This is a genomic window from Kitasatospora sp. CB01950, from assembly GCF_001905465.1.
Lineage (GTDB): Bacteria > Actinomycetota > Actinomycetes > Streptomycetales > Streptomycetaceae > Kitasatospora.
Genome location: NZ_LISX01000006.1, coordinates 172,192 through 229,862 on the forward strand (window position 1 = coordinate 172,192; position 57,671 = coordinate 229,862).

34 protein-coding genes and 1 pseudogene (2 of these 35 only partly in view) are annotated in these 57,671 nt (G+C 73.9%); 15 read left to right on the forward strand and 20 right to left on the reverse strand.

Annotation, left to right across the window (positions count from 1 at the left end):
• The 7 genes from AMK19_RS17675 to AMK19_RS17705 form a co-directional block, all read right to left on the reverse strand.
• Positions 1-1,655 carry the 5' portion of a hypothetical protein gene (locus AMK19_RS17675; RefSeq protein ID WP_073812773.1) on the reverse strand. The gene continues 187 nt to the left of window position 1, outside the view, so only the first 1,655 of its 1,842 coding nucleotides appear in the window; the start codon lies at positions 1,653-1,655; its stop codon lies beyond the left edge, outside the window.
• Positions 1,648-6,936, reverse strand: coding sequence for a hypothetical protein (locus AMK19_RS17680; RefSeq protein WP_073812774.1), 5,289 nt, complete (start codon positions 6,934-6,936; stop codon positions 1,648-1,650). Before AMK19_RS17680 ends, AMK19_RS17675 begins: the two co-directional genes overlap by 8 nt.
• Entirely contained in the window at positions 6,918-10,130 is a 3,213-nt protein-coding gene (locus AMK19_RS17685) for a hypothetical protein (RefSeq protein ID WP_073812776.1), read from the reverse strand. The genes AMK19_RS17680 and AMK19_RS17685 overlap by 19 nt, the downstream gene beginning before the upstream one ends.
• 91 nt (positions 10,131-10,221) lie before the next feature.
• Positions 10,222-11,379, reverse strand: a complete 1,158-nt coding sequence (locus AMK19_RS17690; RefSeq protein WP_073812778.1) for a Kelch repeat-containing protein — start codon at positions 11,377-11,379, stop codon at positions 10,222-10,224.
• 688 nt (positions 11,380-12,067) lie between these two features.
• Positions 12,068-16,795, reverse strand: coding sequence for a DUF6603 domain-containing protein (locus AMK19_RS17695; protein ID WP_073812779.1), 4,728 nt, complete (start codon positions 16,793-16,795; stop codon positions 12,068-12,070).
• Entirely contained in the window at positions 16,788-19,340 is a 2,553-nt protein-coding gene (locus AMK19_RS17700; RefSeq protein WP_073812781.1) for a M64 family metallopeptidase, read from the reverse strand. The genes AMK19_RS17695 and AMK19_RS17700 overlap by 8 nt, the downstream gene beginning before the upstream one ends.
• A gap of 142 nt (positions 19,341-19,482) precedes the next feature.
• Positions 19,483-20,652: a cytochrome P450 gene (locus AMK19_RS17705; RefSeq protein WP_073812782.1), complete on the reverse strand. Its 1,170-nt coding sequence runs from the start codon at positions 20,650-20,652 to the stop codon at positions 19,483-19,485.
• 268 nt (positions 20,653-20,920) lie between these two features.
• Here AMK19_RS17705 and AMK19_RS17710 point away from each other — a divergent pair, with 268 nt between their 5' ends.
• The 8 genes from AMK19_RS17710 (at position 20,921) to AMK19_RS17745 (ending at position 37,721) form a co-directional block, all read left to right on the forward strand.
• Entirely contained in the window at positions 20,921-21,733 is an 813-nt protein-coding gene (locus AMK19_RS17710; RefSeq protein ID WP_443135018.1) for a sterol desaturase family protein, read from the forward strand.
• A 64-nt stretch (positions 21,734-21,797) separates the two neighbouring features.
• Positions 21,798-31,073, forward strand: a complete 9,276-nt coding sequence (locus AMK19_RS17715; RefSeq protein ID WP_073812785.1) for a hybrid non-ribosomal peptide synthetase/type I polyketide synthase — start codon at positions 21,798-21,800, stop codon at positions 31,071-31,073.
• A complete protein-coding gene (locus tag AMK19_RS17720) occupies positions 31,060-32,694 on the forward strand; it encodes a phytoene desaturase family protein (protein ID WP_241844453.1) in 1,635 nt (544 codons plus the stop codon). Before AMK19_RS17715 ends, AMK19_RS17720 begins: the two co-directional genes overlap by 14 nt.
• Before the next feature lie 17 nt (positions 32,695-32,711).
• A complete protein-coding gene (locus tag AMK19_RS17725) occupies positions 32,712-34,346 on the forward strand; it encodes a phytoene desaturase family protein (protein WP_073812788.1) in 1,635 nt (544 codons plus the stop codon).
• A gap of 13 nt (positions 34,347-34,359) precedes the next feature.
• Entirely contained in the window at positions 34,360-35,415 is a 1,056-nt protein-coding gene (locus AMK19_RS17730) for an MDR family NADP-dependent oxidoreductase (protein WP_073812790.1), read from the forward strand.
• A gap of 38 nt (positions 35,416-35,453) precedes the next feature.
• Positions 35,454-36,650 (forward strand): Rieske 2Fe-2S domain-containing protein, encoded by a 1,197-nt coding sequence (locus tag AMK19_RS17735; RefSeq protein ID WP_073812791.1) that lies wholly within the window; start codon positions 35,454-35,456, stop codon positions 36,648-36,650.
• Positions 36,613-37,113, forward strand: coding sequence for a peroxiredoxin (locus AMK19_RS17740; RefSeq protein ID WP_073812793.1), 501 nt, complete (start codon positions 36,613-36,615; stop codon positions 37,111-37,113). Before AMK19_RS17735 ends, AMK19_RS17740 begins: the two co-directional genes overlap by 38 nt.
• Before the next feature lie 170 nt (positions 37,114-37,283).
• Entirely contained in the window at positions 37,284-37,721 is a 438-nt protein-coding gene (locus tag AMK19_RS17745) for a hypothetical protein (protein ID WP_073812794.1), read from the forward strand.
• 18 nt (positions 37,722-37,739) lie between these two features.
• On the opposite strand, the gene lysA is transcribed toward AMK19_RS17745, so the two are convergent.
• A complete protein-coding gene (lysA, locus tag AMK19_RS17750; protein ID WP_073812795.1) occupies positions 37,740-39,095 on the reverse strand; it encodes a diaminopimelate decarboxylase in 1,356 nt (451 codons plus the stop codon).
• A gap of 51 nt (positions 39,096-39,146) precedes the next feature.
• A complete protein-coding gene (locus AMK19_RS17755) occupies positions 39,147-39,362 on the reverse strand; it encodes a hypothetical protein (protein WP_073812796.1) in 216 nt (71 codons plus the stop codon).
• A gap of 298 nt (positions 39,363-39,660) precedes the next feature.
• Between AMK19_RS17755 and AMK19_RS17760 the strand changes: the two genes are divergently transcribed.
• Complete coding sequence (locus AMK19_RS17760; RefSeq protein WP_073812798.1) at positions 39,661-40,008, forward strand: SAV_915 family protein; 348 nt, start codon at positions 39,661-39,663, stop codon at positions 40,006-40,008.
• Between the two features lie 13 nt (positions 40,009-40,021).
• Here the strand turns inward: AMK19_RS17760 and AMK19_RS17765 are convergent, their stop codons facing one another.
• From AMK19_RS17765 to AMK19_RS17785, 5 genes are all read right to left on the reverse strand, one after another.
• Positions 40,022-40,585, reverse strand: coding sequence for a copper resistance CopC family protein (locus AMK19_RS17765; protein ID WP_073812800.1), 564 nt, complete (start codon positions 40,583-40,585; stop codon positions 40,022-40,024).
• The gene (locus AMK19_RS17770) at positions 40,582-41,172 is read right to left on the reverse strand and encodes a hypothetical protein (protein ID WP_073812802.1); all 591 of its coding nucleotides are present in this window, start codon (positions 41,170-41,172) and stop codon (positions 40,582-40,584) included. Before AMK19_RS17770 ends, AMK19_RS17765 begins: the two co-directional genes overlap by 4 nt.
• A gap of 150 nt (positions 41,173-41,322) precedes the next feature.
• On the reverse strand, positions 41,323-42,582 hold the full coding sequence (locus AMK19_RS35250; RefSeq protein WP_073812804.1) for a putative PEP-binding protein: 1,260 nt from the start codon (positions 42,580-42,582) through the stop codon (positions 41,323-41,325).
• On the reverse strand, positions 42,583-44,430 hold the full coding sequence (locus tag AMK19_RS35255; protein WP_073812806.1) for an FAD/NAD(P)-binding protein: 1,848 nt from the start codon (positions 44,428-44,430) through the stop codon (positions 42,583-42,585).
• Between the two features lie 142 nt (positions 44,431-44,572).
• Positions 44,573-45,055: a YybH family protein gene (locus AMK19_RS17785; protein WP_241844454.1), complete on the reverse strand. Its 483-nt coding sequence runs from the start codon at positions 45,053-45,055 to the stop codon at positions 44,573-44,575.
• 321 nt (positions 45,056-45,376) lie between these two features.
• Between AMK19_RS17785 and AMK19_RS38445 the strand changes: the two are divergent.
• Positions 45,377-46,104 (forward strand): annotated as a pseudogene (locus AMK19_RS38445) (sigma factor).
• Between the two features lie 246 nt (positions 46,105-46,350).
• The gene (locus AMK19_RS17795; protein ID WP_083647026.1) at positions 46,351-46,938 is read left to right on the forward strand and encodes a TetR/AcrR family transcriptional regulator; all 588 of its coding nucleotides are present in this window, start codon (positions 46,351-46,353) and stop codon (positions 46,936-46,938) included.
• On the opposite strand, the gene AMK19_RS38625 is transcribed toward AMK19_RS17795, so the two are convergent.
• Positions 46,853-47,317 (reverse strand): carotenoid oxygenase family protein, encoded by a 465-nt coding sequence (locus tag AMK19_RS38625; RefSeq protein WP_443135020.1) that lies wholly within the window; start codon positions 47,315-47,317, stop codon positions 46,853-46,855. The genes AMK19_RS17795 and AMK19_RS38625 overlap by 86 nt on opposite strands.
• Here AMK19_RS38625 and AMK19_RS37310 point away from each other — a divergent pair.
• On the forward strand, positions 47,208-47,894 hold the full coding sequence (locus tag AMK19_RS37310) for a hypothetical protein (RefSeq protein ID WP_241844455.1): 687 nt from the start codon (positions 47,208-47,210) through the stop codon (positions 47,892-47,894). The two genes, AMK19_RS38625 and AMK19_RS37310, sit on opposite strands and share 110 nt — an antisense overlap.
• Here AMK19_RS37310 and AMK19_RS17805 read toward each other — a convergent pair.
• On the reverse strand, positions 47,809-49,194 hold the full coding sequence (locus tag AMK19_RS17805) for a carotenoid oxygenase family protein (protein WP_073812814.1): 1,386 nt from the start codon (positions 49,192-49,194) through the stop codon (positions 47,809-47,811). The two genes, AMK19_RS37310 and AMK19_RS17805, sit on opposite strands and share 86 nt — an antisense overlap.
• 79 nt (positions 49,195-49,273) lie before the next feature.
• Here AMK19_RS17805 and AMK19_RS17810 point away from each other — a divergent pair, with 79 nt between their 5' ends.
• Positions 49,274-49,915, forward strand: coding sequence for a TetR/AcrR family transcriptional regulator (locus AMK19_RS17810; RefSeq protein WP_073812815.1), 642 nt, complete (start codon positions 49,274-49,276; stop codon positions 49,913-49,915).
• A gap of 121 nt (positions 49,916-50,036) precedes the next feature.
• Here the strand turns inward: AMK19_RS17810 and AMK19_RS17815 are convergent, their stop codons facing one another.
• On the reverse strand, positions 50,037-51,008 hold the full coding sequence (locus tag AMK19_RS17815) for a hypothetical protein (protein WP_073812817.1): 972 nt from the start codon (positions 51,006-51,008) through the stop codon (positions 50,037-50,039).
• A 218-nt stretch (positions 51,009-51,226) separates the two neighbouring features.
• Here AMK19_RS17815 and AMK19_RS17820 point away from each other — a divergent pair, with 218 nt between their 5' ends.
• On the forward strand, positions 51,227-52,210 hold the full coding sequence (locus tag AMK19_RS17820) for a DUF1702 family protein (RefSeq protein ID WP_073812818.1): 984 nt from the start codon (positions 51,227-51,229) through the stop codon (positions 52,208-52,210).
• A 104-nt stretch (positions 52,211-52,314) separates the two neighbouring features.
• Complete coding sequence (locus AMK19_RS17825) at positions 52,315-53,607, forward strand: cytochrome P450 (RefSeq protein ID WP_083647028.1); 1,293 nt, start codon at positions 52,315-52,317, stop codon at positions 53,605-53,607.
• Positions 53,608-53,741: 134 nt separating this feature from the next.
• Here the strand turns inward: AMK19_RS17825 and AMK19_RS17830 are convergent, their stop codons facing one another.
• The 3 genes in view from AMK19_RS17830 to AMK19_RS17840 are tightly spaced (at most 5 nt apart) and all read right to left on the reverse strand, a layout consistent with a single transcriptional unit that may run on beyond the window.
• On the reverse strand, positions 53,742-54,311 hold the full coding sequence (locus tag AMK19_RS17830; RefSeq protein WP_083646960.1) for a flavin reductase family protein: 570 nt from the start codon (positions 54,309-54,311) through the stop codon (positions 53,742-53,744).
• 5 nt (positions 54,312-54,316) lie between these two features.
• Positions 54,317-54,787, reverse strand: coding sequence for an acyl-CoA thioesterase (locus AMK19_RS17835; RefSeq protein ID WP_073813063.1), 471 nt, complete (start codon positions 54,785-54,787; stop codon positions 54,317-54,319).
• Positions 54,788-54,789: 2 nt separating this feature from the next.
• On the reverse strand, positions 54,790-57,671 hold the end of the coding sequence (locus AMK19_RS17840; protein WP_073812821.1) for a type I polyketide synthase. 2,986 nt of this gene lie beyond the right edge of the window; the window shows 2,882 of its 5,868 coding nt (coding positions 2,987-5,868); the start codon falls outside the window, past its right edge; its stop codon occupies positions 54,790-54,792.

A 57,671-nucleotide genomic window follows, 5' to 3' on the forward strand; every position in this document is an offset into this window, starting at 1 on the left:
TACGAGTGCGGCGGCGTCACGTCGAGTCCCTCCCGCAGCAGGGAGGTTCGCGGCTGGACGGGCGGCAGCACGGCCACCGTGTTCGGCATCGCCGCGCGCTGCAGCTGCACGGTGCGGTTGTCCCCGGGGACGTGCACCGGGATGAACGGGATCCACTGCTCGGGAACGGAGTTCATCGCCTCGTACGCGATCGGCGCGAGCGGCGCGTCCGGCGGGACGGGCGGGTGCAGCCGCAGGTGCTGGGCCTGGACGGCGGCGGCGACCTCGCTGCCGCGGCGGCCCTCGCCGGTGGGGCGGGGGACGGTCGCCTCGATGCCCCAGACCAGGTTGGCGTTCTCGTCGCGGATCAGCTGGACCTCCTCCAGCGCGGGCCCGTCGGCGACCTTCGGCACGCTCGCGGGCAGGAACAGGCTGGTGTCGGCGGCGGTGTCGGGCCCGGCGTCGAGCGTCTCCAGGGTGTACATCGACCAGCGCTGCCAGTTCTCGTCGAGGCCGCTGCCCGCCGGGGTGATCCACAGCCGCTGCCCGAACACGTCGGTGACGGCGAGGCCCTGGATCGACGCGAGGGTGCCGACCGGCAGCTCGCACGGGAGTTGGTACCAGTCGTTGCTGTAGACGAGGGCGAACTCCAGGAAGATCAGCCGGGCCAGGTCGGTGCTATCGGGCGACACCGCGGCGAAGTTGGTGCCGCCGTCCTCCACCGCCCACCAGCGCGGCAGCGGCATGCCCGCGTACCGCAGCGGCGCCGGGAACACCGTGCGGTTGATCGCGGGCAGCGGGGGCTCGGCGCCGCCGACGGGGTGGTCGGGGTCGATCGAGAAGGCGTGCCAGTCGAGTTCGCCGCCGGGGAACTCCTCCGCCGTGAGCACCTTCTCGGTGCCGTCGGGGGCGGTCCCGGCCACCGAGAAGACGTGTTCGAGGCGGCGCGGGTCCCAGGTGGCGTCGCCGTCGGGCCGGTCGATCAGGTCGTCGAACCAGGCGACCAGGCGGACGCCGAGGGCGTCCAGCGCCGGGTAGTGCATGTGCAGGATGTCGCTGATGCCGTCGGAGGCGTGGCCGCCGTCCTTGAGGTGCCGGTACAGCAGGTAGCCGTCCATCCGGCGGCCGGCGACGGCCTGCAGGCTCGCCCAGACCTCCGGGTCGGCGACCCGCGGCGCGTCGGCGTCGGTGGTCGGGTCGGGCAGCGCGATCGGGTACATGCGCACGTACTGGCCGCGGAAGTCGAACGCGATGTTGGCCAACACCGGGTCGCGGCCGAGCAGTTTGAGCCAGCGCCGGCCGATCGCCAGCCGCAGGTCGAACGCGATCGGGTCGGCGCCCGCCGTGAACGCCGGGGGCCGCCGTTCGGCGAGCGCCTCCAACGGCCGGTCGTCGGGCAGGGGTTCGGCGGCGCCGCCGCCCGGGCGGAAGCGGCTGGGCCGGGTGCCGGCGATCGAGTACGTCGCGGTGACAGGCGACCCGGCGTCGCTCGCGCGGAACTCGCCCATCTGCCACTGCCGGGTCAACATCCAGAGCGCGTCCCGCACTTCGGCCCGCAGCGCACGCTGGAAGTCGGTGGTGCGGGGGCGGCCCTCCAGCCGGTTCCACACGCCGACGGCCGGGTTCGACCGGGTGGCGAGCGCCTTGGGCAGGTCGGCGATGCGGGGCTCAGGCATGGGTGGCCTTCCAGCGCTGGTTGGCGATCGCGAGGTCGGTGGAGATGGTGATCGGCTGCCGGGTGGCGGACATCAGGGTGGCGGGCAGCAGTTGGGCGTACGCGGTGTTGTCGAGGTGCTCGGGTTCGACGCCCCGGGCCTTCGCCAGGTCGAGGGTCTCGCCGACGGCGGCGATCAGGTCGTCGGTGTTCCAGGCGCCGGTGCGCACCGGCGGCACGACCAGCAGCATGGCCTGCGGCGGTTCGGAGTCCGGCCCGTCGTAGTGCAGCGCGATGCCGGTGGTCTCGCGCTCGGACGGGATCACCTCCGTCCACTCGTCGAACAGCAGGCCCACCTGGGTGGGGGACGGCGCCACCGGGTCGGGCGCGTAGTGCGCGGTGAACAGCACCTTGTCCTCGGTGATGTCGGCGCCGGTGGTGCCGGGGCTGAACTCCATGGCCAGCCAGTGGTCGTGCGGCCGGTACGGCAGCTGGATCGGCACCAGTTGCGGTTCGGCGGACTGCAGCAGGTCGCCGAGGAGGCCGCCGGGCCCGCGCAGCGCGTCGCTGAGCACCACGACCTTCTCCCACAGCCGGGGCCTGTCGCGGACCCGGGCGATGCCGTGCGCCCAGTCGTCGACCGGGAAGTCCCGCCCGATCGGCGGCTGGGTGAGGTGCTGGACGAGGGTGCCGCTGTCGGCGAGGGCGTTCCTCCAGTCCGCGGCGAGCTGCGCGGACGGCGTGAACTCCGGTACGGCCAGCACGTCCTGGCCGATCAGCGCCTTGAGCGCGTCGGTCGCCGCCGCGACCTGGTCGGGCCCGGTGACGGCGGCGTCGTACGCGGCGAGCGCCTGGTCGGCGGCGGCGAGCCGGGCGAGGACGTCGGCGTGCAGCGCGTTCGCCCGGTCCAGCAGGTCGCGGCAGAACTGCACCACCCGGTCCTGGAACGGCTGGAGGCTGAGGTCGGTCGGGTCGAAGTCGCTCAGCGGGAGCTTCCCGGCGACTTCGGTGAGCAGGCCGCTGAGCGTCGTCCGGATCGTCCGGGCCTCCGACCGCAGCGACTGCACCTTGGTGGCGAAGGCCTGCCGGCGGCCCGCGACGATCGCCCGGAACGCGAACGGCTGGGCGGGCAGCGGCGCGGTGGGCTTGGTGGCGATCAGCCGTTCCGCCTGCTGGAGCAGCCGGAACCGTTCGGCGGCGGAGGTGGCGGCGGGCAGCGCGTCGTACGTGGCGAGCAGGGCGTCGGCGCTCGCCAGCGCCCTGGTCATCCGGTCGGCGGCGGTGGCGACGGCGGCCAGCACGTCGGTGAACACGCCGCGCCGCCACATCGCGAGTTCGCCCCAGCCGCTGCGGACCATGCCGAACCCGCCGGCGGTGGTGACCAGTGCCGCGTACCCGGAGAGCAGGGTGTCGACGAGGGCGAGGATCTGCGTCTGCTGGGGCGGCGCGCCGGCCGGGTAGAGCGGCGCCAGCGTGGCGAGGTAGCTCTCGACGCCGGTGCGCAGCACGTCCATCGAGGCCCGGACGGCGGCCGGCCGTTCGCGGGGCAGCGAGACGGCCTGATCGGCGGCCCGGTCGGCCGGGTCGGTGCCGGCGGCGGACGCCAGGTCGGTGGGGCGCAGCGGCCGGGCGGTGGTGAGCAGGGTGCGCAGCACGGTGATGAGCGGGGAGAGTTCGAAGAAGGTGAGGTGTCCGGCGGACCGGTCGGTGTAGTGGATGGTCAGTTCGACGTCGGGCCGCGGGTTGTCGGTGCGCAGGACGGAGCCGAGGATGCGGTCGTCGAGGTCGGTCATGGTGCTGCTGCCGGCCGGGCGGACCGCCCACAGCAGGTCGATGGGCTGCAGGCCGAGGTCGAACTGGGTGACGAGGCGGCTGCGGGCGAGTCCGGTGAGGGCGTCGGTCCAGGTGACCTGGGCGACGACGTTGGTGGCGGGCGGCAGCAGGGTGGGCAGCCAGGCGTTGACGGCGGGTTCGGCCTGGGCGCGGGGCGTGTTGTGGGCGAGCGGGGGTGCGCCGGTGTCGGGTTTGAGGCCGGGGGTGAGGCGCAGGCCGAGGCGGTGGGTGAGGGTGGTGCCGCTGCGGGGTGTGGTGACGACGGCGGGTTCGGGCGGCAGGCCTTCCTTGGCGTACGCGTCGAGGGTGGCGGAGGCGCGTTCGGGGTTGCCGAGCAGCGCCTGGTGGGTGCTTTCGGCGACGGCGAGGTCGGCGAGCGCGTCGTGGAGGTCGAGCAGGTGCTGCACGGCCAGGTCGACGACGGCCTGCTGGGTGGTGTCGACGGCGGGCAGGCCGTCCAGCCCGTACGGGTAGGTCTGCGGGACGTTCTCCCTGGTCAGGTGGCGTACCAGGGCGAGGCCGTCGATGACGTTGTGGGCCTCGATCCGGTCGATGGCCAGCGGCTTGGTCGGGTCGGGCTGGTCGCTCTGCTGCGGGACGGTGTCGGCGATCCGGCCGGCCCGCAGCGGGAACTTCAGGCGCAGCGCGGCGATCAGGAAGTCGACCTCGGCCTGTTCGTGGCTGTCGTGCAGGTCGCGTTCCAGCCGGTAGCCGAGCAGGGCGCCGAGGGACTGGCCCTGCCGCATGCCGTCGAGCAGGCCGAGGGCGGTGCGGACCCGCCCGGAGCTGAGGTTCACCGCGAACGAACCGGGGTTGTCGGGTGAGCCGTTGGCGAGGTACCCGGCCCGCAGCACGGCGGCGGTGCGGGCGTGGCCGGGCGAAGGGGCGTGCAGGTGGCCGCCGTTGAGCGGGTCGTGCATCAGCGGCTGGTCGCCCTGGAAGACCGTGGCGAGCGGCCCGGTCAGGGTGACGGGGGTGAGCGCGGTGTCGCGGCGGCGGACGTCCTCCAGCCAGCCGTACGCGCCGAGGTGGACGCCGGGCACGGCGGGGGTGGTGCCGTCGGGTCCGTAGCGCAGTTCGGCGAGGCGTTCGTTGGCGAGGCCGAGCCGCCAGGCGTCGAGCCGGTAGGTGGCGGTGTCGAGGTGCTCGGCGAGGACGCGTTCCAGCCGGGCGGTGGGCAGCGCGGTCAACAGGCCGAGGGCGGCTGTCTGTTCGGCGAGGCGGGCGGTGGCCGGGCTGGTGTCGATCACCCGGGGGATGTGGTCGACGACCAGGCGGGCGGGGTCGCCGGTGATCTCCGGCGCGGGCGAGTACAGCCGCCGGAAGCGGCTCTCGCTGGGCAGGCTCTGGCCGGGCGCCGGGATCTTGACGTGGATGAACGCCGGGTCGGCGGCGGCCTGTTCGGCGGTGGTGGCGATGCCGGCGGCGACGGCGAGTTCGGTGGCGGCGTCGGCCCAGCCGAGCAGCAGGGCGTGCCGGGCCAGCAGGTACAGCAGCGCGGCGGGCCGGTCGTCGTCGGGGAAGCCGGCCTCGGTGCGGACGGTCTCCAGGTCGGTGCGGGCGTGCGCGGCGAGCCACGTCAGGTAGTTGGCGCCGTCGAGGGTGTAGGGGCGGATCGGGTCGGTCTCGGACAGCGGCCGGTCGTCGACGGGCGGGGCGAGCAGCGGGTGCTGGGTGTCGAGGAACAGGCGGCGGATCAGGTCCGGGTCCTGGGCGGCGCCGGTGTCGGGGTAGCCGAAGCGGGTCAGCAGGGCGCGGATCGGGCCGGGCTGGTTCAGCCGGTCCAGGCCGGGCAGCACGGTCGAGCCGAGCGCGCCGAGGTTCTCCCGGTTGAAGACGTCCTCGACGCTCTGCGCGTACCGCTGGTAGTACTCGGCGGAGGTGGGGTGCGCGGCGAGGATGTCCAGCAGGTGCTGGTGGGCGTCGGCGGCGGGCCCGCCGAGGTGGGCGACCTTGCCGGTGGCGGCCTGCCAGTCGGCGGCGGCGGCCTGCAGGACGGTGTTCAGGCCGCGCCGGTGGGCGGCGGCGGGGTCGGTGTCCGGCCAGGCGAGGCGGGAGAACGCGGTGGTCGGCAGGATGCCGTACGGCTGCCGGCCGATCCGTACGGTCGGCGCCGGGCCGCGTCCGGAGACGTGCCGCAGGTAGTACTCGCGGGTCTGTTCGACGACGGCCCGAGAGAACACCGGGTGCAGCGTGGTCTGCAGGTGGTAGCCCCAGGTCGCGGGCCACAGCGCGGTGTCGGCGGCGCGGGCGTCGCGCTGGTCGGTGCCGTCGGCGCCCGGCATCCCGGCGAGGTCGGCGGGGTCGACGCCGAGCAGTTCGGCGAAGCACTGCCCGTCGGTGCGGGTCGTCCAGTCCGCGCCGGGCGCGAGGGCCCGCAGGTGTGCGGCGGAGCGCAGCCCCGCGTCGGCCTCCTGTCCGGGGTCGAGTCCGGCGGGCGCCTGCGCGCTGTTGTTGGTGGGGGTGCCCTGCGGCAGCAGGCTGAGCCCGGCGGGGCTGCGGAGCTGACGGGTCAGCAGGCCGGTCAGGTCGGCGGCGGACTGCGTCGGGGTGGCCCCTGCTCGCAGGCCGAGCACCACCAGCCGGTCCAGTCCGCCGGCGAGGTCGGCGGTCAGCGGGACCCGGAAGCCCATGCCGACGGTGACGGCCCGGTCGAAGTCGGTCAGCCAGCGCAGCTCGTCGGGGACGGTCAGCACGCCGGTGCTCTCGTCGACGCGCATCTCGGTGTTGCCCGGGTCGGGGCCGACCGGCAGCGTCGCCGGGACGGGGTTGCCGTCGACGTCGAGGACCTTGGCGCCGCCGGCCCAGCCCAGCAGCCGGAAGTGGTCGGGCAGCAGGCCGGCCCGGGCGGCGACCGTCCATGACTGCGGGGCGATGTCGGCGTCGGCCGGGCGCGGCACCACCAGGAACGCCACCAGCACGGCGTCGCCGCTCTGCACCGGCGCGGCCTCGATCCCGGCGGGCCGGCGGGCGGTGATCGCCGCCGCCCCGGCCGGGCCGACGGCGGCGAGCAGCGCGGTGTCGGCGGCCCGCTGCTTCACCCGGTCGCCGTGGGCGCGCCAGACCGCCGTCCAGTAGTCGGTGGTCGGCTGCCGGTCGGCGGCGGGCAGTGCGGCGTCGCTGAGCACGACCAGCACGGTGGTGCCGGCCGGCACCGGCACCGGCCGGTCGGCGGGGTTCGCCGGCCGGTGGTTCTGCAGCAGCCAGGTCGCCCGGCCGGCGGCGATCCGGCCGACCAGTTCCTGCCAGGCCGCCCGGTCGCCGACGGCCGAGCCGCCGGTGCGCCACAGCGCCGTCCAGTAGGCGTCCAGCGCGCCCAACTCGGCTTCGGTGGGCCGGGGTTCGAAGGTGTCCACCGACCACTCGTCGGGGAACACCCGGACCAGCAGCTCGGTCGCGGTGAACCTGGTCTCGACCCGCACCGGCCCCAACAGGACCGGGAAGTCGTCGCTCAGGGCGTTGTCGGCCATACCGGGAGCATCTCCTGTGCGTGGACGGCGACCATGACCGGCGCCTGGAAGAGGATGTACGCGATGTCGGCCGAGCTCAGCCGGGAGTACCAGAGCGGCAGCGCGATGTCCTCGCTGCGCTGCTGCTGCTTCTCCAGGTCGTCCGGGGAGCCGTCGAACGGCACCAGCGGGACGTGCGTGGTGTCGCTGAACTCGATGAAGCCGAGGTGGTCCGGGTCGACGTGCTGCCAGGTGAGGTCGTTCCACACCTCGACCGGCGGCAGCGGACCCTCCGGCTCGTCCACGCCGAAACGCGGCTCGCCGGGGCGTTCCTTGAGGATGAAGAACCAGCCCGGGTCGCCGGGCGGGTTGCCGCGCGCCTCGGCGGCGTCCAGGTCGAAGCCCAGCAGGTAGATGTCGGGTTCGACCTTGGCCTCGTACAGCGGCAGCCGCACCAGGTCGGGCGTCGGGTGGTCCTCGTCGGGCAGCGGCGCGGGGATGCGCTCCCCCGTGGTGACCGGGTTGCCGTTCGCGTCCAGCGGCCAGGCGGCGCGCTGCGCGTACACGGCGGTGTTCGGGTACTTCTTCAGCAGCTCGCCGCGGACGACCAGCACCAGGTCGTCCTTCTGGGCAGTGCCCGGCTGCTGCCGGTTGTCGTTCTCACCGAGCAGCGCGGCCGGCCCCCAGGTGTGGATCGGCTTGATGTCGTACAGCCGCTCCCGGCGCTGCTCGGCCGTCTCGCCGGGCGGCGACAGCACCGCCCGCGGGTCCCAGAACTGCCGGAACGGGGTGCCGCGCTGGTCGGTCGGGTACTCGCGCCACAGCATCTCCCGGGCCATCTCGTGGTTCAGGCCGACCATGAACGACTCGATGAAACGCCGGTTGTTGGCCAGCAGGGTGATCGAATTCGCGGGCAGCAGGCCCAGGTTGGGCACGAAGACGTCCGTCGACCGGTCGATCAGCGACTGGTACATCGGCAGGTCGATCACCGGGTACGCCATCGCCTCGATGAAGTTCTCCGCGAACGGCCGCAGCCGGTCCGGCACGTCCACCGACCCGAGCAGGCACCTCGGCACGGTGGTGTCCGACCGCAGCCCGTTCAGCACCGTGTCCGTCGTCCCGGCGACGCCCAACTGCCCCCGGGGCGGGGCCTGTCCGACGGCGGCGGCCTCGTTGCGCCCGTCGTACAGCTCCCGCAGCGCCGCCTTGAACCGCTGCGCCTCCGGACTGTCCACATCGCCGCCGGTGGTCGGCGGGACGGGGTCCCCGATGTCCTTCAGGACGAAGTCCGCGCTCTTCGGCAGCGCGTCCACCGGGTCGGTGCCCGCGTCCGCGAAACCCGGCCCGGGGTGCAGCACCCGGTCGAGCTGGTCCGGTGTCACCAGCGCGGCCGGCTTCACCTTCGGCGCGGCGGCCGTCACGGCGCCCGTCGCGGCGTCCATCCGCGGCAGCAGCGCCTCCCGCGGCTGGTCCGGCGGGAACGTCAGCGACCGCACCAGCCGCGCGCCGGGCCGGATCTGCCGCCGCATCGCCGCCGACAGCGGCGCCTCCGCGACCTGGCTGGCCGCCACCTGGAACCCCACCGCCAGCTGCTCGCCCGGGCCGGCCGTCGCGGCGGACCCGGCCGTCGTCACCCGGGGGTGGGCGGGCGCGGTCAGCGTCAGGTACTTGCCGGTCGGCGGCGGCGCGGCCGCGGCGGGCGGGGCGGCGGGCGGCGACAGGTGCTTGACCTGCAACCGGTGCCCGACCTCCCGCGCCAACTGGGCTTCCCGGATCCGCGCGTTGGCCTTCAGCACGTCGCCGAGCTGCGCCCACGCGGCGTCCATGAACTCGTCCTGCCGGTCCTGCACCACCTTGGTGCCGAAGTTCGCGGCGACCCGGTGGCGCGGGTCGAGGTTGAGCCGGTGCACCCAGTTCCGGTTGGCCGGCGAGGGCAGCGGCTGCCCGGCGTCGTCGATCAGCAGGTGCGCGGTCAGCGCGTGCCAACGGCCGTACAGCGGCGGCGTGATGACCGGATCGACGCCCGCCGACAACGACTGCGCCTGGGCGGGCGGCAGCGCGGCGTGCGCGGCCGCGGGCGTGGTGTCCTGGTACGCCTCGGCGAGGTTGACCAGGTTCGCCAGCGCCTGTTGGAACGGGTGCGGGTACGGCGCGGCGGGCGGCGGCTGGTCGAACCAGTTGTCCCAGTTCTCCCAGGCGTCGATCGGCTGCTCGGGCACCTGCAGCGCCCCGCCGAGGCGCAGCACCCCGCCGATCGCCGCCGGCGTGGTGATCGGCGGCAGCCCCGGCCCCGCCGAACGGTGCACGTCCATGTCCCGCCGCCCGACCAGCGGGTCCGGTCGGCGCGGCTGCAACAGCCGCACCAGGTACTCGAAGTCCCCGGTGGCTCCGGTGGTGAACGGCCACCGCTGGTAGTACGGCAGCTGCCCCTCGCCCGGGCGGTTCGGGTAGTCCGGCCCCCAGCTCGAGTACAGCGCCCCCGGCGACAGCGCCGGATCGAACCCCAGCCCCGACAGCCGCCCGGTCTCGAACGCCGGGACCAGGAACGCCTCGTACGCCCGGTCCCGTTGCAGGTGCCGCGGACACACCAGCCGCGAACACGCCCGGTCCGGGTCCGTCCGCAACACCTCCGCGAGCGCCTGCAGCACCGGATCCCCCGCCCCGCTCAGCTCCCGCGCCACCGCCTCGTCCAGCCCGCCGTTGACGTGCACGTGCGCCCACGCCCCCAGCTGGTCCGCCGGCGGCAGCGCGTTCGGGTCCTTGACCGTCACGAACGGCACCGGCGTCCCCCCGCTGCCCTCCTCGAACTCCGCCGGCGCCCCCGTCACGTCACTGCGCGCCGCCAGCACCACCAGCGCCAGCCACGGCGCGAGCCGGTCCGTCGACCCGTCGGCCGCCGCCGGGCTGTACCGCCAGGGAAAGTCCTCGTCGTAGAACTCGATGTGCGCAAGGTAGTTGGGCTCGATGTTGGTGGTCCCCGGCAGCGGCTCGCGCCGCGAGATCGCCTGGGCGTCCACCCCCACCACATCCCCGGGCCCGTACAACTGCACCGCCCGCTCGACCCCTTGGCTCAGCGCACCCCCGTCCAGCCCCTCCCCGCTCAGCACCAGCTTGACCGGAATGGTCGCGCGGGCGGACGTGCCCGGATCGCCGGTGATCCGGGTGGAGAGGCCGGACCGCAGCCACGGCAGGAACGAATAGGCATTCGCCGTCACAGCACACCCCCGTCAAGCAACTCACCTGCGACACCGACACGTTCGCCACCGACCGCACGCCGCTCCGGCCGGGCACCGCAACCGTTCGCCCTCACGCGCCGCTCCCGAACAGCTCGGTGGTGGCGGTGAGTTCGGTGGCCGTCGGGTCGGCAGCGGCCAGGCCGGAGCGGGCCGCACCGCCTGCGGCGAGGACCCGGCCGTCGGTCAGGACGGCGGCGGCGAAGCCCCAACGGCCGGTGAGCAGGCCCGACTGGGCGGTCCAGGCATCGGCACCCGCGTCGTACTGGACGACGCTGCGAAAACCCGCCTCGTCGGTGTCGCTGCCGGTTCCGCCGATCACCAGGACGCCGCCCGTGCCGACCGCGACGGCCCGGTGCTGGGCCCGTCCGGCGGGCATGTCGGCGGCGGCGGTCCACACCCCCGTCGTCAGGTCGTACTTCTCCGCCGTCCGCCGGCCGAACGGGTCGAACGTGCCGTCGTCGCCCGCGCCCGGTGCGCGGCCGCCGGTCACCAGCACGGTGGTGTCGGACAGCGCGGTGGCCTGGTGCAGGGCGCGCGGGCGCAGCAGGCTGCCGGTCGGCGTCCAGGTGCCCGCGGCCGGGTCGTACAGCTCGCAGAAGGCCAGCGCCGGGTCCTGCGCGGTACCGACGGACGCCGTGCCGCCGACCACCAGCACCTTGCCGTCCTTGAGCACCACCGCGACATGCCCGGACCGGGCGTCGCCCAGATCCCCCGCCGCGGTCCAGATGCCCGTCGCCGGGTCGTACAACTCGGCGGAACGCAACGCCCGGACGGTCGTACCGGCTCGCACGGCACTGCCCCCGGCCACCAGCACCTTGCCGCTCGGCAGCAGGACGGCGCTGTGGCCCCAGCGGGCCTGGTTCATGGTGCCGGCCGGGCTCCAGGTGTTCGCCGCCGGGTCGTAGACCTCGGCCGAGGTCAGCCCCGGCGCGGTGGAGCCCCCGATGCCGCCGGTGACCAGCACCTTGCCGTCGGCCAGCGCGGTCACCGCGTGCAGCCGCCGGGGCGAGGGCTGCGTGGCGGTCGCCGTCCAGGTGTCGGCGGCCGGGTCGTACACGGCGGCCCGCCCGAGCGCGGCCCCGCTCGGGTCGGCACCGCCGACGACCAGGACTTTCGTGGTGCCCTTGAGCACGACCGGCCCGTCGTGCTGCCCGAACCAGGCGGTCGCCCCGGCCAGGTCGTGCGCGGCAGTCCACTTCGCTGCGGTCGGCACGGTGGAGGTGGTCATGGTGTCGAACCTTCCGTCATCGGGTCGTTTCGTGGTCGCGGGACGAACCCCCCGCCGCCGGCGGCGAGTTCGCCCGGGCCCGGGCCGGATCTCCCGGCGCCCGCACGCCCGGACCGGAGCTGCTCATGACCTCGAAACCCTCCGCCGCCCAGCCCCGAGCCCCTCGCCACACCCGCCGCCTGCACCCAACACCCGCCCAGCACCGCCGACTTCACCCGCCCACCCGCCCCCGACAACCGAAACCGCGCCGCCGCGACACACCCCCGGGCCCAACCACCCGACAGCGAAGCCGACTTCACCTGCCCGCCACCCACGACACCTCCTCGGCCACCCGCCCCCGGCAACCGGAACCGCGCCACTCCACCACAGCCCCGGGCCCAACCACCCGGCCGCACGGCCGACTTCGCCCCGCCCGAACCCCGCCCGACACCGCCGCCGCCACGGACACCGGCGCCGGACGATCGAGACCCCGCCACCGCACCACCATCCCGAGCCCAACCACCTGACAGCGAAGCCGACTTCACCCGACCGCCTCCCGCCTCACCGCCCCGGCCACCCACTCCCGGCAACCGAAGCCCCGCCACCCCACCACCACCCCGAGCCCAACCATCCGACCGCGCAGCCGACTTCAACCCGCCCGAACCCCGCCCGACGGCCACCCCGCTCGCCACCTCGCACCCCTCCGCCCTCACGGCACGTACGCCTCGTCGGCCGCGGCGAGCTCCACCGGCTCCGGCCCCGGCGCCGCCGCGCCCGCCAGTGTCACGCCGCCCGCCACCAGTACCCGTCCGTCCGCCAGTTCCACGGCCGCGAAGTCGAAGCGGCCGGTACCCAGGCGTCCGGTGGCCGTCCAAGTGCCCGCCGCCGGGTCGAAGGCCACCGCGTCGCGGAAACCGGCGTCGAAGCCCGGCCCACCGCTCCCGCCCACCACCAGCACCGACCCGGACCGCAACGCCACACAGCGGTGCCCGCGCCGGCCGCCGCCGGGCATCGGGGCCACGGCCGTCCAGGTGCCCGTCGCCGGGTCGTAGACCTCGGCCGTGGCGAGGCTGCGCGGGTCGTAGGCACCACCACCGGCCACCGCACCGCTGCCACCGGCCACCGCACCGCTGCCACCGCCCACCGCGTCGCCGCCGGTGACGAGGACCCGCCCGTCGGCCAGCAGCACCGCCTGGTGCCCCTTGCGCGCGGTCAGCAGGCTTCCCGTCGGGGTCCACGTACCGGCCGCCGGGTCGTACAGCTCGCAGTGCGCGAGCGCGGCGTCCGGCCCGCCGGTGGTCAGCGCGCCGCCGACGACCAGCACCCGCCCGTCGGCCAGCAGCACCGCCCGGTGCCCGGTCCGCACGTCGGTCATCGTCGGCCCGGCGCTCCAGCCCCCGGCCGCAGGATCGCGCACCTCGACGGTCGCCAGCGTCCGCCCGTCCGCGCCGGTACCGCCGGTCACCAGCAGCCGCCCGTCCCCCAGCACCGTGGCCGCGTGCCCGTACCGGGCGGCCGTCAACGAGCCGGCGCCCGACCACGTCCCGGGCGCGGGGTCGAAGACCTCCGCCGAGCCGAGAGCAGCCCCGGCCCCGGAGCGGCCCCCGACCACCACCACCCGTCCGTCTGCGAGCCGACTGCTGCTGTGCCCCGACCGGGCGGTGCCCAGCGGCGGCGCAGCCGTCCAGACCGCGGCGACCGGGTCGAACAGCGCGGCGGTCGCCACCCCGGCGCCGGACACGTCCGCTCCGCCGGCCACCAGGACCTTCCCGCTCCCCAGCCGCACCGCCTCGACGTCCCGGGCAGGCGTCGGAAGGCCGCCGACCGCGCCCCAGGCCCCCGACACCGCCGGCGACCCGATCGACTCCTCCGCCGGGATGACGTGCAACTGCCCGGCCAGCGCGCCGTCCCGGGCCACCCAGTCGGCGAGCGCGTCCTCCGCGGTGGCCCGGCTGCGGAAGGTCGCCGACGCGAGGCCGCCCGGCGGGTGCGCCTGGACGTTGTTGCGGATGTTCGCGACCACGAAGCGCCGGTCGGTGAGCTGCACCGTCTGCGAGGGCGGGAACGGCTGCCGCAGCTGCGACTCCCGCTGCGAGATCGGCGAGCGGCTGGTGCTGCTCCCCTGCAGCAGCTGGTTGAACAGGGCGGGGCTGACGTCGTGGAAGCGCTGCGGGGTGTCGGCGGTCCGTGCCGTCATCGGCACCACCCGCCGTGCGGCGGCGGCCGTCGCCGGCATCCCGCTGTCGATGATGTGCAGTTCGTAGCGGGCGCTCCGCCGCACCACCCTGGGCGACAGCAACGTCCCGGCGGCGGCGGTGAGTTCGAGGCCGGAGTCCTGGCTCTCGTACGCGGGCCGGGACAGCTTGGCGGCGTCGTCCATGTCCTGGAACTGCGCCATGGCGAACTTCTCGCCGGTGACGGAGACCCGGGTGAGCCCGCTGTCCGGCGCGGGCGCGATCGCGAACCGCTTTCCGTCGCTGGGCCGTTGGGCGCCGATCCGGTCGACGCGGACGTCCAGCGGAACGGCCCGCTGGCGGACGAAGAGGGTGCCGAGCGGGTGCAGCACCAGCTGGTCGGTCGCGGGCAGGTGCCGGAGGGTGACCAGCGGGTTGAAGCCGCCCGAGGGCAGCTGCGTCTGCCAGCCCTCGATCTTCCCGAACTCCCCTGCCAGCAGAGGCAGTACCGCCACCGGTGGCAGCGTGGTGTTGTGTTCCTCGCCCCAGCTGATGTCGAAGTCGGCGGAGATCTCGAAGAACAGCAGCGAGATGGAGCCGCGTCCGTGCGCCCGCCACGGCGCGGGGCCTTCGAGGGCGAAGCGCAGGTCGATGCCGAACACGCCGACACCGAAGGCCTTCAGGGTGACGCCGGCGGAGATCTCGATGGTGAACGCGAACGGCGAGAAGCGGAACAGCGCGTCGAAGGAGAGGTGGCCCTCGATGCCGAACCCGCCGAAGCCGAGGCGCAGTTCGGCTGCCGCGCCGAACTGGACGGTGTTGCTGGTGACGGCGAAGTACCCGGAGACCCGGATCAGTTGGCCGGGCCGGTTGAGGATGTCCACCGAGAGCCGCTTGGGCACCGGGAAGGGCAGCGGCGGCGGCTTGAAGGACGGGTGGAATCCGCCGACGGTGAGCACGAAGTCCGGGTTGTCGCCCCAGGCGACGAGCAGGCCCATTCCGCCGTCGATGGTCATGAACAGCACGTGCGAGTCGAAGAGTTCGGCGAAGAACCAGAGCCGCGACTTGTCGACCTCCAGCGCGCCCACGAAGTCCACCTGGAGCGCCAGCAGCGGCAGGTCCTGGCTGGGCAGGAGGCACTGCAGCACGCCGAGGACGGCGATGTCCCCGGGCGGGATCTCGATGACGACGCCGAGCGAGACGCTGACCAGGGTGGGCGTCCCCCAGCCGATCTTCGCCATCGGCCCGATCAGGAACCGGCCCTGCTCGGGCGGGAAGAACCGGGCCAGGTCGGAGAGGATCCGGGGGGCGTTGGCGATGACGTCCTTGGGGAACATCACCGACTGCACGGAGCCGTTCCGCACGCCCTCCGCGAGGGCCTGCAGGTTCATCGACCGGTTCAGTCCGATCAGTCCGCCGACGGCCAACAGCGTGAAGCCGTAGCCGAGTTGGATGCCGGTGGGCCCGAAGTCGGTGGTGATGACGATCAGCAGCGAGAAGCCGTCGCTGCCGTCGGGCATCCGGGTGCTGATCAGGCCGATCGCCTTGAGTTCGACCAGTCCGGAGAACTCCAGGTCGAGCGCGCCCGCGTACTCGCCGCGGTCCGGGTCGAAGGACAGGAACCCGCCGCCCTTGACGGCCCCGGCGTCCACCTGGAGGCCGACGCCCTTGGGCGGCCGGAAGCCGAACGACAGGTCGACCGGGCCGAGGTTGCCGCTGCCGTCGGAGCGGAACGCCAGCTCGGCATTGATCCCGACCTGCTCCACCACGGCGGTGACCGGCCCGAGTTGGGCGCGGAAGGAGGCGCCGAGGCCGATCGGCAGCCCGTCCGCGGAGGGCGCGGCGGTGATGGTCAGGCCCTGGATCTCCAGCGGGCCGAGTTCCAGGTGCGCGGGGAGCTGGATCTCCAGGTTGGAGGTGCCGCGGAAGTAGAACCCCTGCCGGTAGGAGACGCCGACGGTGAGGTCCGCACCGAGGGTGAACCCGTCGGCGGGCAGCACGGCGGCGACGAAGCCGTCCGCGCCGTTCGGCGAGAGGACGAACTCCAGCCCCTCCAGGCCGAATTCGGCGAAGAAGTCGACGGCGTCCTTGACCAGCCGCACGCCGCCCGCGCCGGAGATCCGCTGGAGCTGGAGCCGCGTCCCGCCGGCCTCGCCGAACAGGATGCGCGGCTGGTCGGTGGGCCCGAACCGGTCGGCCTGGACGTCGATCGAGCCCTTGGCGTGCACCGGCGCGGAGGCGGACTCGAAGCCCAGCACCATGTCGATGCCCTGCCCGGGCCGCACCAGCAGCGCCACGCCGCCCTGCAGGTCGAGGTCGCCGCGGATGGTGACGGCGATGTCCGGCCCGAGCTCGAACCGGAACCCCTGGACGCCGGTGAACGAGGGCAGCAGCGCCAGCCCGGGCAGCGCCCCGTCGGCGGCGGGCAGCGGCAGCAGCCGGACGGCGGCGTGCATCTCGGTCGACGGCTGGACGCGCTGGAACAGCACGGCGGTGAGCGTCCGAGGCCGGGGCCCGAACGGGTCCACCGGCGCACCCTGGACGGCGGCCGCGGTCGACGGCGCGACCCGCGGCGTGTCGACGTTGGCGCCGAGGCTGTGCAGCAGGTTGTCGAGCTGCGAGAGCAGCGCGGGCTGGTCGAACGCGTCGGTGCCCCACCCGAAGGCGTCCTTCAGCACCTGCGCCGGGTCGGCGAGCGCCCGCGGCAGGTCGCCGAGGTCGAGCGCGAGGTGCACGTACGGCGGCCGGTTCCCGACGGGCGGCGCGTACCCGGCCTTCACCACGCCGAGGCTGCGCAGCACGAAGCCGAGGTTCGAGTGGTAGCGCTGCAGGTAGGTGACGATCAGGAAGTCGAGGAGCTGGCCGGGGAACACCGTCAGGAAGCCGTCGGCGCGCAGCGTGTCGGGGATGGCCGAGGCCGGCGCGTCGGCGATCGCCCGGATGCCCGCGATCAGTGCCTGCACGGCGCCGAGGGCCCGCTTGACGTCGTCCGGGGAGAAGGACGTCGTCGCGGAGGCCCCGCCGTCTCCGACCGTGCCGTCGACGTTCAGGCCGCCGTCGCCGAGCAGCGTGTGCAGGCTGTCGTAGAGCGTCTCGACGGCGTTGCGCAGGTCGACGAAGGGCTGCGGGATCGCCGTGACCGTCCAGCCGAGGCGGCGCAGCAGTGCGGTGAACGCGGCGGGGGTGGCCAGTCCGTCGCGCAGCGGCAGCAGGGCCTGGCCGACCTCGGCGAGGATCCGTTCGAAGGTACCCGGCTCACTCATGCTTCCTTCTCTCCGCCTTGGACTCCGGGTAGAACTTCCGGTCGAGGAGCGCGTGGAAGCTGGGGTCGACCCGGTTGACGATCAGCCAGGCGCAGACGTGGCAGAAGTCCGTCTCCAGGCGCATCTTGCAGCGGCCGGTCGGCCGGTAGTGGGCGCCGGCGAAGGTCGCGGCGCCCTCGAAGATCCCGATGGTGCGGGCGGACTTGCAGGGGGCGCTGAAGTCCGGGATGTCGACGGGGTTGTCCTCGTTCGGGTTGGTGTTGTCGTGGTCGGGGTCCTGGTTCAGCGGACTGCGGTTGGTCTGGAGGAAGGTGAGCACTTCCGGCTCGACCAGCAGGAGCGGCTGGTGCTGCTTGTCCTTCAGCGGGACGAAGGCGATCGAGCCCTTCACGAACGTCGGGAACGGGGCGCTGCCGGCCCGGGTGAGGATGATCGCGCCCTCGCCCGGCAGCACCTGGCCGACGATCAGCCCTTCCAGGTAGTGGTGGTCGGCGTCGATGACCGGCGGGAGCTGTCGGCCGCCGGGCGCGATGCCGAAGCTGCGCAGCCGCACCTCGGAGAAGAGCGTCTTGGCCTGCTGCCACTCCGCCAGGTTCCGGGTGCCGACGGAGAGTTTGATGCCCTGGACGGGGCTGGTCACGTTGGTCGAGTCGGCGAGCAGGACGGCGGCGGTGCTGATCCGGGGCAGTTGGAACCACTTCACCTTGCCCGGGTCGATGTGCCGGTCCGGCGCGGCCGCGACCCGCAGGAAGCCGAGCCGGGAGACGTTGTCCCCGTCCAGGTCGCCGGGCTGGTCCTCGTCGGGGCCGCCGTCGCCGCGGAACTCCTCGTACTCGTCGAGCAGGTTGAAGCTGTGGCCGAACTCGTGCGAGACGGTGTGGACGACCTCGTCGAAGTTCGGCCGGATGTCGGGCGGGTCGCGGCGCAGTTCCCGCTTGTCCGTCGCGTTGGCGTAGACGTAGGGCAGTCCGAGGACGGCGTTGACGGTCTGGGCGGTCACCGTCCGGACGTTGAAGTTGGTGCCGCCGTCCATGTCGTCGTTGGCGATCAGCGCGATCAGGCCCCGGCTGGGCTGGAACTGCTGGTCGTCGGGCTGCCACACGGTGCCGACGGCCGCCGTCGAGCCGGTGATCTTCAGGCTGCGGACGTACCGCAGCAGGGTGTTGGCCGGGTTGAGCTCGCTCGGGTTCATGTACAGCTCGGGCGGGTGCCGGCGCGGGTCGAGGGTGAGGTTGCGGTCGGACCTGGTCCGGTAGAACTCGTACACCCGGGCGACGAAGGCCTTGACCACCGGGTCGCCGACGGCGTCGGCGGCGTCGGGCCTGGCCGCCGGGCCGGTGCCCGAGAACCGGTCGGCGGGGCGGCCGCCGAGGCGGAGGCCGAAGAAGGTGTCACGGGCGTGCAGGATGCCGACCGACTGGTGCTGCTTCCAGGAGTTGATCAGGTCGTCGTCGATCTTCGCCGGGTCGATGTCGAGGTCCTGGGCCTGCCAGGTGGCCACCAGGCCGGTCCGCCCGTCGCCGCGCATCGGCAGTCCGACCCGGCGGACCAGCTCCTCCAGGGTGTACCGCGGGCCGCCGCCGATCGAGCCGGTCGGGATCGGGAAGCCGGTGCCCTTCGCCTGGCCCGCCTCGATCCGTTCCGTCCCGGCCGCGACCCGGTATCCGCAGGTGAGGGTGTGCTGTTGGGAGGCGGTGAAGGACTTGAAGGCGTTGAAGCTGCCGCGCAGCATGCCGTACGGCTCGTGCGCGGGTTTCTCGAACAGCTCGTGGATGGCCCGGGAGACGATCTCGTCGAACCTGGCGCGGTCCTGGTCGCGGAAGCCCTCGGCGAGGAACAGCACGTTGTGCCGGTCGGTGAGGGCCGCCGGGTCGCCGCCGCCCATCTCCCAGCTCAGCGCGTGGTCGGCGGCGTAGTCGACCACCCACACGTTCAGCAGTTGCGCGCCGCCCAGGCCGGGGAACAGCCCGGAGAGCACCCACGGCGTGCCGGGCTGGGTGGGCAGCACGCCCCGCAGCCGGCCGGTGGGCGACACGGCGAGCTGCCGGGCGTCGGCCGGCACCAGCTGGACGTACCCGTGGCCGGTGATGTCGCCGATCAGGTCCGTCCCGGCGCCGGCGTCGTCGCTGAACTTGGCGTACAGCGACGGCTGGGCGTGCGCGACGGCGGTGTCGAGCGCGGTGGTGATCGAGTCGTTGCCGAACCACCAGCCGACCACCGAGCGGTGCACCTGGAGCCTGCCGACCATGTACTGGTTCCCGGTGTGCGCCTGGAAGAGGAAGACGCCGGGGGTGGTGGCCGTGATCCGCCCGGTGGCGCTGTCGTAGGTCGGCAGCCCTTCGAAGCGGTGGCCCTTGCCGTTGAACGGGGCGAAGAACTCGAACGCGCACTGCGCGGGCGGCACCGGGGTGACAGTGAACCCGTTCGTCGCAGGCACCGCCTCCTCGCGGGCGGCGAGCGTGACGGTGAGCGGCGGCGTGCCGGTGAGCGCGACGTGCAGGTCGCAGTGCGGGAGGAGCAGCAGGTCGGGGCTGGCGACGGCCATCGGAGGCCTCCTGTCGGATGCTCCGCCACCCTACTGAGCAGGCCCGGCCATTTCGCCCGAAACGCCACGTCAATGCCACGAACGGGTCATTCCGCCCGGGCGACCATCGGATGATCTGCCGCACAAGGGAGTTGAGGCGTTCTCACCAGAGCGCCCGCAGGCCGCGCGGGCTGCGGGTGGTGCCGCCGAGCCGCCATTCGACGGGGGCGCCCGGGTCGGCGAGGCGCAGCCCGGGCAGCCGGCCGGCGAGGTGCTGCAGGGCGGTGCGGAGCTGGGTGCGGGCCAGCCAGGTGCCCAGGCAGTAGTGCGGTCCGGCGCCGAAGGCCAGGGTGGGGGCGGGCAGCGGGGCGAGCGGGTCGCCGGACAGGCCGTCGGGGAAGACCGCAGGGTCCCGGTTGGCGCTGCCGAGGCAGATCGCGACCGTCTCGCCGGCGGGGACGCGCACCTCGCCGACCTCGGCGTCCTGGACGGCCTGCCGGGTGGTGAACTCGTCGTCGCCGAGCTGGATGTGGTGCAGCAGCCACTCGGTGGCGTGCTGCGCCTGCCCGTCCCCGGCGAGCCGGGGCCAGAGTTCGGGCCGCTCGCCGAGCAGGTACAGCAGGGAGTTGGCCAGGACGGCGGCCACGCTGTCGCTGCCGCTGGCGGCCAACCCGCCGACCAGGAAGGTCAGTTGCTCCTGAGGGATGCCTCCTTCCCGGTCGGCGGCCTGCACCAGGCGGCTCACCACGTCCTCGCCCGGCCGACTGCGGCGCTCGGCCAGCAGGCCGGCCGCGAACTCCGTGAACTCCCGCTGGTCTGCGGCGACTTGGCCGTCCTGCTCGGCGCCGTCGGCGGTCAGGCAGGCCGCCCACCGCCGCATCTGCCCGTACTCCAGGCCGTCCAGGCCCATCAGGCGCTCCGCGACGGCGAACGGCAGGACGGCGGTGAAGTCGGCGACCAGGTCGGCCGGCGGCCCGGCCTCGACGAGGTCGTCCAGCAGCCGGCCGACCACCGTCTCCACCCAGGGCCGCCACTGCGCGACGGCCCGGGGCGTGAACGCGCCCTGCACGGTGCGCCGCAGCCGCTGGTGGCCGGCGCCGTTCTGGTTGTAGAGCGAGGACGGGTCGGTGGACACGTTGAGCGCGGCGCCCTCCTTCTGCTCGCCGTCCTCGGCGCGCACGAACCGCGGGTCGGTGAGCACCTGGCGCACGTCGTGGTAGCCGGTCACCAGCCAGGCGGAGGTGCCGTCCCGCAGGACGCCCCGGCGCGGCGGCGCGGCTTCGGGGAGGGCCAGGGCGTGCAGCGGCGGGAGCTGGGCGATCGGGGCGGGCATGGCACCTCCACGGCGGCGGTGCGCGCCGGCGGTCGGAGAAGGGCAGGGAAGTACCGGTTACGCTACCTGACTGACCATCAGATTTCTTTCAGCCGCGCCATGTCGGTTCCGTGGCGAGTGCACGCCGTCCGGTTAGCATCGACTCCCGTTCAGTTCGGTGACGATTCATCCGGAGGGCCGTGCAGTGAGCCCGGAAAAATCTGTCGGTCCGATGGTCGGACTATTACCTTTTCTGCGGTATTCCGCCTATCCGGTTCTGCTCCTCTCCGTGCCCGCGGCGGCCGCGGCGACCCTCCATGAGCACTGGGACATCGGCCGCGTTCTCGTCCTCCACCAGATCGGCGTCATCGGCTACCTCTGGGCCCTCGAACGCCTCGTCCCCCACCGGCGCGAATGGCACCCCGACGGGCGCGAACTCCGCTGCTACGGCATCTACTTCGCCCTGACGATGGTGGGCGGCGCGATCGGCCAGCTGCTGGTGGCGGCCCTGGTCGCCCGACTGGCGCCGCCGCACCCGACGCTCTCCCTGCGCACCGAGATCCCGCTGGCCCTGCTCTCCGGTTCGCTGGCGAAGTACCTCTTTCACCGCTGGTCCCACCACCAGCCGTGGCTGTGGCGACTGCACGGCGTCCACCACGGCCTGGACAAGGTGAACGTCACCAACAACGGGGTCAATCACCTGCTCGACGTCCTACTGGGACAGGCCGTCGTCCAACTGGCACTGGCCTGGCTCGGCTTCTCCCGGGAATCGGTATTCTGCGCCACCCTGTTCGTCGTCGCGCAGGGATATTTCGTGCACGCCAACATCGACGTCCGAATCGGCCGGCTGAACCACCTTCTCGGCAGCCCGGAACAGCATCGGCTGCACCACAGCACCGACCTCGCCGAATCCGGCCACTACGGCGCGGACCTCGCGATCTGGGACCACATCTTCGGCAGCTTCACCTGGCGCCCCGGGAAGGTCCCGGCGGCGGTCGGGCTGAGCGACCCCGACAGCTTCCCGCCCACCACCAGCGTGCTCGCCAGCCTGCTGCACCCCTGGCGTCCCGCTGCCGACGCCACCACCGGATCCTCCAGCTGACCCGGTCCTTGCCCACCGCCCACCCCGTCCCGGCCCCGGGGCGCCACGACACACGGATCGGACAATGACGGACTCGCCACACGACACCCAGGACCGGATCGCGATCATCGGCATCGGCTGCCGGTTTCCCGGCGGCGTCCGCGACCACCGGAGCTTCTGGCGCAACCTGATCGAGGGCCGCGACTGCATCGTGCCGACCCCGGCCGACCGCTACGACACCGCCACCCTCGGCAGCCGGGACCGCGCGAAACCGGGCCGCCTGATCGGCGGACGCGGCGGATACATCGACGGCATCGACGAGTTCGACCCGGAGTTCTTCGGCATCAGCCCGCGCGAGGCCGAGCACATGGACCCGCAGCAGCGCAAACTGCTGGAGGTCGCCTGGGAGGCGCTGGAGGACGGCGGCCAGCTGCCCAGCCGGCTCGCCGGACGCGAAGTCGGCGTCTACGTCGGCGCGTTCACCCTGGACTACAAGATCCTCCAGTTCGCCGACCTGACGTTCGACACCATCGCCGCGCACACCGCGACCGGCACCATGATGACGATGGTGTCGAACCGCATCTCGCACTGCTTCGACTTCCGCGGCCCCAGCGTCTCGATCGACACCGCCTGCAGCTCGTCCCTGGTCGCACTGCACCTGGCCCGCCAGAGCCTGCTCCGCGGCGAGACCGAACTCGCCCTGGCCGGCGGCACCTTGCTGCACCTGGCGCCGCAGTACACGATCGCCGAGACCAAGGGCGGCTTCCTGTCCGCCGAGGGCCGCTCGCGCGCCTTCGACGCCACCGCCGACGGCTACGTCCGCGCCGAGGGCGTCGGCGTGGTGGCGCTCAAGCGCCTCTCCGACGCGCTGCGCGACGGCGACCCGATCCACGCGGTGGTGCTCGGCTCCGGCGTCAACCAGGACGGCCGCACCGACGGCATCACCGTGCCCAACCCGGACGCCCAGGTCACCCTGGTCCGCCGGGTCTGCTCGGAGGCGGGCATCGCGCCGGGCAGCCTGCAGTACGTGGAGGCGCACGGCACCTCCACCCCGGTCGGCGACCCGATCGAGGCGAAGGCGCTGGGACGGGTCCTCGCCGACGGCCGGCAGCCGGGCGACCGCTGCTACGTCGGCTCGGTCAAGACCAACATCGGGCACACCGAGGCCGCCGCCGGCATCGCCGGGCTGATCAAGACGGTGCTCGCGCTCAAGCACCGCCGGATCCCGCCGCACATCAACCTGGAGCGGCCCACCGACGCCGTCGACTGGGCCGCGCTGCCGTTCGAGGTCCCGACCCGCGCGGTGGACTGGCCCGCGCACACCGGCCCGGCCCGCGCGGGCGTCAACTCCTTCGGCTTCGGCGGCACCAACGCCCACGTGCTGCTGGAGGAGGCCCCGGTCCGCCCGGCCGCCGCCCCGCCCGCGCGGGTGCCCGCCTGCACCGTCCTGCCGCTCAGCACCCGCGACCCGGCCGGGCTGCCCGAACTCGCCGCCGGCGTCCGGCAGGAGCTCGCCGCCGCCGACGGCCCGTCGCCGGCCGACCTCGGCCACACCCTGGCGCACCGCCGCGAGCACCACGAGCACCGGCTGTCCGTGGTCTACCGGCCGGATTCGCCCGAGTCGCTGGACGAGGCGCTCGCCGCCCACGCGAAGGGCGAGCCGCACCCCCGGGTGCTGACCGGCCGCAGCCAGGACCGCGCCCAGCGCCGCCTGGTGTGGGTGTTCACCGGCATGGGCCCGCAGTGGTGGGGCATGGGCCGCGGCCTGCTGGAGACCGAGCCGGTCTACCGCGCGGCCGTGGAGCGCTGCGACGCCGAGATCCGCCGCCAGGCCGGCTGGTCGCTGCTGGAGGAGATGGGCCGCCCCGAGGCCGAGTCGCGGATGGCCGAGACCTGGCTCGCGCAGCCCGCCAACTTCGCCGTGCAGATCGGCCTGGCCGCCCTGTGGCGCAGCTACGGGGTGCGCCCCGACGCCGTCGTCGGGCACTCCACCGGCGAGGCCGCCGCCTTCCACGAGGCCGGGGTGCACGACCTCGCCGACGCGGTCACCGTGATGCTGCACCGCAGCCGCCTCCAGCACCGGCTGGCCGGCACCGGCGCGATGCTCGCCGTCGGCCTGACCGAGGTGGCGGCCGCCCGCCGCATCCGCCCCTGGCAGGACCGGGTGTCGGTGGCCGCCGTCAACAGCCCGTCCTCCGTGACGCTCTCCGGCGACCGCGACGTCCTCGGGCAGCTCGCCGCGGAACTCGAACGCGAGCAGGTCTTCGCCCGCTTCCTGCCCGTCCAGGTGCCGTACCACAGCGTGCGGATGGACCCGATCCGGGACGAACTGCTCGACGCGCTGGCCGACTTGAAGCCGCGCCCGGCCGACGTCCCGCTGTACCTGACGGCCCGCGAGGGCCGCGCGCAGGGCACCGAGCTGGACGCCGACTACTGGTGGCGCAACGTCCGCGAGGCGGTGCGGTTCCGCGACGCCGTGGACCTGCTGGTCGACGACGGCCACCAGCTGTTCCTGGAGATCGGCCCGCACCCCGTCCTCGGCCACGCGATCCGCGAGTGCCTGGACGCCCGGGACACCGCGGGCTGGACGGTGCCGTCGATCCGCCGCGAGGAGGACGAGCCCGAACGCATCGCCCGGTCGCTGGCCGAACTGCACAACCTGGGCGTCGAGTTGGACTGGCTCACGCTGCAGCCGGGCGGCGCCACGGTGCCGCTGCCGGGCTACCCGTTCAAGCGCGACCGGTACTGGGTGGAGCCCGCGCCGGTGCAGCAGGTCCGGCTCGGGCGGCTCGACCACCCGCTGCTGGGCCGCCGCACCGCGAACGTCCGGCCCACCTGGGAGGTCCAGCTCGACCTGGAGCGGCTGCCCTACCTGGCCGACCACCGGATCGAGGACGCCGCGGTGTTCCCGGCGGCCGGCTACCTGGAGATGGCCGTGCAGGCGGTGCGGGCGCAGACCGGCGCCGACCGGGCGGTGCTGGCCGACATCGAACTGGCCAAGGCGCTGTTCCTCTCCGAGTCGCAGCCGCCGACCGTCCAACTGGGCTTCGACTCCGACGGCGTGACGTTCTCGATCGCCTCCGTCGGCGCCGAGCGCACCGTCCACGCGACCGGCGTGGTCCGCACCGACCAGCGCCGCGGCTCCGGCCCCGCGCCCGACCTGGAGGCGGTCCGGGCCCGCGCCCGGCGGCGGCTCGCGGGGGCCGACTGCTACCGGGAGCTCGCCGAGCTCGGCTACGGGTACGGCCCGGCGTTCCAGCGCATCGAGGAGGTCTGGATCGGGCCCGGGGAGGCGCTGGCGCGGATCAGCCCGGCCGACGACCCGCGCCCGGTGGACGCGGACGCCGCGCACGTCCACCCGACCCTGCTGGACGCCTGCTTCCAGGCCCTGCTGACGCCCCAGCTCCTCGACCGGGAGGAGCAGTCCCACGGCATCCGACTGCCCCTGTCGATCGCCGAGGTCGGCCTCGACCGGATCGCCGACCGGCCGTTCTGGGTGCACGCGACCGTCACCGCCGAGGACGGCGACGAGCTGATCGGCGACCTCGCCCTGCACGCCGATGACGGCGCCCTGCTGGGCCGCGTCACCGGCTTCCGGGCGGCCGGCGTCGAGGGCGCCGCGGCCTCCGTGGGCCTGGCCGCCATCGACGGCTGGCTGGCCGAACCCACCTGGATCGACCGGGAGTTGGAGGCCCCCGAAGCTCCGGCGCCGGAGCGGCTGGTGGTGCTCGCCGACGCGGGCGGCCTCGCCGAGGAGCTCGCCGCGCAGGTCCGCGGGCGCGGCGGCCGCTGCCACCTGGTCCGCCCCGGCACCGAGTACCGGTACGGCGAGGACGCCTCGACCGTCCGCCCCGGCGAGGCCGCCGACCTGCGCAAGCTGTTCGACGAACTCGACGAGGACTTCGCCACCGTCCTGCACCTGTGGAACCTGGATCTGCCGGCCCTGGACGCCGCCGACCGCGAGCAGTTGGAGCAGTGCGGCACCCGCGGCGGCTGGTCGCTGATCACCCTCGCCCAGGTGCTGCCCGCCGCCCGGCCGAACGGCCGGCTGCACATCGTCACCCGCGGCGTCCAGGCCGTCGTCGCGGGCGACCCGGTGGAGCCGCTGGGCGCACCCGCCTGGGGCATCGGACGGGTCCTGTGGCAGCAGGAACTCGTCGCCCAGCGCGGCAAGTTGATCGACCTGGGGCCGGTGCCCGAGCACCGTGAGGAGGCCGCCGCGCTGCTGCGGGAGCTGGCGGTCGCCGACGTGGAGGAGGTCGCGCTCCGCGGCGCGCTGCGCCGCACCTGTGTGCTGCGCCGGCCCGCCGACCTGACCAGGCCGCTGCCGCTGCGGCTGCGCGCCGACGGCAGCTACCTGGTGACGGGCGCGTTCGGCGCCCTCGGCCGGCTGCTGTGCCGCACGCTGGTCAAGCGGGGCGCGCGCCGGCTGATCCTGGTCGGGCGCACCGCGCTGCCCGCCCGTGAGCAGTGGGCCGAGGTCGACCCCGGCTCCCCGGCGGGCCGCCGGGTGGCGTTCCTGCGCGAACTGGAGGCGCTGGGCGCACACCCCGTCCCGGTGCCGCTGGACATCACCGACGAGGCCGCCCTCGGCAGCTGGCTGGCCGACCACCGGCGTCGCCAACTCCCGCCCGTGCGAGGGGTGTTCCACCTCGCCGGGCAGGTCAGGGACGCGCTGGTGCCGGAGCTGGAGCGGGAGGTGTTCGACGCGGCGTGGGAGCCGAAGGTGCTCGGCGCGCACATCCTGCACCGGCAGCTGCGCGAGGAGCCGCTCGACCACTTCGTGCTGTTCGCGTCCATCGCCTCGCTGCTGACCACCGCCGGGCAGACCAACTACGCGGCGGGCAACGCCTTCCTGGACGCGCTGGCGCACCACCGCCGGGCGCTCGGGCTGCCCGCGCTCAGCATCGACTGGGGGCCCTGGGCGACCGGCATGATCGAGGAGCTCGGGCTGGTGGGGCACTACCGCGAGGCACGCGGCATGAGTTCGCTGCCGCCGGCGGCGGGCATGGCCGTGCTGGAGCGGGTGATCGGCCAGGACCGGGCGCAGCTGCTGGTCGCCACCGTCGTCGACTGGCCGGTGTTCCAGGCGTGGTACGCCTCGCCGCCGGCGCTGGTGGCCGAGCTGGCGGCGGCCGCCGAGACGCCGCAGAGCGCGCCGACGGGCGGTTTCGCGGCCGCGTTCCGGGCCGCCGCCCCGGAGGCGCGCCGGCCGCTGGTGGCCGAGCGTTTCACCGAGCTGGTGGCGCACGTGCTGCGGGCCAAGCCGGAGCGGATCGACCCGGCGGCGGGCCTGAACAGCCTCGGCCTGGACTCGCTGCTCGCGATGGAGCTGCGCGCCCGCGTCCACGCCGAACTGGGCGTCGCGCTGCCGGTCGTGACGCTGCTGAGCGGCGATCCGCTGGACGAGCTGATCGGGCGGGTGCACACCGGCCTGCTGGAGTCGGCGGCCGACGGGCCGGTGCCGGAGGCGGAGGTGGAGGCGCACACCGACGAGGACCGCTACCCGCTGACGCACAACCAGAAGGCACTGTGGTTCCTCAAGCACCTCAACCCGGACGCCTTCGCGTACAACATCGGCGGCGCCGTCGAGATCCGCACCGAACTCGACCCGGAGCTGATGTTCGACGCCTTCCGGGTGCTGCTGGAGCGCCACCCCTGCCTGCGGGCCAACTTCGTGCTGGAGGACGGGCAGGCCGTCCAGACCATCTCGCCCGACGCGCGCCCGGACACCGGCTGGTTCGACGTCCAGGACCGCCCGTGGGACGAGATCCACGACATGATCGTCCAGGAGTACCGCAAGCCGTACGACCTGGAGAGGGACCCACTGGTGCGGCTGCGGCTGTTCAAGCGCGGGCCGGACCGCTGGGTGATCATGAAGGCGGTGCACCACATCGTCTCCGACGCGATCTCCACCTTCACCTTCATCGACGAGCTGTTCACCCTGTACGAGGGCCGGCGGCACGGCCGCCCGGTGGAGCTTCCGCCGGTGCCCTCCCGCTACCTCGACTTCCTCAACTGGCAGAACCGGCTGCTCGCCGGGCCGGACGCGGGCCGGATGCTGGAGTACTGGCGCGCCCACCTGCCGGCCGAGACGCCGGTGCTGGGCCTGCCCACCGACAAGCCCCGCCCGTCCGTGCAGACCCACAACGGGGCGTCCGAGTTCTTCCGGCTGGACGATGAACTCAGCTCCCGGGTACAGGAGTTGGCACGCGAGCACGACGTCACGCCGTTCATGGTGCTGCTCAGCGCGTACTACCTGCTGCTGCACCGCTACTCCGGGCAGGACGACATCATCGTCGGCAGCCCCGTCACCGGCCGCACCCGCGAGGAGTTCGGCTCGGTGTACGGCTACTTCGTCAACCCACTGCCGCTGCACGTCGGGCTGGCCGACCGGCCGACGGTGGCCGGCCTGCTGGCGCGGGTCCGCGACACCGTGCTGGGCGGCCTGGACAACCAGGAGTACCCGTTCGTGCTGCTGGTCGAGCAGCTCGGGCTGCAGCGCGACCCGAGCCGCTCGGCGGTCTTCCAGGCGATGTTCATCCTGCTCACCCACAAGGTCGCCACCGACAAGTACGGCTACCACCTGGACTACATCGAACTCCCGGAGGAGGAGGGGCAGTTCGACATCACGCTGTCCAGTTACCAGGACCGTGCGGACAACTGCTACCACTGCGTCTTCAAGTACAACACCGACCTGTTCGAGCCCGCGACGATGAAGCGGATGGCCGGGCACTACCGCAACCTGCTGGACGCCCTCACCCGCGCCCCCGGCGAGCAGCCCGCGGACCGGCTGCCGCTGCTCGACGCCGAGGAGCAGCGCCGGCTGCTGGAGCAGTGGAGCGGCGCGGGCCGCACCGAGCCCGCCGAAGCGCCGGTGCACGAGCTGATCGCCCGGGTCGCCGCCGAGCGGCCCGAGGACGTCGCCGTGACCCTGCCCGCCGCCGACGGCACCGCCCGCCGGCTGAGCTACGGCGAGCTCGACCGCCGCAGCCGCCGGGCCGCCGGGCAGCTGCGCGAACTCGGCGTCCGGCCGGGCTCGGTGGTGGCGCTCTGCCTCGACAAGTCGCCCGAGCTGATCGTCGCCCTGCTGGCGGTGCTCCGCGCCGGCGGCGCCTACCTGCCGCTGGACCCGGAGCACCCGGTCGACCGGCTCGCCTACCTGACGTCCAACGCCGACGCGGCGCTGCTGCTCACCGACCGCCCCCGGCCCGACCTGGCCGAGCTCGCCCCCCAGGTGCTGACCGTCGACGAACTCGACCGCTCCCCCGGCAGCCGGGACCCCGAGAGCGCCGTCGGCCTGGACGCGGCCGCGTACGTCATCCACACCTCCGGCTCCACCGGCCGCCCCAAGGCCGTCCGCGTCACCCACCGCAACCTGGCCTCGGTGTACGCCGGTTGGCGCTCCGAGTACCGCCTGGACAGCGAGGTCCGGGTGCACCTCCAGATGGCCGCCCAGTCCTTCGACGTCTTCACCGGCGACGTGGTGCGCGCCCTGTGCTCCGGCGGCAACCTGGTGCTGGTCGACCGCGACCTGCTGTTCGACACCGCCCGGCTCCACCGGACGATGGTGCAGGAGCGCGTCGACTGCGCCGAGTTCGTCCCGGCGGTCGCCCGCGGCCTGCTCGCGCACTGCGAACGCGAGGGCCACCGGCTGGAGTTCATGCGCCTGCTGATCGTCGGCTCGGACGCCTGGAAGGTCGAGGAGCACCGCCGCCTGCACGCGCTGTGCGGCCCCGGCACCCGGCTGGTCAACTCCTACGGGCTGACCGAGGCGACCATCGACAGCGCCTGGTTCGAGGGCCCGGCCGAGGGCATGGAGCCCGGCCGGATGGTGCCGATCGGGCGGCCGTTCCCGAACAGCGCGCTGTACGTGCTGGACGCGCACGGCGAGCCCGTGCCGCCCGGCGTGGCCGGCGAGCTGTGGGTCGGCGGTGCCGGGGTGGCCGACTGCTACGTCGGCGACCCGGAGCAGACCGCCGAGCGCTTCACCCACCGCACCCTCGACGGCCGGGAGGTCCGCCTGTACCGCACCGGCGACCTGGCCCACTGGGCGGCCGACGGCACGGTGCGGCTGCTCGGGCGGGCCGACAACCAGGTCAAGGTGCGCGGCCACCGCATCGAGCCCGGCGAGATCGAGACCCAGCTCGCCGCGCTGCCCGGCGTCGCCCAGTGCGCGGTGACGGTCCGCCAGGTCGACGACGGCGGCGGCGTGCTGTGCGCCTACTACGTCCCCGAGCGGGGCGCCGAGCTCGACCCGCGCGCGCTGCGCCGGCACCTCGCCGACCGGCTGCCCGCGTACATGACGCCCTCGCACCTCACCGAGCTGCCCGCGCTGCCGCTGACCCCGAACGGCAAGGTGGACACCGCCGCGCTGCCCTCGCCCCGGTTCGACCCGGGCGACGGCGAACCCGAACCGCCGACGACGCTGTTCGAGCTGCGGATGGCCGAGCACTGGAAGTCCCTGCTCGGGGTGGAGGCGGTCGGCCTGCAGCACGACTTCTTCGAGGCGGGCGGCAGCTCGATCAAGCTGATCGAGCTGATCCACCACCTGCGGGCCGAATTCAACGTCTCCATCCCGGTCAGCCTGCTGTTCGAGTCCACCACGCTGCGCGGCATGGCCCGGACGCTGGAACACGTCATCACCGGCCGGATCGCCGGCGCCCAGCCGTACCTGAGCTTCAACGCCGAGGACGGCGCGGGCGGGACGGTGTTCTGCTTCCCGCCGGCCGGCGGTCACGGCCTGGTGTACCGGCAGATCGCGGCGCACCTGCCGGAGTACCGGTTCGTCGCGTTCAACTACCTGACCGGGGACGACAAGGTGGCGCGCTACGCCGACCTGATCGAGTCGTTCCCGGAGCAGGGCCCGTACACCCTGCTCGGATACTCGCTCGGCGGCAACCTCGCCTTCGAGGTGGCCAAGGAGCTGGAGCGCCGCTCGCACCAGGTGCCGCACGTGCTGATCGTGGACTCCTACCGGATCACCGAGGCGTTCGACCTCCGGCCCGAGCACCTCGACGCCTTCGAGCGGGAGCTGCGCGAGCACCTGCTGCGGCACACCGGGTCCGACCTGGTCGCCGAGGAGACCCTCAGCCAGGCCCGGGAGTACCTGCACTTCTGCAGCCGCACCCCGAACCTCGGCTCCGTCCGCAGCCTGATCTCGGTGATCTCCGACCAGGAGAAGGCGCCGTTCTACGCGGTCGGCAACCAGGGCACCTGGCACGGCAGTTCGACCACCCGGACGACGGTGTTCCGCGGCTTCGGCAGTCACGCCGAGATGCTCGACCGGGACTTCGCCGCCCGCAACGCCGAGCTGACCCGCGGCATCCTGACGGGAGGTGCGACCGGTGCCGCAGAGTGAGGACGGACCCCGGGTCATCGTCATCGGGGCCGGGCTCGGCGGGCTCGCCACCGGCTGCTACGGCCAGATGAGCGGGATGCGGACCAGGATCTTCGAGAAGCACGTCCTGCCGGGCGGCTGCTGCACCGCCTGGTCCCGCCAGGGCTACCTGTTCGACTACTGCATCGACTGGCTGATCGGCACCGCCCCCGGCAACGACGCCAACCGGATCTGGCGCGAACTCGGCGCCCTGGACGGCAAGACCATCACCAACTTCGAGCTGTTCAACCGGGTCGTCGACCAGCACGGCCGGGAGGTGAGCTTCTACAACGACCCCGACCGGCTGGAGCGCCACCTGCTGGAGCTCTCGCCCGCCGACGCCGCGCCGATCCGCGCGTTCTGCCGGGACCTGCGGCGCTTCGCCACGCTCGACCTGCACCCGTTCCTCAAGCCGTCCGCGCTCAAGACGCCCCGGGAGAAGCTCGCCACGGCGCGGGCGCTGCTGCCCTCGTTCCGGCTGCTGTGGCGGACGGCCGCGACCCCGCTCAACACCTTCGCCGACCGCTTCCAGGACCCGCTGCTGCGCCAGGCGTTCCGCAACATCCTCTTCCAGGACCCGGACGGCTTCCCGCTGCTGCCCTACCTGTACAGCATGGCCGCCGCCCGCAACCTCAACGCCGGTTTCCCGCAAGGGGGTTCGCTCGGCCTGGCGCGCTCGGTCGAGCACCGCTACACCTCGCTGGGCGGCCGGATCGACTACCGCGCCCGGGTCGAGCGGGTGCTGGTCGAGGACGGCCGCGCGATCGGCGTGGAGCTCAAGAACGGCGAGCGGCACTACGCCGACCACGTGGTCTCCGCCGCCGACGGCCGGACCACCATCTACCGCCTGCTGGAAGGGCGTTACACCGGCCCGCGGATCGACCGGCTCTACCAGGAGGTGCTGCACCAGCCGGGCACGCTGTTCCCCGCGGTGGTCTCGGTCTTCCTCGGCATCGACGGCGAACTCGACGCCGACGACCCGCACTGCACCACGTACCTGCTGCCCGACGAGCAGGCCGCCGAGCTGCCCGGCGTGCTCCAGGGCAGCCTGGTGGTGCAGCAGCGCTCGCGCTACTCGGACGGCTTCGCCCCGCCCGGCAAGTCGGTGATCCACTGCACGTACTTCAGCGACTACGACTACTGGAAGGCGCTGCGCGGCCGGGACCGCAAGGAGTACCGGGCGCACAAGCAGCGCGCCGCGGACGTCGTCCGGGCCTTCCTGGAGCGGCGCCACCCGGGCCTCGGCGCGCGGATCGACCTGATCGAGGTCGCCACCCCGGCCACCATGGAGCGCTACACCGGCAACAGCTACGGCAGCATCCTGGCCTGGAAGGCGTTCTCCGGCGCCGACGACCTGGTCACCAAGCTGATCAACCGGGACCGGATGCGGCTGCCCGGGCTGAGCGGCTTCTCGATGGCCGGCCACTGGGCCAGCCTCGGCGGCCTGATCCGCGCGGCCTCCAGCGGACGGTTCGCCGTCCAGTACCTGTGCGAGGAACTGGGCCTGGAGTTCCGGGCCTGGGAGAGCGAGGACCAGGACCCGTGGCACCCCGGCAAGCTCGGACACCTGCCCCAACTCGCCCGCTGGAGCACGTCGGCATGACGGAACGCAGAGAGACCATGATCGTCATCGGCGCGGGCCTGGGCGGACTGTCCACCGGCTGCTACGCGCAGATGAACGGCTACCGCAGCACGATCGTCGAGATGCACGAGATCCCGGGCGGCTGCTGCACCGGCTGGGACCGCGGCGACTTCACCTTCGACTGCTGCATCAGCTGGCTGCTCGGCTGCGGGCCGGGCAACGAGATGCACCAGATCTGGCTCGAACTCGGCGCGCTGCAGGGCAAGCAGATGCGCCACTTCGACGTCTTCAACATCGTCCGCACCGCCCACGGCGAGGTGTACTTCTACTCCGACCCGGACCGGCTGGAGGCGCACCTGCTCGGCATCTCCCCCGAGGACGCCAGGACGATCCGCCAGTTCTGCGCCGGCCTGCGCAAGTTCCGTGCGTGCCTGGCGAGTTACCCCTTCCTCAAGCCGGTCGGGCTGATGGGCACGGTGGAGCGGTGGCGGATGCTGGCCGGCTTCCTGCCGTACTTCAACGTGATCCGGCGCTCCATCGGCACCCTGATGACGGACTACTCGGCGAAGTTCCGCCACCCGCTGCTGAAGGAGGCGTTCAACTACATCCTGTACGAGCGCCACCCGGCCTTCCCGGTGCTGCCGTTCTACTTCCAACTCGCCTGCCACGCCGACCTTTCCGCGGGTGTCCCCGAGGGCGGCTCGCTGGGCCTGGCCCACTCGATCGAGCAGCGCTACCGGCGGCTCGGCGGCGAGGTGCACTACAACGCCAAGGTGACGGAGGTGATCGTCGAGGAGGACCGGGCGGTCGGCGTGCGGCTCAGCGACGGGCGCGAGCTGCGCGCCGACATCGTGGTCTCGGCCGCCGACGGGCGCACCACCTTGATGGACTTCCTCAAGGGGCGCTATCTCGGCGACACCTACCGGGAGTTGTACACCAGCACCATCAAGCAGCCCGGCATGGTCTTCCCCGGCTACGTCACCGTCTTCCTCGGCCTGCGCCGCCCCTTCCTCGCGGGCGAGCCCTGCACCACCTACCTGCTGGACGAGGAACGGGCCGCCGCGCTGACCGGCATCCGCCACCCCAGCATCAACGTGCAGTTCCGCAGCCGGCACTACCCCGAACTGTCGCCCGCCGACTCGACGGTGGTCTACGCCAGCTACTTCTGCGACATCGCCCCCTGGCGGGCCCTGAGCAACGGCCCGGAGCAGCAGAGCCGGATGCGCCGCGGCGAGGAGCTGCACACCCTGCCCACCGGGCGCGGCCGCGCCTACCAGACCGCCAAGCGCCAGGCTCGGGACACCATCGTGGACTTCCTCGACCAGCGCTACCCGGGCCTGAAGTCGGCCGTGGCGGTCAAGGACGTCTCCACCCCGCTCACCCAGGTCCGCTACACCGGCAACTACGACGGCACGGTGCTCGGCTGGCAGCCGTTCGTCACCAGCGGCGAGACGCTGGAGGAGGAGATGAAGCGCAACGGCCCGACCCTGCCGGGCCTGCGGAACTTCTACCTGTCCGGGGTGTGGGCGACCACCGGCGGCCTGATCCGGGCCGCCGCGGCCGGCCGCCACGTCATGCAGTTCATCTGCCGCGACGACGCGCGGGAGTTCCGGGCCGAGATCGACCGCAACGCGCCGCCGCCCACCCATCTCGTCGTTCCCGTAGGCCGTTGAGGAGAGCAGCACTGTGCAGATCGCCAAGTGGGTCGTCCAGGAACACCTCGACGGAGTGCCCGACGTCGACCGGGTGTACCGGAAGGTGGTCGAGGAGGTCGAAGTCGCCCTCGGGGACGAGGAGATGCTGTTCCGCACCCGCTACCTCTCGCTCGACCCGTACCTCCAGGGCATCACCCTCGACACCCCGCTCGGCGACCTGATGGGCGGCGACGCCGTCATGGAGGTGCTGGCGGCCGGACCGCGTGCCCGGTTCGCGGTCGGCGACCTGGTGCAGGGCTACGGCGGGTGGTGCACCCACCTGATCGGCACCGGGGAGGCCCGGCCGTGGCAGACCGGGACCTTCCCGATGATCTTCCCGGAGTACCGGCGGCTCGACCCCGCGCACTACGACGAGGCACTGCCGGTGAGCACCGCGCTGGGCATCCTCGGCAGCCCGGGCATGACCGCCTGGGGCACGCTGACCAAGTTCATGACCGTCCGCCCCGGTCACACCGTGCTGATCAGCGGCGCGACCGGCGCGGTCGGCTCGCTGTTCGGGCAGCTCGCGGTGCGGGCCGGGGCCCGCGTCCTCGGCACCACCAGCTCCGAGCAGAAGGCCGACTACCTGGCCGACCTGGGCATCGAGCCGCTGGTCTACCGGCACGGCGACGACCCCGAGCTGGTCGGCGAGCTGCTGGGCAAGGCCGCGCCCGACGGCATCGACCGGTACCTCGACAACCTCGGCGGGGCCGTCACCGACGCGGCGTTCGCCCTGCTGAACGTGCACAGCGAGGTCGCGGTGTGCTGGCAGTGGGCCACCCAGGTCGGCAACGACCACACCGGGCCCCGGCTGCTGCCGTACATCCTGTTCCCGCGCACCACCATCCGCGGCATCTTCGCGCCCGAGTGGTTCACCGAGCCCAACTGGGCGGCGCTCCGCGAGGAGGTCGGCGGCCTGGTCCGCAGCGGGGAGATCTTCTACCGGCAGACCGTCCACCGCGGCTTCGACGCCGTCCCCACCGCCTACCGCAGCCTGTTCGGCACCGACCGCTCCCGCAACCGGGGCAAGGTCGTCGTCGAGCTCTGAGCCGTACCGACCGACGTGTGCAACCGACAGGAGTAACCGTGCGACCGTCCCGGAAGTTCGGACAGGTCATCACTCGGGGCCCGACCCCCGGGGACACCGCGCTGCCGCCCGCCCTGCCCTACCCCGACGGCTGGGCGGCGCTCGCGTTCGGCGCGGAGCTCCGGCCCGGCACCGTGCTGACCCGTCAACTCGCCGGGGAGGACGTGGTGCTGTACCGGCAGCGCGACGGCCGCATCCGCGCGATCCGCCCGTACTGCCCGCACCTGGGCGCCCACCTCGGCCTCGCCGAACTCGACGGCAACGACCTGGTCTGCCCGTTCCACCGCTTCGCCTTCGGCCCCGACGGCCGCTGCGTGCGCACCGGCTACGGCACCCCGCCGCCCAAGGCCGCGCTGACGCAGCTGCCGGTGCGCGAGGTCAACGACGCCGTCTTCGTCTGGCGGCACCACGACGGCCGCGAACCGGACTGGGAGATCCCCGCCTGGCACACCCTCGGGAACCTGCCCGCCCGGCACGCCGCCTGGGAGATGGCCGGCTACGCGCAGGACGTCATGGAGAACGCCGTGGACGTCGGGCACTTCCAGACCCTGCACGGCTGGTCGCAGGGCGAACTCGCGGCGCCCGTCTCCTTCGACGGCGTCACCTTCCACGTCTCGATGCGCGTCCAGGAGCAGTTCCCGCTGATCGGACGGCGGCAGGTCGACATCGAGGTCGACGGCTACGGCCTCAGCTGCCTGCACACCGACATCCACACGCCCGCGCTCGGTCTGAAGATGTGCTCGCTGGTGATGGCCGCCATGACCGCGCCGGGCCGGATGCAGTTCCGGCAGGCCAGCCGCTTCCTGGTGACCGAGCCGGCCAGTCTGCCGCCGGGCCTGGCGCGGGCGGTGAGCCGGTCGGTGACCCGGCTGCTGGCCGGGCCGATGTTCAGGTTCAGCTGCGAGTTCACCGCCGCGGACTTCCCGATCTGGTCGACCAAGCAGTACCTGGCCCGGCCGCGGCTGGCGTCCGGGGACGGCCCGATCGGCCCGTTCCGGCGCTGGTCGCGGCAGTTCTACCCGCCGGTCTCCACCGGGCCGCTCCCGCTGCCCGCCACGCCGCTCGCCCCCGTCGCCCCCGTCGTTCCCGTCACCCCCGCCGTTTCCGTCACCCCCGCCGTTTCCGTCGTTCCCGTCGTTCCCGAAGGAGGACACCAGAATGGCCAGACCACCCGAACCGGGCACGCCCGCCCCTGACTTCGCCCTGCCCGGCCTGCACTTCGACGGCGAGACCGCGCACCGCCGCGAGTACCGCCTCTCCGACGCCAAGGGCAGCCCGCTGGTGCTGGCCTTCTACCCCGGCGACGACACGCCGGTCTGCACCCGCCAACTCTGCTCGTACAACAGCGAGTTGGATCGGTTCGTCGGGATCGGCGCGACCGTCTGGTGCATCAGCGGCCAGGACCTCGACAGCCACGAACGCTTCGCCCGCCGCCGCGGACTGCGGCTGCCGCTGCTCACCGACGCGGGCGAGGCCGTCGCCAAGGCCTACGGCATCACCGCCCCGGGAATCGGCCTGCGCCGTTCCGTCTTCGTCCTCGACGCCGGCGGGGCCGTGCACTGGCGGCACGTGGCGCTGGCCGGTCTGACGTTTCGGCGACCCGACACGCTGCTCGAACAGCTCGCCCGGCTCAACTCCTCTCCGGCGGCGCGAAACTGAACACCTGGCTTCCGTCCGGCCCGCCCGGCGACGCCCGTCCGCCTTCGCGGGTGTTCCAAACGCGAGATGGATCACGGTCGGCGTTCACCCGCCGTTACGTGCCGGCGGTTAGCTTGGTCCCCGTCCGCCGCCGATCCGCGCGGCGGGCGGGTCGCAGGAGGGGGCATCGGATGAACGGAACCATGCGGAAGTCGGCCAAGGGCGCCGTCGCGATCGCCGCGGCCGCGGTGGCCGTGCTCGGCGCGACCGGCACCGCCTCGGCGAACACCACCCAGGGTCTGCTGGGCGGCCAGAGCCTCAACATCGGGGACTCGGTGGTCAGCAACAACAGCGGCAGCACCTGGTTCGAGCTGACGCTGCAGTCGGACGGCAACCTCGTCGAGTACCGCTGGGACGGGGGCAGCCGCCGGGCGTGCTGGGCGACGAACACCAGCGGGTCGGCCGCGCACCACGCCACCTACCAGACGGACGGCAACTTCGTGCTGTACACCCAGTCGGGGTCGGCGCTCTGGTCGTCGAGCTCCTCGGGCACGGCGGTCATCACCGTCAGCATCAACTCCAGCGGCTACCTGTACGTCGGGCAGAAGAAGATCACCAACGGCTGCTGACGTCTTCCCCCCGGCCGGTCAGCGGCCGACCTCGCGGGCGCGGAAGTCGTCGACGGTCTCCCGGCGGATCAGCAGGCGCAGGCGGCCGTCGCGGACGGCGGCGACGGCCGGGCGGCCGACGTGGTTGTAGGTGGAGGCCATCGAGAGCTGGTACGCGCCGGCGGCGGGGACGGCCAGCAGGTCGCCCGGGCGCAGGTCGGCGGGGAGCGGGGCGTCGCGGGCCAGGACGTCGCCGGCCTCGCAGTGGCAGCCGACCACGTCGAACGGGCGGGTCGGGGCGGTGTCGGGGCGGCCGAGCGCGCGGACCGTGTAGGCGGAGCCGTAGAGCGCGGGGCGGGGGTTGTCGCTCATGCCGCCGTCGACGGCGGCGAAGGACCGTCCGTCGGCGGTGTGCTTCACGGACAGCACCCGGTACACGGCGACGGCCGCCGGGGCGGCGATCGCCCGGCCCGGTTCGACCGTCAACTTCGGCTCGGCGAGGCCGAGTTCGGCGCAGCGGGCGGCGAGGTGGGCGGTGATCGCGGCGGCGAAGGCGGCGGGGTCGAGCTCCGGGTCGCCGGGGAGGTAGCGGACGCCGTGGCCGCCGCCGAGGTCGAGTTCGGGCAGTTCGACGCCGTGCCGGTCGCGGATGAGGGCGAGCAGCTCGACCAGGCGGTCGAGGGCGGCGAGGTAGGGCCCGGTGTCGGTGATCTGCGAGCCGAGGTGGCAGTGCAGGCCGGCCAGCCGGAGATCGGGTTGGGCGAGGATGCGGCGGACGGCCTCGGCGGCCTCGCCGGCGGCGATCGAGAAGCCGAACTTCTGCCCGTCGACGCCCGTCCGGACGGCGCGGTGGTGCCCGGCCGCGACACCGGGCAGCACGCGCACCAGGACGCGCTGCGGGGTGTCGGCGACGGTCAGGGCGGCCAGGCGGGGGATCTCGGCGAGGTTGTCGACGACGATCCGGCCGACCCGCAGGCGGCGGGCCAGCCGTAGTTCCTCCGGGGACTTGGCGTTGCCGTGCAGCAGGATCCGCTCGGGCGGGAAGCCCGCGGCGACGGCCAGGCGCAGTTCGCCGGCCGAGCAGACGTCCAGGCCGAGGCCCTCCTCGGCGATCCAGTCGGCCATCGCCGTGCACAGGAAGGCCTTCGCGGCGTACAGCACGTCGGCGTGCGGCAGGGCGCGGCGGTAGGCGCGGGCGCGGCGGCGGACCTCGTCCTCGTCGAGGACGTACAGCGGGGTCCCGAAGCGGTCGGCGGCCTCCCGCAGGGCGACGCCGCCGAGCCTCGGCTCGCCGCCGTCGCGGCCGGTCGTGGCCGACGCGGGCCAGGGGCTGCCGAGCGGTACGGGCGCCGGGGCGACGGCGGTCTGCTGCGGGCGGTCGGACAGGGTGGTCATCGCGGGGGTTCTCCTGCGTCCGGAGGGGAGGGGCGGTGCTGCGGGGTGCCGTCAGTCCTCGTAGTGCAGGGTGAAGCGGCAGTGTCCGGCGGCGGGGCGGCGGGGCGGCTCGGGCTCCCGGCGGGTGGCGGCGGCGGTGCCGGTGTCGGGGACGGAGTCGCGCAGCAGGCGGCGGAGCGCCGCGTCGTCGATCCGGGCCGGGCGTGCGGGGGCCGCGGGGGCTTCGGGGGCCGCGGGCGCTTCGGGGGCGAGTTGCAGGTCGGTCATGGCGTGATCCCTCGGAAGGGGCGGGGGGAACCCTCGGACGGGTTCCGCCGGTACCTCCAGTTCACGCCCGCCGTCGGCCGGTCGCACCGGTTCTTGACGCGGCGGCTACACCGATCGGGTCTGCCCTGACGGGACGTTGACGTCCGGTCCCCGGGCCGCGTCAACGCGCCGTACGGATCGCACCCCGCCCGATCAGGAACGCATCAGGGAGGTGCCGCGGGCGGCGGCGGGCGGGGATAGCGTCACTGCTGCGCCCGCGAGCGGCGCGTCGTGTCCCGGCCGTTGTGTGGAGGATGCCGTGAAGCAGCAGCTGTACCCAGAGCTCTCGAAGCCTTCGGAACGCGTCCCGGCCGGACGGCTGGTGGTGCCCGTCCGGCCGGGCCCGGTGGGCCTCACGGTCCGCGTCTTCCGTACCCCTCTCGGTGACCGCACCGCGGTCGCCTTCTCCTCCGTGCCGCGGCTGGTCGCCGTGCTCGGGCCCGATCAGCCGTGGGTGGTGCTGGCCGAGCCCGCCGTGCGGGCGCTGTTCGCGCCGCTGGGCGTGACGGCGCTCACCGTCGATCCGCAGCTGGCCGCGCCCGCGCCTCGGCCGTGGCCGGCCCGCGCGGACCTGGCGCTCCCCCGGGAACGCTCGCGCGCCGCCTGAGCCGCGGGCGCCGTCACCTCGGGGCGCGCCGGAGGCGGGGGCGGCGGAGCATCAGCAGGACGGCGCCGGGGAGCAGGACGGCGTCGACGCAGATCAGCAGGAGGTTCCAGGCCCCGTCGATCGCGTGCTGGTGGGTCGTCCCGCCGTCGTCGGCGGGGGCGGCGACGGGGCGGGCCTCGGTCGGGGCGCCCACGCCGAAGGCGGTGGTGCCGGACACCTCACGGCCGCCGTCCAGGACGAGCCGGTAGGTGACCTGGTAGGTGCCGCGGGCGTTGATCCGGACCCAGGTGGCCACCCGGTTGCCGTCCAGCCGGGGCCGGCCTTCGGTGACGGGTTGGCCGTCGGGGGCGTTGACCTGGAGGAAGATCGAGCCGGGCCGGAAGTCGTCGCCGGAGAAGGTCAGCGCGACCTCGGCGGGGGCGTGGGTGAGGGAGCTGCCGTCGGCCGGGGTGATGCCCGACAGCCGGACGGGCTGTCGGGCACTGACCCAGAGGAGTCCGACGACGAGCAGGACGGCCACTCCGGTGCCGAGGGCGACGGCGCGCTGGAACGGCCGCGTCGAGCCGGCGGTCGTCACGCGGCCGCCACTGCCTCGTGGCGCTGGACGGCGTGCTGGCAGCTGCACGTCATCTCGGACAGCTCCTGCCGGTTCGGGCGCAGGTGGTAGTACATCGCGATCACCATCGGGATGAACACGATCGTGTTGTAGAACAGGTGCAACTCCACGCGGGGGAACACCAGTTGGAGCACCGAGGTGGGCACGGCCTTCCCGAACAGGAAGTGCCCGGTCTGGGCCTGGAGCAGCAGGAGCAGGTGCTCGATGTGGTGCCAGAACTGGATGCCCAGCGCCACCGTCCACCAGGTGCGGCCGCGTCCGACGAAGCCGGGGCGCAGCAGGAACAGGCCGATGATCATGATCAGGGCGTAGCCGTAGTGCATCCACTCCGAGGTCACCAGCCACGGGAACTCCTGGCCGAGCAGGCCTCTGGCCTTCGGGACCGGTCGGCCGAGGCCCCAGATCTGGTAGGCCTGGGCGATGTGTTCGGCCCAGTGGGCGAGCACCACGACCATGAAGGTGTTCAGTGCGGCGCGGTGCGAGCTGTTGTTGAGTCGGGCGAGCAGCCCTTGCGGGGCGCGGCGGGACGGGGCGGTGTGTGTGGTCATGGGCGTGGGTCTCCTACGCGGGGAGGGAGGCAGGGAGCTCTCGTGGCGCGCGCGGGGGTGGCCGCGCGCGTGCCCCAGCGTGGTGGCCGCACCCCGGGGAGGGCTTCTCCGAGCGTGCTCAAGTTGCCCGAATATTCCCCTGACGATTCGTCAATGTCCGGCGCAGCAGGGCGGACCGGACGGGGCGGGCTCCTCCGGGCGGAGCACCTCGACGAGTTCGGCGGTGCACATCATGTAGCCGTCGGGGGTGGGCAGCCGGTCGAGGTAGTGGGTGAGGTCGGTGCCGAGGGAGAAGACCCGGACGGGGGTGCCGGCGGCCTGCCCGGCCTCGACGACGCGGCGGACGCCGTCCAGGACGGCGGGGTGGCGGGTCTGGTAGGAGTCGGCGACGAGGTGGTTGCCGCGGTCGGCGGCCAGGTAGAACTGGACCAGGTCCTTGACGCCGACGAACAGTTCGCTGGCCCCGGCGGCGCAGATCTGCGGGGTGGCGTGGACGGCGGCGGGCGTCTCGATGAACGCGGACAGCGGGACGTCGGCGGGAAGTTCGAGGTGGGCGCGCAGCTGGGCGTACTCGTCGGCGTCGTTGAGGAACGGCACCGAGAGGTGGACGCGCGCCGCCCGGTCGCCGAGCCGGGCGCGCAGCGTGTCGAGCACGGTGTGCAGGGCGTCCCGGTACGGGGTCGAGCCGAGCAGCCAGCGGGCGCCGTGCAGGCCGAGTTCGGGGTTGGGTTCGACGGCGACGGCGGACTGTTCGGTGACGCTCGCGGCGTGGTCGGAACGCAGGTCGAGCAGCCGCAGGACGAGGCGCTGGTCGGGCAGCAGCTCCTCGACGAACGCGCCGAGGCGTTCGGCGACGGCCTGCCCGTAGCGGGCGACCTCGGCGGGTCCGCCGTCGAGGGCGTCGAACGGGCTGAGCCCGGCGGCGAGGCAGAGGAACTCCTCGCGGATGAAGAAGGATTCGACGCGTTTCGCGTTCGGCCCGCAGGAGTTGACGGTGCGGATGTCCTGGAAGTCGGCGATGACGGCGCAGGCCGCGCCGAGGTGTTCGGCGGTGGGGCTGCCGACGCCCGGCGCGGGGTCGGGCCCCGCGGCCGGGTCGGGGTGGACCAGGATCGAGCCGTCCTCCAGGTCGAGGGTGACCTCGCCGACCAGGGCGGCGAGGTCGGCCTCGTCGACTCTCAGGACGGGGATGCCGCGGCCGCGGCAGAGGGACTGCATGTGGCCGGTCTGCCCGCCGCCGCCGCAGACCACGGCGCCGGCGGTGACGATGGCGTCGTACAGTCCCGCCTCCAGGTTGGGGGCGATCAGGATGGAGCCCTCCTGCGGGTATCCGGTGCGGTTGCAGGTGCCGCGCAAGGTGGCCTGGCTGCCACCGGTGAGCAGGTAGCCCTGGATCCGTCGCCCGTCCACTCAGTCCTCCATGTCCTCGTAGGTGTCCGTGATCCCCAGGTGACGGCGCAGTTGGCGCGGCGTCATGGAGACGTCGGTGAGTCTCCGGACGGCGGACCGGTTGACCGCCGCGCGCAGGCGGCGGCGTTCCGGGTCGTCCGGGGTGGCGAGGGGGCCGAGCAGGGCGTCCAGGCGGGCGTCGAGCCGCTCCCGCAGGTCGCGGGCCCCGGTCGCCATCCTCCTCACCTCCAGACTCACAGCGTGCTCGAAGGCCGCGCCGGGGGCTTCCTCGAACGTGCCGTCGGAGGCACCGGATTCGGCCAAGTCGCGAACATGCCACAACTCTGCGGCCGGGTCGGTGAGTTCGAGCTGCTCGACGACGTGGGCGGCGACCGCGATGGAGTGGTTCTTGATCGCTGCGAGGTTGAAGGCGAACGCGCCGGTGCGGCCGTTGCGGACGATCTCGTCGCCCTCGCGGAGCGGGCCGACGGCGCTGAGCGGGCCGCTGGGCCGCCCGCTCGGGGCGAGCAGCACGCCGCGGTGGTCGACGTCCAGGCCGCGGCCGGTGCGGCCGTGCGGGGTGGCCAGGCCGCGGCGCAGCAGGTTGCGCCAGAGCGGGCCGTCGACCCGCCGGTAGTCGGTCTCCCGACCGAAGTTGGAGACCACCAGGTCCGCCGGGACGACCAGCTTCTCGTCGGCGGTGGCGACGGTGACCTCCAGCCGGCCGGACCCGGCGGGGTTGACCGCCTGCACGGCCCCGACCAGCAGCCGGACCGGGCCGCCGGAGCGCATGGACTGCTCGATGACCTCGATGGTGTACTGCACGGCGGCGACCCGCAGGGCGGCGATCAGCGTGCCGAACTCGTCCAGCAGGGAGCGCAGTTCGGCTGACGGAATCCGGTCCATCGCGGCCGGCAGGTGGGGCTCCCAAGCCTTGGCGACCCGTTCGGCGACCACCTCGGGCGCGATGTCCGGGAACTCGCGGGTGACGGTCGCGCAGGCCGCCGTCCACTCGGCGCGGACCCGGTCGAGGAACTCCTCGCGGCCCCGGAACGGCTCCAGCAGTGAGCTGGGACAGGAGAGTTCGACCACGCCGTGCTCGTGGCTGCCCGGGTAGGAGCGGAACATCGTGCCGGTGCGGGAGACCAGGCTGATGGCGCCGGTGTGGCCCTGGCGCAGCAGCAGGCCCGCCGAGTCGTAGGCGCTGAGCACCGAGCCGACCACCACCACCTCGGCCTCGGGCGGCAGCGCCTCCAGCCGGGCCACGCCGTCCGCCGAGTAGGGGTGGCGGACGAACCGGGGGTGCTCCAGCACGTCGGTGGCGAACGGCAGTTCCTTCGGCTCCAGGCCGGTGGCGAGCACCACGTGCGCGGCGGGGAGCACGCGCTCCGCGCCTTGCTGACGAATCGTCAGATCGACTCCGCCGGAGGTGAGTTCGAGGTCGATCGCCTCGCCGTCGGCCTCGGTGAGCAGGACGCCGGGGGCGGCCTCGCGGGCGGCCTCGGCGAGGCGCTGCTCCAGATAGTCCTGGAAGATCCGCCGGGGCGCGGGGCCGGGCTCGGTGAACTCGTGGTCGGCCCACTGCGGCGGCCAATCGGCGCGGTCCGCCTCGCTGTTGGCCCAGTGGACGAAGTCGAGGACGTCCTCCCGGAACACCGACATCCGTCCGGCCTGGATGTTGAAGACGTAGTCCCAGGGGTTGCCGTCCCGGTGGTAGGCGACCCCGGCGGAGCGGTAGTCGGCGCGCCGCTCCAGCAGGACGATCTCGACCGGGCGGCGGGCGAAGCGGAGCATGCGGATGGCGGTGGCGGTGCCGGCCAGGCCGGCGCCGACCACGACGACTCTGGGGCGGGTTCCGGTGCGGGTCATCCTGAAACCTCTCGGTCGAGGAGCGGGGAGTGGGGGAACGCCCGGGCCGCCCGCGCGAAGACCCCGAAGCACTCAGGGAGAAGCCCGCCCGGGGGCGCCGACGCTAGGCTCCCCGAAGCAGGCCAACACCGCACCGGAAACCTCACAACATGGCCATAACTCTTTCACGAACAGAAAGTTGACGAACAGTCAGTGCACGGAGCTCGGCTCCGCTGTGCGCTGTTGTGGTAGCCGGCGACGCGCCACGAGCAGTCCTTCTTCTCCAGGACCCAGGTGGCGTTGACCCTGCGGGCCTCGGGGACTTCGCTCCCCCGGCGAACAGGATTCCGGACTCGCCGACGACGATCGCGGCGCAGTCGTTGTCGCTGTCGCTGTCGCTGTCGCTGTCGCTGTCGCCGAGGAAGTGGATGCCGAGCCGGCGGTTCCAGGTCGAGCTGCCCTTGAGCGGCCCCGAGAACCCCTGGGCCATCGCCGCGCGGATCGCCTCCCGGCCGTCGCGCAGCGATCCGGGCAGGACGGCGGTCGCGTCCTCGGTGTAGTGGGCGACGAACGCGTCGGCGTCGTTGGCCTCCCAGGCCCGGTAGGTCGCGTCCAGTACGGCGTCGATCGCGGCCGTCCTCGGCACGGGTGACAGTCACGGGGTCTCCTTCGGAGCCGGTCCGCCGGGCTGTTCCGACGGAGTCGCGCATACCTACCGGCGGCGTTCCCGGAACTCATCGCGGCGGCGGAGAAGGATTTCCGACGGCCGGTCCGAGGCGCGGCGGCGCGGTAGGGTCCCGTCCGACCCCACGAGGGCGGGGAAGGCCGGGAGGGGCGCGCGGTGACGGCGGAGGCCGAGTTCGAGCGGCGCCTCGTACCGTACCGGCCGTACCGGCCGTACCGGCCGGAGCTGCCGGAGCTGCCGGAGCTGCCGGAGCTGCCGGAGCTGCCGGCCCACTGCTACCGGATGCTCGGCACCGTCCACGACGCCGAGGACCTCGTCCAGGACACCTGCCTGCGGGCCTGCGGGCGCGCGAGCAGTACGACGAGTCCCGGGCCTCGCTGCGCACCTGGCTGTACCGGATCGCTACCAACGCCTGTCTGACGGCATTGCAGGGCGCGACCCGGCGACCGCTGCCGTCCGGGCTGGTGGCCGGGTCGGAGCCGCTCCGGGCACTGGTCCTCGGCGACGACGTGCCGTGGCTGCAGCCGTTCCCGGACGCGTGGCTCGGCACCGGCGGACCCGGCGGACGCCGCGGTCGACCGCAGCGGCCTGCGGCTGGCCTTCGCCGCCGCCCTCCAGCACCTGCCGGCCCGTCAACGCGGCGCGCTCGTCCTGCGCGAGGCGCGAGCTGCCGCCGGGCATCGGCCTGCGGGCAGGCGCTGCCGGAACTGAGCCCTCGAGAACGAGCCACTGCGCATCGGCGACCGGCCGACGCGCCCGACCCGGGCGGCGAGCCATCGCCCTGCGGACAGGCCCCTGCCGAAACGAAGCGTTCGAGAACGAGCCAATGCGCATCAGCGGCCGGCCGACGCGCCCGACCCGGGCGGCGAGCCATCGCCCTGCGGGCAGGCCCTGCCGGAACTGAGCCTTCGAGAACGAGCCGCTGCGCGTCGGCGGCCGGCGGACGCGCCCGACCCGGGCGGCAAGCCACCACCCTGCGGACAGGCCCTGCCGGAACGAAGCGTTCGTGAACGAGCCACTGCGCATCGGCAGCCGGCCGACGCGCCCGACCCGGGCGGCGAGCCATCGCCCTGCGGGCAGCCGCGGGCCACTCGGGTGCGGGCTCCTTGCTGGGTGCTTCGGGAGCGGCGCCGGGTGCGGGCAGGCCTCGCGGGGCAGCGGAACGGCGCGGGGCGGCGGGTGCTCGGCACGCTCGAAGAAGCGGCGGCGGCGCCTGTCGGGCGACGCTCGGCGCGGGAGGTGGTACGCCGATGCGGATGACGGCGGATCAGCGGCGGGACGCGGTGGTGCGGGTGGCGGTGCGGGTGTTCGCCCGCGACGGCTTCCACGCCGCCACGACGGCGGCGATCGCAGGCCTGGCCGGGGTGTCGCAGCCCTACCTGTTCCGGCTGTTCGCCACCAAGCGCGCGATGTTCCTGGCTGCCGCCGAGGTGGCCACCGACGACGCCGCACGGGCGTTCACGACCGCGACCGGCAGCGCCCGCGGCGTCGCCGCGCTGCGGGCCGGGGAGCGGGCCTGGCGGCGCATGGTCGGCGCGGGCAGCCCGTTCGCCTTCCAGTGGCAGCTGCACGCGGCGGCGGCCGGCGACCCGGTGATCCGCGCGGCAGCGGCCCGGCACGCGGAGACGCTGTGGCGGACGGTCGCGGCGGCCACCGGCCTGCCCGACGCTGCGCTGGCCGCGTTCTTCGGCCGCGTCCTGCTGACGGGCGCCACGACGGCACTGCGCCCGCCCGCACCGCTCACCGCCGCCGCACGGCTCACCACTTCGCCGGCACCCACTGCGCGTGGAACCCGTGCGGCACCCGTGCCGGCAGGGGGACAGTCACGACCGGCGGGCCGGTGAAGTCGACGGTGTCCAGGACCAGCAGTTCGCTGCGGTCGGTGGCGGCCGGGGACCCCGTGATCCACGCGGCGGCAGCCCGGCACGCGGAGGCGCTGTGGCGGACGGTCGCGGCGGCCACCGGCCTGCCCGACCCGGCGCTGCGCCCGCCCGTACCGCTCACTGCCGCCGCACCGCTCACCACTCCGCCGGCACCCACTGCGCGTGGAACCCGTGCGGCACCCGTGCCAACAAGGGGGACAGTCACGACCGGCGGGCCGGTGAAGTCGACGGTGTCCAGGACCAGCAGTTCGCTGCGGGCCGCGGCGGCCGGGGACCCCGTGATCCACGCGGCGGCAGCCCGGCACGCGGAGGCGCTGTGGCGGACGGTCGCGGCGGCCACCGGCCTACCTGACGCTGCGCTGGCCGCGTTCTTCGGCCGCGTCCTGCTGACGGGCACCGCGACGGCACTGCGCCCGCCCGCACCGCTCACCACCGCCGCACCGGTCACCGAATCGGTCACCGCCACCGCGCCGGTCACCGCTGCCGCGCCGCTCACCACTCCGCCGGCACCCACTGTGCGTGGAAGCCGTGCGGCACCCGCGCCAACAAGGGGGACGGTCGCGGGCGGCGGGCCGGTGAAGTCGACGGTGTCCAGGACCAGCAGTTCGCTGCGGTCGGTGGCGGCCGGGGACCCCGTGATCCGCACGGAGGCAGCCCGACACTCGGCGGCGCTGTGGCGGACGGGCGCAGCGCCCACCGGCCTACCTGACGCTGCGCTGGCCGCGCTCTTCGACCGCGTCCTGCTGACGGGCGCCATGACGGCACTGCGCCCGCCCGCACCGCTCACCACCGCCGCGCCGCTCGCCGCACCGGTCACCGCTGCCGCGCCGCTCACCACTCCGACGGCACCCACTGTGCGTGGAAGCCGTGCGGCACCCGTGCCGGGAGGGGGACGGTCGCGACCGGCGGGCCGGTGAAGTCGGCGGTGTCCAGGACCAGCAGTTCGCTGCGGTCGGTGGCGGTGTCGTACACCAGGGTCAGCAGCCAGCCGTCGCCCTCCGGGGCGAGCGCGTCGCGCGGTACGAAGACCGCCTCGCCGCCCTGCCGGCCGTCGCCGAAGGCGTGCCGGTCGGTGCGGCCGGTGGCGAGGTCGTGCCGCAGCAGTGCGGGGCCGCCGAGCGCGGCGCCCTGGCCGGGGACGAGTTCGACGGTGAACGCGTAGCGGTACGGGAGCCCGGTGCGCCGTTCGTCGATCCGCGGGAACTCCTGGACACGGCTGTCGAGTTGACGTTCGACGACGGCGCCCTCGCGGGGGTCGAGGGTCCACCGCCACAGCGTGGGGGCGGACTCGCTGGGGTGCAGCCGGTCGCGGTCGAAGGCCCGCTCGTGGCGGATCACGTCGACGGTGATCCGGCCGTCGGCGTCCTCGAAGGCGTTGACGGGGTGGAAGACGAAGCAGGGCGGCACGTCCAGCCAGAGTGCGGCGGCGCCGGGCCGGTCGCGGGGGACGATGCCGATCCGGGCGTCGCGGTCGGGCTGCCAGGTGTACGGGACGGGCGAGCCGGCCCGGGCCTCGGCGGGGTCGTGGGCGACCGGCAGGTCGAACAGGACCGTGTGGCGCTCGGTGAGGGCGAAGGCGTGCATCCACGGGCGGCCCTTGACCGGCACGGGCAGCGCGTCGCGGACCCGGCCCTCGACGTCGACGGTGAGCACCAGCGCCCGATCGCCGGCCGGGTCGACCGCGACGCCGTGCAGTTCGCCGGTCACCGGGTCGGTCAGCGGGTGGGCGCAGAATCCGCCGGGCAGCGTGCCGTCGAAGTCGGTGCGGGCGCGGGTGCGCAGGTCGGCGTCGAGGACGAGCGGCAGCGCGCCGCCGTCGGTGACGGCCAGGGTGCGGCCGGCGTGCCGGACCAGGTTGGCGTTGACCGGGCCGTCGAGGCCGTGCAGCGGTCCGGGGGTGGGCAGTTCGCCGAGTTCGCGGGCGAGCGCGCCGTCGCGCAGCCAGCGGTTGCGGTACCAGTGGGCGCGGCCGCCGCCGAGGCGCAGGGCGTGCACCATGCCGGTGCCGGCGAAGGCGTGCTGCACGGCGGGGTCGTGCTCGCCGCGGGTGTTGGGGCCGATCCGCAGGAACGTGCCGTCGAGCTGCGGCGGCAGGGTGCCGCGGACCGTCAGGTCGGTGTGGGCGGTCTCGGTGGAGACCGGCCGGTAGCCGGCTTCGAGCAGGTGGGTCGTGCTGTGGCGGTGGCTCGTGTGGGTGTGGCCGGTGGTGCCGGGCATAGCTGCCCCCTCCGTCGATAGCACCGTTATATAACGCCGTCATTGATTAGGTTCACAGGCGGCTGACATACTGTCAAGGGTGAGTCCACGAAAGGTCGACCCCAATCTCAGTGCGCAGCTGATCGAGGCCGCGGCGAAGCTGCTCAGCGAGGAAGGACCGGCCGCGCTGTCCACCCGCAAGCTGGCGGCCACCGTGGGCACCTCGACCATGGCGGTGTACACCCACTTCGGCGGGATGGACGACCTGGTGCGGGCGGTGGTCCGGGAGGGCTTCACGCTGCTCAACCGGCGGCTGGAGGCGGTCGAGCAGACCGACGACCCGGTCGCCGACGTGGCCGCCCTCGGCTGGGCGTACCGGGCCAACGCCCGCGAGCACCGGCACCTCTACAACGTGATGTTCGGCGGCTCCGGCCTCAGCGGCTTCTCGCTCACCGACGCCGACCGGCAGCACGGCCGCTACACGCTGGACGCCCTGGTCGGCGCGGTCAAGCGGTGCGTGGCCGCCGAGCGGTTCCTGCCCTCCGAACCGGAGTTGGTGGCCCATCAGCTCTGGATCGCGCTGCACGGCCTGGTCACCCTCGACCTCGGCGGCTACCTGGTGGAGCCGCTCAACGCGGACGTCTGCTTCGAGGCGCAGGTCTGCGGCATGGTCCTCGGCGCGGGCGACGACCCGGCCCGCGCCCGGGAGTCGCTCGCCGTGGCGGCGCAGCGCACGGTCTGAACGCACGGACCGAAAGCACGGACCTGAACGCACGGGCCCGGACGCACGGCCCGGACGCACGGCCCGGACGCACGGCGGGCCCGGGCCTCGTGGAGAGGCCCGGGCCCGCCGTCATGAGCGGCTACACGTTCCAGGGCGCCTTCGGCCACCACAGGTAGCCGAGGTTGCCGAGCAGCCGGACGTCCCAGTAGATGACGGTGAACGCGCCCGCGACCAGGAACGCCGTCGCGGTCAGCGCCGCCGCCCGGCCGGGCTTGGTGGCCAGCCAGCGCTGCACGGGCCGGCCCAGTCCGAAGGACAGCAGCAGGAACAGCAGCGCCATCACCAGGATGTTGCCGATCGACTGGAGTGAGAACGCCACCGCCCCGTACAGCGGGTTGTGCTCGGTCGCCGCGTGCCGGAACAGGTTGCGGAACAGCGGGTAGGGGCGGCCGATCAGGAAGCCGCCGACCAGTGCGCCGATCAGCACCAGCGGGGCGTTCGGGAAGCGACTGGCCACCCGCGCCAGCGGGTCGGGCAGGACGCCGACGGCGGCCAGGCCGATCACCAGCATCACCAGGCCGATCACCCCGAAGACGATCATCGCCTGGAGCATCCGCGGCGACAGCGTCCCGGGCACGGACCTGGTGGAGAACTGCGGCAGGTGGGTGCCGGCCAGGCCGACCAGCACCCCGTAGCCGGCGGAGACCGGCAGCATGCCGACCGTCAGCCAGCCCAGCGGGCGCAGCGCGTGCGCCAGCCGCTGACGGCGGGTCAGGCTCATCTGGCCGACCAGCGGGCCGACCGCGCCGAACACCGCCACGTTGCAGGCGGTGAACGAGCCGGCGAGGCCGGAGACGAACGCGAACAGCACGCCGGCGGCGACGCCGGTCAGCGGCGTGTTCCTGGCGTCGTGGCCGAGCAGTTGGTTGGCGGTGGTGAAGCCGATCTCGTCGTCGGCCAGTTTCGAGGACCAGGCCCAGGCGAGCAGCAGTCCGCCCAGCAGTCCCAGCAGGACGACCAGGGCGGGGCGACGTGGGAACAGTCCGTTGACGAATAGCGAGGTGGCACGTGGCGGCGCTTTCACCGTCCGGCCCGTGGTGGTGTCGGTCACGCGGGGTCTCCTCAACTCACGGGTGGCCGGCCCTGCGAGGGCGTCAGGACCGGAGCGCGCGGGGCGTCACAGAGTGTCGTGGATCGACCCGGCCGGACGACTACTTCCGTGTTGCCCGGCATCGGCACGGTGGAAGTAGTCCCACGTCGCCCGGCCCCGAAGCATGTAACTCGGAGACAGCTGCGGCCATCCGGGCACGCGGCGGGCTGGAGGCACTGATGAGCGGAGGATGGCGGGCGGTTAGGCGACGCCTGTTGACACCGAGTCACAACGAGACGAAGTTGTCCACCCGGGGTTTTCACCTGAAGGACGACGCGGCTCGGACCAACCTGGAGACCGTCGGCGGGACGTTCCTCGACGGCTACGCGATCGCCGTCGAGTCGGCGGACCAGAACGAGGCGCACCGGCTGCTGGAGCGGATACCGGTGCGCTACCGGGGCTTCGCGTACGAGGGCGCGGCGATGGGCCTGGCCATGCTGGACGGCCTGCCGCTGCCCGGCAGCGGCCGGGTCGCCGAGTTCCTGGCGGGCCACGGCGCGCCGCACGACTACATGGTGCACGTCGGCGTCGGCTGGGCGATGGCCCGGCTCCCCCGCTTCCGCTGGGCGGCGATCGCCCCCGCCGACCCGCTGCTGCGCTGGCTCGCCCTGGACGGCTACGGCTTCCACCAGGCGTACTTCCGCACCGCGCGGTACGTGCACGAGCACTACCGGGAGACCGCGTTCCCGTGGCCCGGCGACGAGACCCGGCGCTACGCCGGGCACGCCATCGACCAGGGCATCGGCCGTGCCCTGTGGTTCATCGGCGGTACCGACCCGGCCGTCGTCGCCGACCTGCTCGACGGCTACCAGCCCGACCGGCACGCCGACCTGTGGGCCGGCGTCGGACTGGCCGCCTGCTACGCCGCCGGCGCCACCGAGGCCGAGCTGCGGCTGCTGTTGGAGCGGGCCGGCGAGCACCGGCCGCAGCTCGCCCAGGGCGCGGCGTTCGCCGCCACCGCCCGGGTGGAGTCCGGGCTGCTCACCGAGCACGCCGAGGCGGCTGCCGCGGTGCTCTGCGGCCTCACCCCGCAGCAGGCCGCCACCGTCTGCACGCAGGCCCGGCCGCGGTCCGTCGTGGACGGCGCGGTGCCCGCGTACGAGGTGTGGCGGCAGGCGATCTCCGACCGGATCGTCAGCGGCGCCCCCGGGGCCCGCACGTGACGGCCGCCGAACCCGCCCCGGCCGCCGCCGCCCGGCGGCGCGCCGCCGCGCACCGACGTCCCCCCGGGCCGTCCCGCGCCGCCACCCCGGTGCTGCTGGCCAGGATGGCCTCCGACCGGCTGTCCGTGATGACGGAGGCCGCCGCCGAGTACGGCGACGCGGTGCGACTGCCGCTCGGCCCGAAGACCCTGTACTTCTTCAACCACCCCGACCACGTCCGCCGGGTGCTCACCGACAACAGCGCCAACTACCACAAGGGCATCGGCCTGGTGCACGCCCGGCGTGCCCTCGGTGACGGCCTGCTGACCAGCGAGGGCGAACTGTGGCGCGCCCAGCGCAAGGTGATCCAGCCGGTCTTCCAGGCCCGCCGGATCTCCCGGCAGGCCGAGGTGATCGCCGAGGAGGCGGCGCTGCTCGCCGAGCGGCTGCGCCGCATCGCGGGCACCGGGCCGGTCGACATGCGGCAGGAGATGACCTCGCTCACCCTGGGCGTCCTCGGCCGCTCCCTGCTGGACGCCGACCTCGGCGCCTACGAGTCGATCGGCGACGCCTTCGAGATCGTCCAGGACCAGGCCATCTTCGAGATGATGAGCCTGAGTTCGGTGCCCTCGTGGGTGCCGCTGCCGCTCCAGTTGCGCTTCCGCAGGGCCCGCGCCGAGCTCGACCGGATCGTCGCCGACCTCGCCGAGGAACGCGAGCGCCGGCCCGCCTCCGACGGCACCCGCGACGACGTGCTGTCCCGGCTCGTCGACGCCACCGCCGGCGAGCGCGACCCGGTGGCGCGGCGGGCCAGGATGCGCGACGAACTGGTCACCCTGCTGCTGGCCGGCCACGACACCACCGCCAGCACCCTCGGCTGGACGCTGTACCTGCTCGACCGGCACCCGGAGGTCGGCGACCGGGTCCGCGCCGAGGTGGACGAGGTGCTCGGCGACCGGCTGCCGACCTTCGAGGACATGCACCGGCTCAGCTACACCTCGATGGTCCTGCAGGAGGTGATGCGCCTGTACCCGGCCGTGTGGCTGCTGCCCCGCAAGGCGCTCGCCGCGGACGAGATCGGCGGCTACCGGGTGCCGGCCGGCGCCGACGTCGTGCTCTGCCCGTACACCCTGCACCGGCACCCCGAGTTCTGGGAGCACCCGGACCGCTTCGACCCGGAGCGCTTCGCCAAGGGCCGTGCGGCGGGCCGCCACCGCTACGCCTACATCCCGTTCGGCGCGGGCCCCCGGGTCTGCGTCGGCAGCGGCCTCGGCATGCTGGAGGCCACCGTGGTGCTCGCCGTCCTGCTGCGCCGGCTGCGGCTGTCGGTGCCGGCCGGGCACCGGGTGCGGGCCGAGCCGATGCTGACCCTGCGGATCAGGGGCGGCCTGCCGATGACCGTCCGGGCGCGCGACTGAGTCAACAGCACGAAGAGGCCCGGACCGTGAGCGGTCCGGGCCTCTTCGTGCCGTCGGTTCCGTGCCGGGGAACAGCCGGACGCCCGGCCGGGAGGTTCCCGGCCGGGCGTCGCTGTCGTGTGCCAGGCGCGCCGTCAGCCGGCGAGCCTGGCGAATCCGCCTCCGTGGTACAGCAACGGATCCCCGCCGGCCGATCGGCCTGCCCCCAGGACCGTGCCGACGAAGATGGTGTGATCACCTCCCTCGTGGACGTCGCCGAGCCGGCACTCCAGCCACGCCTGGACGTCGTCCAGGACGGGCGCTCCGGTGTAGTGGCCGCGCCGGTGGCCGATGCCCTCGAACTCCCGCAGCCCGCGCGGGCGCCGGCTGTCGGCGAAGTGCCGCGCCACCCACTCCTGGTCGCGGGCGAGCACCGACACCGCGAACGATCCCTCGGCCAGCACGGTCGCGTGGATCGCCGCCGACTTCACCACGCACACCAGCACCTGCGCGGGCTCCAGCGAGACGGACGTGAACGAGTTGGCCGTCATCCCGCACGGGACGTCGCGCCCGGCGGTGAGGACGGTCACCCCGGTGGCGAAGCGCCCCAGCACCCCGCGCAGCGCCCGGGGGTCGCCCAGGTCGGCCTCGGGTGCGTGTGCGGGCAGCGGAGGCAGGTCGAGCGCGCCGGGCAGCGGCGCGGAGGCGGACGGGAACGAGGACATGGCGATCACCCCACGGTGGTGGTGCCGGTCAGGGAGGGCGCCGTCGCGGTGACGGCGTAGGGCTCCAGGGCGAGCCGCAGCGGCTCGGGCACCCTGGTCGGTCTGGTGTCGGTGTTGGGGCCGCGCATGCACGCCACCCGCTGCTGGCCGCGCGCGACCAGGTACTCCGCGCCGTCCGCGGCCAGCCGCACGTAGTCGAAGGTGAAGGCGACCTGGGTCTGGGTGAGGTCGGCGAGCCGCATCCGGATCGACAGCTCGTCGAACGCGGTGATCTCGGCGAAGAACTCGCAGTCCACCTTGAGGGTGAACAGCTTGAGGTCGGCGCGGACGTCGGCGAGCACCTCGGGGGCCTTCTCCAGCAGGAACATCTCCCGGCAACGGCCCTGCCAGCGCAGGTAGTTGACGTAGTAGACGTTGCCGACCAGGTTGGTCTCCTCGAAGCCCACCAGGTGGCGGTACTCGAAGTAGTCGGACACGGTCATCGGGCTCCTCCCGTCAGGACGGTGAAGGCCACCGGGTCGGCGACGCCGTCCAGGGCCGTCACGAAGCTCACGATCCGGTGCGTGCCGCCGTTCAGCGCCGCCCAGCCCGCCGGGAGCCCGGAGGCGTCCCCGAGGCTGAGGCCCGCCACCGCGTGGCCCGCCTTGCGCAGCGTCTCCACCGCGCCCCACACCCGGGTGGCGGCGGTGCCGTACGGCTCGCCGCGTTCGGCGGACAGCAGGGCGGCCAGCGCCGAGCCGTCCGGGCCGAGCAGGCCGTCCCACTCCTCGACGGTCCGTTCGACGGCGGCCTCGACGTCGCAGGCGACGGTCTCGTCGGCGACCACCGTGAAGGTGACGCCCGCCGCGTGCGAGGAGGAGATCCGCCGGCCGTCGGCGAGTTCGGGCCGGCCGTCGGGGCGGTGGTGCACCTCGGTGGTCCGGCCGAGCGCCCAGCTCGCGGCCTCGGCGGTGCGCCGGCGCCGGTCGGCGACCGACTCCCCGGAGCCCTCGCCGCCGGGCAGCACCACGCACCGCACCGGGTGGCCGAGCGCCGCCTCCACGCGCCGCTCCAGGAACGGGCCGAGCAGCGCGGGCAGCCAGGGGCCGGAGCCGTCCTGCTTGCGCACCGCCCGCAGCAGCAGGCCCTCCCACTGTTCGACCGGCAGGCCTGCCTCGTCGCGGATCTCCAGGTCCCACAGGTAGCTGTCGCCGTCCCGGGAGCGCTCGCGGGCGTCCAGGAACAGCCGGCGGCCGTCGCGCGCGGCGGCGGCGTCGGCCAGGTGCAGCCGCTCCACGCTGACCGGCAGCAGGGTCGCCTCGGGGACGCACGCCTGGATGGTGTGCATCATCGCGTCACGGGTGCCCGGGTCGGCGAGCAGCAGCTCGCCCGGGTGGAAGCCGGCGAACCAGTCGGTGCGCGGCGTGTCGTCGATCTCGACCAGGCAGTGCTTGGCCGCCAGGTCCCGGTAGCCGAGCAGCCGCTGGAAGCGGTCGCCCTGGAACAGCACCGGGCCGTACAGCTCGCCGGGCGTCAGCGGGACGGTCGGCACCTCGTCGGTGACGGGGGCGGGGTCGGCCGCGGACCGCTCGGCGCCGAAGCGCAGGGTGGCCCGGAAGTGGTCGGCCTGGAAGCCGGTCTCGCCGCTGCGCAGCACCGCCCGGACGGTGTCGGGGCCGGTGGCGAGGACGGCGACCCGCAGGGCGGTGGCGCCGGTGACGGGGACGACGATGGGCCGCAGGAACTCCATGCCCTCCAGCACCGGCGTGTCCTGACGGCCGGTCAGGGCGGTCGCGGCCTGCGTCATGGCCTCCATGCCGAGGACCGCGGGGAAGAGCAGGTCGCCGTCGAGGAGGTGGTCGGGCAGGTAGCGGTCGCCGCCGCCGGTGAGTTCGGCGTCCACCACCAGCTCGATGCCGGGGTAGTGCACCTGCGGGCGCTCCAGGAAGCGCAGCAGCGGCAGTTCGCGCCGCTCCAGGGCGATGGTGGGCAGTCCGCCGGCCCGGCCCATCACGACCAGCGCGGGGGCGGTGGCGGGGGTGGCGAGCAGGCGGCCGAGCAGGGCGACGCCGTCGTCGGCGGGGATCGGTTCGATGCCCTCGCGGACCAGCGCCTCCAGCACGCCGAGCCGCTCGCCCATGCCCGCGCCCGACCAGACCGACCACTCCAGGGCCAGGCAGCGGCAGTCCGGGTAGTCCTGCTGGAAGCGGACGGTCAGTTCGGTGAGCCAGTCGTTGGCGGTGGCGTAGTCGGCCTCGCCGCGCAGGCCGGCCCGGCCGATGATGCTGCCGAAGGTGACGAACAGGCGCAGCGCGGCCGGGTCGACGGCGGCGAGGACGGCCTCCACGCCGTCGATCTTGGTGGCGAGGGTGCGGCGGAACGACGCCTCGTCGAGGGTCGCGAGGGCCTGCGGCTCGTTGCGGCCGGCGCCGTGCAGGACGCCGGTGACGGTGCCGAGTTCGCGGGTGATCTCGGCGACGGCGGCCTTGACCTGGTCGGCGGAGGTGACGTCGGCGCGGGCGTAGTGGACCCGGACGCCCGCGGCGGCCATCCGGGCGAGGTTGTCGGCGAGTTCGGTGTCGCGGGCGGGGTCGGAGCGGCCCAGCAGGCCGATCGCGGTGCCGTTGGCCCGGGCGAGGGCGAGGGCGCACTCGGCGGTGATGCCCTTGCCGCCGCCGGTGACCAGCAGCACGTCCTGCGGGCCGAGGGCCTGGTGGTCGGGGTCGACGGGGAGGTCGACGGCGCGCAGCACCGGGACGCGGCGGGTGCCGTCGGCGTCGTAGTGGACTTCGCTGAACGCGGTGGTGGCGGCGGCGTCGGCGGCGATGCGCCGGGCGATCCGCTCGGCGTCGTCGGCCGGCAGGTCGTCGGTGACGGGCAGGGTGACGACGGTGACGGGGATGTCGGGGGCCTCCAGGTGCAGGGTCTTGGCGAGGCCGGCCGCGCCCCGGCGGTCGCCGACCGCGACCAGGCGGGTGCCGGCGGAGCGGCGGGCGGGGTCGAGGGCGGCGCGGGCGGCGTCCAGCATCAGGCCGAGGTGGCGCTGGTCGCAGTCGCGGGGCAGGGCGAGCAGGACGCCGTCGCCGGGGCCGGTGGCCGTGAGGGCCTCGGCGAGCGGGCCGGCCAGCGGGTGCCGGTCGGTGGCGAAGACCTCCCAGTGGCCGCCGGGTCCGGCGGCGGGGGCGGACGGGGCGGTCTCGGTCAGGTCGACCTCGAACGGGCGCACCCAGGGCGCCACTCCGGGCGCGGCGGCCGGCTGGCGGCCGGCGTCCGGCGACTGCTCCGCCAACTCGTCCAGCAGTTCGGCGAGTTGGCCGAGGGTGGAGGTGGCGAAGGCGGTGGTGACCATGGGGGCGACGATGCCGAGTTCCTGGGCGGCCT

What these genes read in the sequence shown, in the direction of transcription:
- AMK19_RS17830 (WP_083646960.1), bottom strand. Translation starts at nt 54,311, where the DNA reads ATGTCCTCGTTCCCGTCCGCCTCCGCGCCGCTGCCCGGCGCGCTCGAC.
- AMK19_RS17755 (WP_073812796.1), bottom strand. Translation starts at nt 39,362, where the DNA reads ATGACCGACCTGCAACTCGCCCCCGAAGCGCCCGCGGCCCCCGAAGCC.
- AMK19_RS17690 (WP_073812778.1), bottom strand. Translation starts at nt 11,379, where the DNA reads ATGACCACCTCCACCGTGCCGACCGCAGCGAAGTGGACTGCCGCGCAC.
- AMK19_RS17770 (WP_073812802.1), bottom strand. Translation starts at nt 41,172, where the DNA reads ATGACCACACACACCGCCCCGTCCCGCCGCGCCCCGCAAGGGCTGCTC.
- AMK19_RS17745 (WP_073812794.1), top strand. Translation starts at nt 37,284, where the DNA reads ATGAACGGAACCATGCGGAAGTCGGCCAAGGGCGCCGTCGCGATCGCC.
- AMK19_RS17680 (WP_073812774.1), bottom strand. Translation starts at nt 6,936, where the DNA reads ATGGCCGACAACGCCCTGAGCGACGACTTCCCGGTCCTGTTGGGGCCG.
- AMK19_RS17715 (WP_073812785.1), top strand. Translation starts at nt 21,798, where the DNA reads ATGACGGACTCGCCACACGACACCCAGGACCGGATCGCGATCATCGGC.
- AMK19_RS17825 (WP_083647028.1), top strand. Translation starts at nt 52,315, where the DNA reads ATGGCCTCCGACCGGCTGTCCGTGATGACGGAGGCCGCCGCCGAGTAC.
- lysA (WP_073812795.1), bottom strand. Translation starts at nt 39,095, where the DNA reads ATGACCACCCTGTCCGACCGCCCGCAGCAGACCGCCGTCGCCCCGGCG.
- AMK19_RS17700 (WP_073812781.1), bottom strand. Translation starts at nt 19,340, where the DNA reads ATGGCCGTCGCCAGCCCCGACCTGCTGCTCCTCCCGCACTGCGACCTG.
- AMK19_RS17805 (WP_073812814.1), bottom strand. Translation starts at nt 49,194, where the DNA reads ATGCCCGGCACCACCGGCCACACCCACACGAGCCACCGCCACAGCACG.
- AMK19_RS17695 (WP_073812779.1), bottom strand. Translation starts at nt 16,795, where the DNA reads ATGAGTGAGCCGGGTACCTTCGAACGGATCCTCGCCGAGGTCGGCCAG.
- AMK19_RS17725 (WP_073812788.1), top strand. Translation starts at nt 32,712, where the DNA reads ATGATCGTCATCGGCGCGGGCCTGGGCGGACTGTCCACCGGCTGCTAC.
- AMK19_RS17740 (WP_073812793.1), top strand. Translation starts at nt 36,613, where the DNA reads ATGGCCAGACCACCCGAACCGGGCACGCCCGCCCCTGACTTCGCCCTG.
- AMK19_RS17795 (WP_083647026.1), top strand. Translation starts at nt 46,351, where the DNA reads ATGACGGCGGATCAGCGGCGGGACGCGGTGGTGCGGGTGGCGGTGCGG.
- AMK19_RS17705 (WP_073812782.1), bottom strand. Translation starts at nt 20,652, where the DNA reads ATGCCCGCCCCGATCGCCCAGCTCCCGCCGCTGCACGCCCTGGCCCTC.
- AMK19_RS35255 (WP_073812806.1), bottom strand. Translation starts at nt 44,430, where the DNA reads ATGACCCGCACCGGAACCCGCCCCAGAGTCGTCGTGGTCGGCGCCGGC.
- AMK19_RS17820 (WP_073812818.1), top strand. Translation starts at nt 51,227, where the DNA reads ATGAGCGGAGGATGGCGGGCGGTTAGGCGACGCCTGTTGACACCGAGT.